Below are 57671 nucleotides of genomic sequence, written 5' to 3'. Positions count from 1 at the left end.
GTTCCGCACCGTGATCCCAGAGCTGAACGCGGCCATCGACGGTGCCAAGGTCAAGCGCGTGATCGCCTGCTCGGGCAAGGTCTATTACGACCTGGTCAAGAAGCGCGAGGAGAAGAAGGCCAGCGACGTCGCGGTGATCCGCGTCGAGCAGCTCTATCCCTTCCCGCACAAGGCCTTCGCTTCGGAGCTGAAGAAGTACCCGAACGCGACCGACGTGGTGTGGTGCCAGGACGAGCCGCAGAACCAGGGCGCCTGGTTCTTCGTGCAGCACCAGATCCACGAGAACATGCTCGAAGGCCAGAAGCTGGGTTACGCCGGCCGCGCCGCCTCGGCATCGCCGGCCGTTGGTTATGCCCACCTGCACCAGGAGCAGCAGAAGGCGCTGCTGGATCAGGCCTTCGGCAAGATCAAGGGTTTCGTGCTCACCAAGTGAGTGTCCGAGTGACGGGAGCGGGCGCTGCGCGCCGCTCCCGTCGCGTGTGTGTGCCCGGCTTCAGGCTGGGCGTCGAACGCGCTGCAACTCCCCGAACAAAAGAGATTCCAAATGGCCATCGTTGAAGTCAAGGTCCCCCAGTTGTCCGAGTCGGTCGCCGAGGCGACCCTCCTGCAATGGAAGAAGCAGCCCGGCGAAGCCGTGGCGATGGATGAAATCCTGATCGAGATCGAGACCGACAAGGTCGTGCTCGAAGTGCCCGCACCCGCCGCTGGCGTGCTGGCTTCGCATGTCGTCGGCAACGGCGGCACGGTCGTCAGCGACCAGCTGATCGCGCAGATCGACACCGAAGGCAAGGGCGGTGCCGCTGCGCCGGCCGCCGCTGCCGCGCCGGCGCCGGCCGCCGCTGCCGCGCCCGCTGGCGTCGACAAGTCCGGCGTCGCGATGCCCGCTGCGGCCAAGCTGATGGCCGACAACCAACTGGGCGCCGGCTCGGTGGCTGGTACCGGCAAGGACGGCCGCATCACCAAGGGCGACGTGCTCGGCGCGGTTGCCGCTGGTGCAGCCAAGCCGGCCGCCGTGGCGGCTCCGGCCATTGCCGTGCCGGCCGCGCCGGCCGTCGCCAAGCCGCTGCCCGCCGTCAAGGCCCCGGCCGCTCAGAACCTGGGCGAGCGCCCCGAGCAGCGCGTGCCGATGAGCCGCCTGCGCGCCCGCGTCGCCGAGCGCCTGCTGCAGTCGCAATCGACCAATGCCATCCTGACCACGTTCAACGAAGTGAACATGGCCCCGCTGATGGACATGCGCAAGAAGTTCCAGGACAAGTTCGAGAAGGAACACGGCGTCAAGCTCGGCTTCATGAGCTTCTTCGTCAAGGCGGCGGTCCACGCGCTGAAGAAGTTCCCGGTCCTGAACGCCTCGGTCGACGGCAACGACATCGTCTACCACGGCTTCTTCGACATCGGCATCGCGGTCGGCTCGCCGCGTGGCCTGGTGGTGCCCATCATCCGCAATGCGGACCAGATGAGCTTTGCCGACATCGAGAAGAAGATCGCCGAGTTCGGCCAGAAGGCCAAGGACGGCAAGCTGGGCATCGAGGAGCTGACCGGCGGCACGTTCTCGATCTCCAACGGCGGCACCTTCGGCTCGATGCTGTCGACGCCGATCATCAACCCGCCGCAGTCGGCCATCCTGGGCGTGCACGCGACCAAGGACCGAGCGGTGGTCGAGAACGGTCAGGTCGTGGTGCGCCCGATCAACTACCTCGCGATGTCCTATGACCACCGCATCATCGACGGCCGCGAAGCCGTGCTGGGTCTGGTGGCGATGAAGGAAGCGCTGGAAGACCCGTCGCGCCTGCTGTTCGACATCTGATCGATGTCGCTGGGCCGGCTCTGCGCCGGCCCTTGCTTCTCCCCGTGAGGAACACGCCATGAGCCTTCCCGACGAACTCCAGCAACTTGACGCACTGCGCCAGCGTGGCGTACTCAGCGAGAGCGAGTTTGTGCAGGCCAAGGCCAGGCTGTTGTCGGGCGAGTTGCCGGTGGCCGGTGTGGTGGCTGCCAACGGCTTGCGCCGTTCGCTCGACGATCGCTGGATCGCCGGCGTCTGCGGTGGGCTCGCGCGCCTGACCGGCGCCGAGGCCTGGCTGTGGCGGCTGGCCTTCGCACTGCTCTTCCTGCTCGCCGGCACCGGCGTGCTGCTCTACATCCTGACGTGGATCTTCGTGCCGACGGCCCCGCCGCCGGGCATGCGCTCCCACCTCACGTCCTGACTCCATCCGCCCGCTTCCCCGATGCGAGGAACCGGGCGAGAACGATAGGTTCAACCATGTCCAAGTCTTTTGATGTCGTCGTCATCGGCGGCGGCCCCGGCGGCTACATCGCCGCGATCCGCGCAGCCCAGCTCGGTTTCAACGTCGCCTGCATCGACGAGTGGAAGAACGACAAGGGCGGCCCAGCCCCCGGCGGCACCTGCACCAACGTGGGCTGCATCCCGTCCAAGGCGCTGCTGCAGTCCAGCGAGCACTTCGAGCACGCTGGCCACCATTTCGCCGAACACGGCATCGGCCTGTCGGACCTGACCATCGACGTGGCCAAGATGATTGGCCGCAAGAACACCGTCGTGAAGCAGAACAACGACGGCATCCTCTATCTGTTCAAGAAGAACAAGGTCAGCTTCTTCCACGGCCGCGGCTCGTTCGCCCAGGCGGTAGAGGGCGGCTACGAGATCACCGTCGCCGGTGCCGCCACCGAGTCGCTGACCGCCAAGCAGGTCATCGTCGCCACCGGTTCGACCGCGCGTGCGCTGCCCGGTGCCGCCTTCGACGAGGACAAGGTCCTGTCCAACGACGGCGCGCTGCGCATCGGCGCCGTGCCCGCCAAGCTGGGCGTGATCGGCTCGGGCGTGATCGGTCTGGAGATGGGCTCGGTCTGGCGCCGCCTGGGCGCCGAGGTCACCATCCTTGAGGCGATGCCCGGCTTTCTGGGTGCAGCCGACGAAGGCGTGGCCAAGGAAGCGCTCAAGGCCTTCCAGAAGCAGGGCCTGAAGTTCGAGTTCGGCGTGAAGATCTCGAAGGTCGACACCAGCGGCGCGGGCGTGCTCGTGTCCTATGCCGACGCCAAGGGCGCCGAGCAGACGCTGGCCGTCGACAAGCTGATCGTCTCGATCGGCCGTGTCGCCAACACCACCGGCCTGAACGCCGAAGCGGTTGGCCTCCAGCTCGACGAGCGCGGCGCCATCGTGGTCGACGGCGACTGCCGCACCAACCTGCCTGGCGTCTGGGCGGTCGGCGACGTGGTGCGCGGCCCGATGCTGGCCCACAAGGCCGAGGAAGAGGGCGTGGCCGTGGCCGAGCGCATCGCCGGTCAGCACGGCCATGTCGACTTCTCGATCATCCCGTGGGTCATCTACACCAGCCCCGAGATCGCCTGGGTCGGCCGCACCGAGCAGCAGCTCAAGGCCGACGGCGTGGCCTACAAGGCCGGCCAGTTCCCCTTCATGGCCAACGGTCGTGCGCGGGCGCTGGGCGACACCACCGGCTTCGTCAAGTTCCTGGCCGACGCCAAGACCGACGAGATCCTGGGCGTGCACATCGTGGGCCCGTATGCCTCCGAGCTGATCTCCGAAGCCGTCGTGGCGATGGCATTCAAGGCCTCGGCCGAGGACATCGCGCGCATCTGCCACGCCCACCCGTCGCTGTCCGAGGCGACCAAGGAAGCGGCGCTGGCCGTCGACAAGCGCACCTTGAACTTCTGAGCCCCCACCCGCCGGCAGCCACGTCTTGAACGTCACCGACCTCTATCACCAGACCCTCGTCGAGCGCGGCTACCAGGCTGATCCGGCCCAGCTGCGCGCGGTCGCGGCACTGCAGCGCTGCCAGGACGAGTGGGCGGCCTACAAGGCGCGGCGCGGCAATGCGCTGACCAAGGTGCTGGTGCGCCCGCCGATCCCGCGTGGGGTCTACATGTATGGCGGGGTCGGGCGTGGCAAGAGCTTCCTGATGGATGCCTTCTTCCAGGCCGTGCCGCTGCAGCGCAAGACGCGGCTGCACTTCCACGAGTTCATGCGTGAGGTGCACCGCGAGCTGCAGGACCTGAAGGGCGTCGTCAACCCGCTCGACGAACTGGGCAAGCGCATCGCGCGGCGCTTCCGGCTGATCTGCTTCGACGAGTTCCACGTCGCCGACGTGACCGACGCGATGATCCTGCACCGGCTGCTGGACGCGATGTTCCGCAACCGCGTGTCGATCATCACCACGTCGAACTTCCATCCCGACGGGCTCTACCCGAACGGCCTGCACCGCGACCGCATCCTGCCGGCCATCGAGCTGCTGAAGGCCCAGCTGGAGGTCATCAACGTCGACAACGGCACCGACTACCGGCGCCGCACGCTCGAACAGGTCGAGCTCTACCACGCACCGCTCGGTCCCGAGGCGGATGCCTCGCTGACCCGCAGCTTCGAGGAACTCGCCGAAGCCCGCGACGAGGACCCGGTGATGAACATCGAGCACCGCGTGATCCGCGCCCGCCGCAAGGCCGGTGGCGTGGTCTGGTTCGACTTCAAGGAACTGTGCGGCGGGCCGCGTTCGCAGAACGACTACCTCGAACTGGCGACGCAGTTCCACACGCTGATCCTGTCGAACGTGCCGCTGATGCCGCCCAAGCTGGCCTCGGAGGCGCGCCGCTTCACCTGGCTGGTCGACGTGCTCTATGACCGCCGCGTCAAGCTGGTGATCTCGGCGGCGGTGCCGCCCGAGCAGCTCTACACCGAAGGCCCGCTGGCGCACGAGTTTCCGCGCACGGTCTCGCGCCTGACGGAGATGCAGTCGGCCGAGTTCCTGGCGCTGGAGCGACGCGACGTCGACACCTCGTTGACCTGATCAGCCGTCGCCTTGGCCCTAGCCATGGCGCTGACTGCCCAGGCTCAGCCCCCGTCGTCCGGCGCGTTCAGCGCCTCGACCTTGACCAGAGCGAGCGAGACGTTGTCGCCACCGCCGCGGGCCCGTTGACGCGCCTTGGCGATCAGCATCTTGGTCGCGTCACGTGGCTTGAGCGCGTGCGTGATCGTGCCCAGCTCGCGCGGGGTGAAGTAGTGCCACAGGCCGTCGCTGCACAGCAGCACGGTGTCGCTCAGCTCCAGCGTCTGGACCTTCTCCAGCGTGATCGGCGGGTCCTCGTCGGCGCCCAGGCAGCCGGTCAGCAGGTGGCCGTGCGGGTGGTCGTTGGCCTCGTCCTCGCTGATCTCGCCCTGGTCGATCAGGCGCTGGACCAGCGAATGGTCGAGCGTGCGCGTGAGCATCTGCGGGCCGCGGAAGAGGTAGACCCGCGAGTCGCCGGCGTGGATCACATGGCATTCGCGGTTGGGCAGCAGCAAGGCGGCGGCGATCGTGCTGTGCGGCTCCTGCTCGGAGGTGATCGCGGTCAGCTTGATCATCAGGTGCGATTCCTCGACCAGCCGCTTGAGCAGGGCTTCGGCGCTGTCCTTGACCGGCACGAAACGCTCGAACAGCTGGCGCGCGATCAGCAGCACCTGATCGGCCGCCTTGCGACCGCCGCTCTTGCCGCCCATGCCGTCGGCCAGGATCGCCAACAGGCAGCCGGCCACGCGCGGGTGGGCATAGACCTCAACCTGGTCCTGCTGATAGAGACGGTCGCCGCGATCGATCGCGGTCGCAGCCGTCAGCCGGTGTCCCGGCGCGAGTGTTTTCATGGTCGAAAACTATAATCGCGGACCTGTTTTGCGCGTGTCGGCCTCACCGCACGTGGCAGCCCGACTCGCTGCATTGTCCACGCCGAGGGGCTTCCTGAATGTCGCGCAGACCTCGATCTTGACGAACCTCCCGCTCCCTACCCCGTCGACGGCCCGCTCGCCCGTGGTTCTGCCCCGTTGATGGCCCGCGCCCTCAGCCCCTTGCAGACCGAGGTTCTCGAGGCCTTTGCGCCCGGCGGCCTGCTCGCGCGCAGCGATGCGCAGTTCCGGCCCCGCGAGGTCCAGACCCGGCTGGCTCAAGCCGTGGCCCAGGCGCTCGACGAACGCAGCGTGCTGGTCGCCGAGGCCGGAACGGGCGTCGGCAAGACCTTTGGCTACCTGGTGCCCTTGCTGTTGTCGGGCCAGCGTGCGCTGGTCAGCACGGCCACCAAGAGCCTGCAGGACCAGCTCTTCCTGCGCGACCTGCCGCGACTGGCTCGTCAGCTCGGCCTGCCGGTGCAAATCGCCTTGCTCAAGGGCCGCGCGTCCTACCTCTGTCTGCACCGCCTGCAGCTCGCGCGCCAACAGGCTGAGCTGCCCGATCGCCAGTCGGTGCGCTTGCTCGCACGCATCGAACAATGGGCCCAGACCACGCACAAGGGCGACCTGGCCGAGCTCGACGTGCTCGACGACCGCTCTCCCATCGTGCCGCTGGTGACCTCCACGCGCGAGAACTGCTTGGGCAGCGAATGCCCCAGCCACCGCGACTGCCACGTCCTGCTGGCCCGCCGCGAGGCGCTGCAGGCCGACCTGGTGGTCGTCAATCACCACCTCTTCTTCGCCGACCTGGCCCTGCGCGACACCGGCACGGCCGAGCTGCTGCCCAGCGTCGATGCGGTCGTGTTTGACGAGGCACATCAGCTCAACGAGGCGGGCGTGCAGTTCCTCGGTCGCCACCTGGGCACCGGCCAGTTGCTGGACTGCAGCCGTGACCTGCTGGCCGCCGGCCTGGCCCATGCACGTGGCCTGCAGGACTGGGCCACCGTCGCCGGTCAGGTCGAGCAAGGCGCCCGTCGCCTGCGGCTGGCCTGTGCCGGCGAGCTGCGTGGATCGGCCCGCCTGCGCTGGGACGAGCGCAGCCGCAGCGCCGAGTTCAGTGAGGCGCTGGAGGCGGCGCGGCAAGCCTGTGTCGGTGCGGCCGACGCGTTGGCACCGGTGGCCGAATCGGCCCCCGAGCTGTCCAAGATGCGCGAGCGGGCTCAGGGACTGAGCCAGTTGCTGGCGGGCTACGCCCAGCCGGTGCCGCCGGGGCATGTCCGCTGGATGGACCTGACGCTGCACCAGGCTCGTCTGTCGGAGGCGCCGCTGGACATCCGCGAGACGCTGCGCGAGAAGGTCGAGGACGGCTCCCGGGCATGGATCTTCACCTCGGCCACGCTGGGCGACGACGACGAGCTGAGCTGGTTCACCCGCAGCGCGGGCGTCGAAGATGCACGCACCCTGCGTGTGGGCAGCCCGTTTGACTACCCGCGTCACGGTCGTCTGCATGTGCCGTCGTCCATGCCACGTCCGAACGACCCGCGCCATCCGGCGGCGGTCGGCGCGCTGGCGGCGCGTTGCGCGACGGCTTTGGGCGGCCGCACCTTCGTGCTGACGACCACGCTGAGGGCGCTGCGCGAGGTCGGCGAACACCTGCGCAGCGTGTTGGCGGCAAAGGCCGACCCGATCGAGGTCCTGGTCCAGGGCGAGGGCCCAAAGCGGGCGCTGCTCAGCCGATTTCTCAAGACGCCCCGGGCTGTGCTGGTGGGTTCACACAGCTTCTGGGAGGGCATCGACGTGCCCGGCGAGGCGTTGCAGTGCGTGTTGATCGACAAGTTGCCGTTCCCGCCGCCCAACGACCCGCTGGCCGAAGCACGCAGCCGCAGCCTGGAAGCACAAGGCCAGTCGGCCTTCGACGACTACTTCGTGCCCGAGGCGGCGGTGGCGCTCAAGCAGGGCGCTGGTCGCCTGATCCGCAGCGAGACCGACCGCGGCCTGCTGGTGATCTGCGACACCCGCCTGCTGAGCATGGGCTATGGCCGTCGCCTGCTGGCGGCCTTGCCGCCGATGCCCATGGTCGAGAGCGAGGCCGAAGCGCTCGACTGGCTGCGCTCGCTGGCGAGCGCGCCGGCCTGATCAGCGCGTGGCGAGCGCCGCGCTGTCGCTTCGCTGGGCCAGCCAGCTGCTCTTCGGGTAGTTGCTCTGCAGCACGCGCCAGGTGTCGTCGCGCAGCGTCGTCAGGCCCAGCTTGTCGTAGCTGGTGGCCATCAGGTAGAGCGCTTCCTCGGCTGCCGGCACGCCGCGGAAGTCAACCAGCGCCTGCTGCGCCCGGTTGACCGCCGCCACGAAGGCGCCGCGCCGGAAGTAGTAGCGCGCGACGTGCACCTCGTGCGCTGCCAGCGAGTTGATGATGTAGTTGATGCGCACGCGCGCATCGGGCGCGTACTTCGACGCTGGGTAACGCTCAACCAGTTGCTTGAAGCTCTGGTAGGCCGAGCGCGCGGCCTGCTGGTCGCGCTCGGCGAGGTCGGTGCCGACGATGCTGCCGAACAGGCCGAGGTCGTCGTTGAAGTTGATCAGGCCCTGCAGGTAATAGGCGTAGTCGGCGGCCGGGCTGGTCGGGTGCAGCTTGAGGAAGCGCTCGACCGTGGCCAGCGCCTGGGCGTTCTCGCGCTGCTTGAAATGCAGGTAGGCCCGTTCCAGCTGCGCCTGCTGCGCCAGCAAGGTGCCGGCGGCGAGGCCTTCGATGCGCTCGAACAGCTTGATCGCACGTTCGTTGGCGCCGGCCGAGGCCTCTTCGCGGGCCTCTTCATACAATTTCCCGACGTCGTTGTTCTCGGACAGCTTCTTCGGGTCGCTGGCACAGGCGCCCAGCAATGTGGCCAGCGCCAAAGTGCAGGCCAACAGGACGCGATGGCCGGGGTTGCGGCGGACCGTGCTTCGAAGGGCGCTGGACATGGCGTCTGCTCTCCGGCGGTCATGCGCCGGGATCGATGGAAACAAGCCGATGATTATAGGAAGGGGGTCCTGGTGAACTCAGCGCTCGAACAGGATCCGGTCGGCGTCGAAGACGATGTCGACGAGTCGGTCGAACGCCGCCGCGCGCGCATCGACGTGAAGACCCACGGCCTGCGGCTGGACAAGTTGCTGGTGACGCTGGCGGGCGAGTTTTCGCGCAACCACTTGCAGCACCTGATCGAGGCCGGCCATGTGCAGGTCGACGGCAGGGTGGCGATGCAGGCCTCGCGCAAGGTCACGGCAGGCCAGCAGGTCGAGGTCGCGCTGATGCCGACGGCGCAGAGCACCGCCTTCCGGCCCGAGCCGATCGCGCTGGCCATCGTGCACGAGGACGAGCACCTGCTGGTGATCAACAAGCCTGCTGGCCTGGTCGTGCATCCTGCAGCGGGGCACTGGAGCGGCACGCTGCTCAATGGCCTGCTGGCGCACCATGCGGGCGCCGCGCAGCTGGCGCGCGCGGGCATCGTGCACCGGCTCGACAAGGACACCTCCGGCCTGATGCTGGTGGCGCGCACGCTGGTCGCGCAGACCGCGCTGGTGCGCGCCATTGCCGATCGCAGCGTGCACCGCGAGTACCTCGCGCTGGTCCATGGCGACGTGAGCGGCACCGCGCCGGGTCGGCCGCTGCGCATCGATGCGGCGATCGGGCGCGACCCGGTCTCACGCGTCAAGATGGCGCTGGTCGCCAGCGGCAAGCCGGCCATGACCGACGTCCTTCGGCTGGGCGGCGCAGCCGTTCCCATCGGGCCGGCCCATGCGCCGCGGCCGGTCAGCGCGGTGCATTGCAAGCTGCACACCGGCCGCACCCACCAGATTCGTGTCCACCTGGCCTCGCGTGGTCATCCGCTGTTGGCCGATGTGATGTACGGCGGCACGCCGGCGCTGGGCCTGGAACGCCAGGCGCTGCATGCGGCGCGGCTGTCGCTGGTACACCCAGTCGACGGGCGCGCCCTGAGCTTCGAGGCGCCGCTTCCGGCGGATCTGTCACAGGCCTGGGCGCTCGTCTGTGGCGCGCCGTTCAGCCGCCTGCCATCGTGGGACTACAATCCGGGCCGTTGAGTCGATGCAGTGCCCGAGCAGGCACCGACCCCGCCGGCAGATGTCACGCTGGATGAGGGTCCGGTGAACCGCCGATGGCCTCGATGTGATGACGGTGGGGAAGCAGGGCTTCCACCCCGATCCAACCGGCTCCCGAACGAACAGCGCGAACAGACCGAAGCCGTCACAACGGCCCCCCCGGACGGGAGGTCGATGCGGGCGGGCTGTCGCAGCACGCGGCGCGAAGCGCGCCTTAGGCAACCGCAGGATCCGTGGCTCCGCCCGAGAGGGCAGCCCACAGCGCCGGCCGACAGGCCGATGAACACAAACCGATCGGGCCGATGGCCCGCACACAGGCGGCCGGGATGGCCGCCAAGGTGACAGACCGAATCCATGAACACCCAGGATGCCCGACGCGTCCTCGAGACCGCGCTCATCTGCGCCCAGCAGCCGTTGACGGTGCGCGAGATGCGCGTGCTGTTCGACGACGAACTGGCTGCGGACACCGTGCGTGGCCTGCTCGATGAGCTCAGGCGCGACTGGCGCGACCGGGGTGTCGAGCTGGTCTGCGTGGCCAGCGGCTGGCGCTTCCAGAGCCGGCCCGAGATGCGCGTCTACCTCGATCGCCTGCACCCCGAGAAGCCGCCGAAATACACCCGTGCGACGCTGGAGACGCTGGCCATCATTGCCTACCGCCAGCCCGTCACGCGCGGCGACATCGAGGAGATCCGCGGTGTCACGGTCAGCAGCCAGATGATCAAGCAGCTCGAAGACCGCGGCTGGGTCGACACGATCGGCTACCGCGACGCTCCCGGCCGACCGGCCCTGCTGGCGACCACGCGCCAGTTCCTTGACGACCTGGGCCTGCGCTCGCTCGACCAGCTGCCCGCGCTGGATGCGGTGTTGCCCGATCCCCAGAACCTGGCTGCGGCACTGCCGCAGCAGACCTCCCTGCTCGACGCGCTCGAAGCCGACGCGGCACCGGGCGATGTCACACCTTCCGAAGAGGCCTGAGGCCACACGATGAACGACCTGCCTGAATCCAACGATCCGACCCCGGCCGAGGCCGCGTCCGCATCCGCTCCGGCGCCTCGTCGTCGGGCGCCCCGCAAGACGGCCCCAGCCGCGCCGGTCGAGTCGACCGCTGCGGTGCCGGAGGCGGCGGCTGTCGCCCCCGCCAAGGCGCCGCGCCGACGCAGCCCGGCCCGTGACGCCAGCCCGATCGAGCAGGCTGCTGCAGCGGCGGCCGAATCGCTGGCCGCGCCGGTGGCGGTGGTCGAGGCGACCGCCGAGCCGCTCGCCGAGCCACTCGCCGAGGTCAAGCCCAAGGCGCCGCGCAAGCGCAAGGTCGCCGAGGCGGTCGAAGGCGTGGCCGAGGCCGTCGCCGAGGTTGTGCCTGAGGTGATGCTTGCGGTGGAAACCGTCGCTGTCGACGCGTCATCGGCCGAACCGGCCCCGAAGCGCCCACGCAGCCGCAAGCCGGCTGCCGACGTGTCGGCGCCGGCTGATGTCACCCCGGCCCCGGCCGAAGCTGTCGTGGACGCGAACGCCGACGTGACCGCCAACGCTGCCGTGACCGAGGCAGCCGGCGACGCGGGCGAGGCGTCCGAAGGCCAGGCTCCGCAGGATCGCAACGCGCGCCGTCGCGAGCGTCGCAACCGCCGCGACCGCGATCGCCCGCGTGGCAACGGTGAAGACGGCGCGACCGTCGCCGCCGCGCCGGCTGACGGTGCGGGTGAAGGCGCGGCGGTGCTCGACGGCGGCGTCGTTGCCGAGCCGGTCGACGCCGGCGAGCTGTTCGCCGAGGTGCTGTCCGGCCAGTTCGACATCGAGCCGGCCGAGGAAGTCGCCGCCGAGCCGACCAAGCGTGTGCTGCGCCCCGAGCCTGAGGCGCCCAAGCTGCACAAGGTGCTGGCGCAGTCTGGCGTCGGCTCGCGCCGCGACATGGAGCAGCTGATCCAGGACGGCCAGGTCACCGTCAATGGCGAGGTTGCCCACGTCGGCATGCGCATCGCGCACGGTGACCAGATCAAGATTGCCGGGCGCCCGGTCAAGGTCCGCATCGCGCCCGGACCGGCTCGCATCCTGGCCTATCACAAGCCGGTCGGCGAGGTCGTCACCCATCACGACCCCGATGGCCGCCCGACCGTGTTTCGCGGACTGCCGCGCCTGCCCTCGGGCAAGTGGCTGTCGGTCGGCCGTCTGGACATCAACACCGAAGGCCTGCTGCTGTTCACCAGCTCGGGCGAGCTCGCCAACCAGCTGATGCACCCGCGCTTCGGCGTCGAGCGCGAGTACGCCGTGCGCGTGCTGGGCAAGCTCGAAGAGGGCGATCGCGCCCAGCTGCTCGAAGGCGTTGACGTCGACGGCCAGCGTGCCGCCTTCAAGGCCATCGCCGACGGCGGTGGCGAGGGCGTCAACCACTGGTACCGCGTGATCATTGCCGAAGGCCGCAACCGCGAGGTCCGCAAGCTGTTCGACACCGTCGGCCTGACCGTCAGCCGCCTGATCCGCATCCGCTACGGCACCGTGGTGCTGCCGCGTGGCCTCAAGCGCGGCGTCTGGGTCGAGCTTGGCGAGGACGACGTGCGTGCCATCCGCCGCCTTGCACATGCGCCACGCGACGGTGCCGGCCAGCAGCCGCGCGAAGCGCAGGGCGATGCGCCGCAAGGCCAGCAGGCCCCGCAGGGCCGTGGCCAGCAGCCGCAGCGCGGCCAGCAGCCCGGCAAGGGCCAGAAGGGCCAGCAAGGCCAGTCGTTTCAAGGTGGTCAAGGCGGCCAAGCCGGCCCGAACGGTCGCCAGGGCGGTCAAGGTGGTGGACAAGGCCAAGGTCAGGGCCAGGGCAAGCAGCGTGGCAAGCACGGCGGCAAGCCGGGGTTTGGCGGCCAAGGGGGGCAGGGCGGCAACTTCGAGCAGCGCCGTCCGGACGCGCGCGCCGAGATGCGTCCGCCTCGCGTGGATGGGCCGCGTGCCGATGCACCGCCGCGTGATGACCGGGACGACCGCTACGACGACGACATCCCGACCCACATCCCGAACCCGCTGGAGCAGACCTTTGACCGCCGCTTCGCGACCGGCTCCAAGCGCATCTCCGCCGGCTTCGGTCGACCGACCGAGGAGCCGGTTGGCGGACGTGGCAACGGTCCGCGCAAGGGCGGCAGCGGGCCGCGCGAGCCCGATCCGCTGCAGACCTCGGTGGGCTACATCGGCGCCGACGCCTACTTCAGCAAGCCGGGCGGCGGCGGTGGCAAGAACCGCGGCGGCGGTGGCCGTCGTCGCTGAGACCGATCCACGCCCGTTGCGCGCGTCACATCCGATCCTGCATCGGGATCCGGCTGGTTCGGTTCCCGATGTTCCCTGACGGCGCGCCCTGACCCCAACGGTCAGGCGCCGTCATGCCCGCCGGCTAAAATCGCGGGCTTTTCGTCAACACCCCCGGTCCCACGAGAACCGGTCCCTGGAGAACTACATGGCCATCGAACGCACCCTGTCCATCATCAAGCCCGACGCCGTCGCCAAGAACGTCATCGGCCAGATCTACGCCCGCTTCGAAGGCGCCGGCCTGAAGATCGCCGCCGCCCGCCTGGCCCAGCTCTCGCGTGCCGAAGCCGAAGCCTTCTACGGCGTGCACAAGGCCCGTCCCTTCTTCAACGACCTGGTCAACTTCATGATCTCGGGCCCGGTGATGATCCAGGTGCTCGAAGGCGAAGGCGCCATCCTGAAGAACCGTGACCTGATGGGCGCAACCGATCCGAAGAAGGCCGAGAAGGGCACCATCCGCGCCGACTTCGCCGACAGCATCGACGCCAACGCCGTGCACGGCTCGGACGCCGCCGAGACGGCCGCCGTCGAGATCGCGTTCTTCTTCCCCGCGATGTCGGTCTACAGCCGCTGATGTGGCTGCGGGCGAAGGCGTCCCACGGGACGTGTCGCCCGCCCCCGGTTTTCCTGGTTCTCTCATCTGCCCTCCATGACCGCAGTCAACCTGCTGGACTTCGACCTCGACGCGCTGACCGCCTGGTGCGAACAGCTCGGCGAGAAGCGCTTCCGCGCCGTCCAGCTGTTCCGCTGGATCCACCAGCGCGGCGCATCGGACTTCGAGCAGATGAGCGACCTGGCCAAGAGCCTGCGCAGCAAGCTCGCGGACCAGGCGGTCGTGCAGCCCTTGCCGGTCGTCTCCGAGCACCGCTCGGCCGACGGCACGATCAAGTGGCTGTTCGACGTCGGTGACGGCAATGCCGTCGAATCCGTCTACATCCCCGAGGACGACCGCGGCACCTTGTGCGTGTCGTCCCAGGCCGGTTGCGCCGTGGGTTGCCGCTTCTGCTCGACCGGGCACCAGGGCTTCTCGCGCAACCTTTCGACCGGCGAAATCCTCGCCCAGCTCTGGTATGCCGAGCACACGCTGCGGCGCGAGCAAGGCACCGCCGCCGGTGACCGCGTCATCACCAACGTCGTGATGATGGGCATGGGCGAGCCGCTGCAGAACTACGGCGCGTTGGTGCCGGCGCTGCGCGTCATGCTTGATGACCACGGCTACGGCCTGTCGCGGCGCCGCGTCACGGTGTCGTCCTCCGGCGTCGTGCCGATGATGGACCGTCTGCGCGACGACCTGCCTGTGGCGCTGGCGGTGTCGCTGCATGCCGGCGACGACGCGTTGCGCGACGTGCTGGTGCCACTCAACCGCAAGTACCCGCTGGCCGAGCTGCTGGGCGCCTGTCAGCGCTACCTGACCCGGGCGCCGCGCGACTTCATCACCTTCGAGTACTGCATGCTCGACGGCGTCAACGACAGCGACACCCAGGCGCGTGCGCTGCTTGACCTGGTCGGCCCGCGTGGCCCCGTTGGCCGCGTGCCCTGCAAGTTCAACCTGATCCCCTTCAACCCCTTCCCGGCCTCGGGCCTCAAGCGATCGCCGCAGGCGCGCGTGCAGGCCTTTGCCCAGATCCTGATCGACGGCGGGCTGGTGACCACGGTGCGCAAGACCCGCGGCGACGACATCGACGCGGCCTGCGGCCAGCTTGCGGGCGAGGTGCAGGACCGCACCCGTGCCCACGAGCGCATGACCCGCGCGCCCGTCCGGGTGGTGCGTGGCGCTGCCTCTGCCGGCCCGGTGCCGGTTGACCCGGCGGCCTCGGCATGACGTTGTCGGGCCTGTGGCGCCGGGCTTGCGCCGACAATCGGGCCACCATGCCCAAGCGAACCCTGCGCGTCTGTCTGACCCTGCTGTTGAGCGGCTTGACCCTGGTCGCCCTGTCGGCCTGCACGACCACCACGGAAGTGGTCAACACCAGCGTGGGCGACACCGTCCAGACGCCGGTCCAGTCACCGGCGCCGGTCAGCGTGCCGTCCTCGGCGGGCGCCGCTGCGCGGCCCGATCTGGTCACGTCGTCGGACGAGTCGGACATGGCCAAACGCTCGCGCATCCGGCTTGAACTGGCGGCGGCCTACTTCGGCCAGGGCCAGGCGTCGACCGCGCTGGACGAGGTCAAGCGGGCGCTGCAGGCCGATCCGAACAACGGCGCGGCCCACAACCTCCGCGGCCTGATCTACGCCAGCCTGTCGGAGGACGCACTGGCCGACGACAGCTTCCGGCGCGCGCTGGCACTCAACGCAGCCGACGCCGACGCATCGCACAACTACGCCTGGTACCTGTGCCAGAAACGCCGCTACCCCGAGGCGCGCCGCTACTTCGAGCAGACGCTGGCCTTGCCGCGCTACCGCGAGCAGGCCAAGACCTTGCTGGCACAGGGCGTCTGCGAGGCCCGCGCCGGCGATCTGGCGGCGTCCGAACGCCTGCTGTCCCGCGGCTTCGAGCTCGATACCGGCAACCCGGCGATCGCCTACAACCTGGCCGAGGTGCTGATGCGCCGGGGCGAGCTGGACCGGGCGCGCTTCTACATCCAGCGGCTCAACGCGGACAACAACCTGGCGAGCGCCGAGACGCTCTGGTTGGCCGCCCGCATCGAGCACCAGCGCAAGGATCTCGCCGCCACCGAGGATCTGGGCCGGCAGTTGCGCAACCGCTACCCGGGCTCGCGCGAAAGCGCAGCGTTTGAACGAGGTTTGTTCGATGAGTGAAGCCACGTCCGCCGGCGCCATGCTGCGTCAGGCCCGCGAACAGCGCGGCCTGGATCTGGACCAGCTTGCGCTGCTGCTGAAGGTGCCGGTGCGCAAGCTCGAAGCGCTTGAAGCGGATCGCTACGACGAGCTGCCCGGCACGGCCTTCGTGCGCGGCCTGGCCACGGCCATCGCCCGCCAGCTGGACATGGATCCGGCGCTGGTCCTGGCGGCCTTGCCGAGCGGCGGCGTGGCCCCGGTGGCGCTGGAGAGCGTCACCCGCGGCCTGGCCACGCCCTACCGCGAGCCCTTCGAGCGTCAGCGCCTGACCCAGTGGCGCAACTGGTTGCGGCCGAGCCTGGTCGCACCGCTGTCGCTGCTGTTGCTGGCCTTGCTGGTCTGGCAGGCGCCGGCCGCGTCGACCTGGTTGCCCGATGGACTGGTGCAGTCCTGGTCAGACCTGAAGGCCAGCCTGTCCGACGATGCGCCCGACACCGGAACGACCGTCACCGAAACCCCGCCCTTGTCGGCCGAGGTGGTGGCCAGCGGCGTCATGGCCTCGGCCGATGGCGGTGACAGCGGCGGCGCGGTTGCGGTGGCCGGCGCACCCAGCGCGGTCATCGAGACGGTGCATTCGGCTCCCCGCGAGGACGTGTTGCTCACGCCAGCCTTGCCGGCTTCGGCCAACACGAAGACCTCGGCCAAGTCGTCCGCTGCTGCGGCGGCGGCCGCATCGGCGGCCGAACCGACCCGTCCGGCCTATGCCCGCACGGTGGTGCTGCGCACACGGGCCGACTCGTGGATCGAGGCGCGCGACGCCGCCGGGGCCGTGCTGTTGTCGCGCATGCTGCCGGCCGGCGAGATGGTCGGTCTGGAGGGCAGCCTGCCCATCCGCCTGAAGATCGGCAATGCCGACGGCACCGAGGTGCTGTTCAAGGGCAAGCCGGTCGACCTGGCCCCGCTGACGCGCGAGAACGTCGCGCGGGTCGAACTGAACTGACGGGTAGTCCCATGGCCAACGAGAGCAGCAAGACCGATCTGGACCTGGACCGCGCGCCGATCGCGCTCGGGGAACCCGCGCCGCGCCGCAGCCTGCAGGCTCGCGTGGTCTGGGGCGAGCGCGTGGTGACGATCGGCGGCGACGCGCCGGTGCGTGTGCAGTCGATGACCAACACCGACACCGAGGACGTCATTGGCACGGCCATTCAGGTCAAGGAACTGGCGATCGCCGGCTCCGAGCTGGTGCGCATCACCGTCAACACGCCCGAGGCCGCCGCCGCCGTTCCGGCGATCCGCGAGCAGCTTGACCGCATGGGCATCGACGTGCCGCTGGTGGGCGACTTCCACTACAACGGCCATCGCCTGCTGACCGACTTCCCGGAGATGGCGCAAGCGCTTTCCAAGTACCGCATCAACCCCGGCAACGTTGGCAAGGGTGACAAGAAGGATCGTCAGTTCGCAATGATGGTGGAGGCCGCCGTCAAGCACGACAAGGCCATCCGCATCGGCGTCAACTGGGGCAGCCTGGACCAGGAACTGCTCGCCCGCCTGATGGACGAGAACCAGCGCCGCGCCCGGCCCTGGGAGGCGCGCCAGGTGATGTACGAGGCGCTGATCCAGTCGGTGCTGGAGTCGGCCGCCGCAGCGGTCGAGCTGGGCATGAACCCGGCGCAGATCATCCCGAGCTGCAAGGTCAGCGGCGTGCAGGACCTCGTCGCGGTCTACCGCGCGCTGCGCCCGCGCTGCGACTACCCGCTGCATCTGGGCCTGACGGAGGCCGGCATGGGCACCAAGGGCACGGTCGCATCGGCCGCCGCGCTGGCGGTGCTGCTGCAACAGGGCATCGGCGACACCATCCGCGTCAGCCTGACGCCGCAACCCGGCGAGGCCCGCACCCAGGAGGTCGTGGTCGCCCTGGAGATCCTGCAGGCGCTCGGCCTGCGCAGCTTCGTGCCCAGCGTGACGGCCTGCCCTGGCTGCGGTCGCACCACCAGCACGACCTTCCAGGAACTGGCCAAGCAGATCGACGACTACCTGCGCGCGCAGATGCCGGTCTGGCGTGTGCGTTACCCCGGCGTCGAGACCATGAAGGTCGCGGTGATGGGCTGCATCGTCAACGGCCCCGGCGAGAGCAAGCATGCCGACATCGGCATCAGCCTGCCCGGCACCGGCGAGGCCCCGGCCGCGCCGGTCTTCATCGACGGCGAGAAGGCCCTGACGCTGCGTGGCGAAGGCATCGCCACCGAGTTCCAGGCCATCGTCGAGCAGTACATCGAGCGCCGCTACGGCGCCGCAGCGGCCAACGCCTGAACCGGGCTCAGGCCCCGCTGGCGGCGGCTCGGGGCCGCCGCTTTCCTTTTGGACGAGAAGACATGAGCGAGAAGATCCTGGCCGTCAAAGGCATGAACGACATCCTGCCGGCCGGCCTGCCGCGCAAGGAAAAACTGCCCGACTCGGCACTGTGGCGCTGGTTCGAGACCACGGTGCAGACGGTGCTGTCGCGCCATGGCTACCAGTACCTGATGACGCCGATCGTTGAACCGACGGCGCTGTTCGTGCGCGGCATCGGCGAGGCCACCGACATCGTCGAAAAGGAGATGTACTCCTGGACCGACGCGATGAACGGCGACCGCCTGACATTGCGCCCGGAAATCACGGCCGGCATCGTGCGGGCCATGGTCGAACACAACGCGCTCTACAACGGGCCGCTGCGTGTCTGGGGCATCGGACCGGTGTTCCGCCATGAACGGCCGCAGAAGGGGCGCTACCGACAGTTCCACCAGCTCGATGTCGAGGCGCTGGGCTTTGCCGGACCGGACGTCGATGCCGAGCTGATCCTGCTGGTGCGCCAGCTTTGGCAGGCGCTTGGCCTGAAGGTGGGCGACGGCTCGGACTGCCACGTGCGCCTGGAGCTCAACAGCCTGGGTCAGCCGGCCGAGCGGGCCGCACACCGCGCGGCGCTGATCACCTACTTCGAGGCGCACGCCGAACAGCTCGACGAGGACGCCCGGCGCCGCCTGCACAGCAACCCGCTGCGCATCCTCGACAGCAAGAACCCGGCGATGCAGGCGCTGGTCGAGGCCGCGCCGAAGCTGCAGGCGCACCTGGGCGACGCATCGAAGGCGCACCTGGCTGCGGTCTGCCAGGTGCTGGACGCCGCCGGACTGCCCTACCGAATCAACCCGCGTCTGGTGCGCGGGCTGGACTACTACAACCTGACGGTGTTCGAGTGGATCACCGAGCAGCTCGGCTCGCAGGGCACGGTCTGCGGCGGCGGGCGCTACGACGGCCTGTTCGAGCAACTGGGCGGCAAGCCCACGCCAGCGATCGGCTTCGGACTGGGCATCGAGCGCCTGCTGCTGCTGTTGCAGGAACTGGGCGTGCCGGTTCCGGGCGCACAGGCCGACGCCTACGCCGTCATCCCCGACGTGGCGGCCCTGCCGCAGGCGATGGTGGTGATCGACCGGCTGCGCGCGGCCGGCGTCTCGGTGCTGATGCACGCCGGTGGGGGCTCGTTCAAGTCGCAGTTCAAGAAGGCCGACGCCAGCGGCGCGCGCCACGCGCTGGTGTTCGGTGCCGACGAACTTGCCCAGGGCATGGTGGCCGTCAAGCCGCTGCGCGAGGGCGGTGGCGCCCAGCGCTTGCTCCCCCTGGACGGGGCCTCGGGCTGGGCTGCCGAGCTGCTGGCCGGTACAGGCCAGCCCGCATAATCTTGGGTTCGGTTCGACACACGGGCCGAACCACTTTCATCCACCGCTGCGTGCAGATCCTGTCGCATCGGTGCCGCAATCCGAACGTCCCTCAGGCACTGCATGGCCACGCACCTCGACCTCGAAGAACAGGAACAGATCGATCAGCTCAAGCACTTCTGGAAGCGCTGGGGCAACGTCATCAGCTGGGGCCTGGTGCTCGTGCTGGGCGCCTATGCCGGCTGGTCGGGCTGGCAGTGGTGGCAGCGTGACCAGGCCAGCAAGGCCAACGGCATGTACGACGAGGTCGAACGCGCCGTGCTGGTCGGCGATGCCGATCGTGCCGGCAAGATCTTCGAGGACCTGAAGTCGCGCTATGCCGGCGCGCCGATCGCCGGCCAGGCCGGTCTGCTGACCGCCAAGGTGCAGGCGGACAAGGGCAAGGCCGACGAGGCCCGCGCCACCCTCGCCTGGGTGGCCGATCAGTCCAGCGTGCGGGAATACCAGGTGGGTGCTCGCCTGCGGCTGGCGGCCCTGCTGCTTGATGCCGGCAAGGCCGACGAGGCCCTGAAGACGCTGCCGACCGACCTGCCCGAAGGCTACGAGGCGCTGGTCGCCGACCGCCGCGGCGACATCCAGATGGCGCTGGACCAGAAGGCGGAGGCCATCAAGTCTTACGAGCAGGCCTACAAGGCGATGGATCCGACGCTGGACTACCGCCGCCTGATCGAGGCCAAGCTGATCGCGCTGGGCGCCGCACCGGCGCCGGACGCTGCCGCATCTGGAGCCCAACCGTGAGATCGGTTGCCCGCCTCGTCGGTGCCGCCGCGCTGATTGGCGCGGCCGCTCTGCTGGCTGGCTGCGGCGCATCGCCGCCCAAGCCGGCGCCGCTGGAGGTCGTGGTCCCGCGCATCACCGGCAAGCAGGTCTGGCGCCAGTCGCTGGGCGCTGCACCGGTCGCCGGGCTCAGCGTGGCGGTGCAGGGCGATCGCTTCCTGGTGGCGTCGCGTGATGGCGTGGTCCTTGCGCTGGACGTCGCGACCGGTGCCGAGCGCGCCCGCATCGCCGTGGGCGAGCCCCTGACGGCCGGTGTCGGCAGCGACGGTCGCCACATCGCGGTGGTCGGCGCCAGCAACGACCTGATCGTGCTCGAAGGTGGCAAGGTGCGTTGGCGCAGCCGGCTCGGCTCGCGCGCGGTCACCGCGCCGCTGGTGGCCGGCGAGCGAGTCTTCGTCCAGCGCGTGGACCGCACCATCGAGGCCTATGACGTGCTCGACGGCCGCAAGCTCTGGAGCCTGTCGCGCAGCGGCGAGCCCCTCGCGCTGGCCCAGCCCGGCGTGCTCCTGCCGTTCAAGGACACGCTGCTGGCCGGGCAGGGCGCCCGCCTGCTGCAGATCGACCCGCTGCTGGGCACGCTGCGCCAGGAGCTGGCGCTGCCGGCCCAGCGTGGCACCAACGAGGTCGAGCGTCTGGCTGACCTCGTGGCGCCTGCGGTTCGCCTCGGCGACGTGCTTTGCCTGCGGGCCTTCCAGTCGTCGGTGGGCTGTGTCCAGGTCGAGCGCAACCAACTGCGCTGGAGCCGCAACTTCGGCGGCTACCAGGGCGTCGCGGCCGATGCCGACGTGCTGATCGCCGCCGATGGCAGCGACCGCGTCAGCGCCTGGAAGGCCTCCAGCGGCGATCTGCTGTGGAGCCATGAGCGCGTGCGCAACCGCCGCCTCAGTGCGCCGCTGATCAGCGGCAGCACGGTGGTCTTCGGCGACTTCGAAGGCTGGCTGCATTTCTTCGGCCGCGAGCGGGGCGACAGCCTGCTGCGCCTGCCCACCGACGGCAGCGGCATCGCCGCACCGCTGGTGCGTGCCGGCACGACGCTGCTGGCCATCACCCAGTCGGGCGGCATCTACGCCTTCCGACCCGATTGAGCGGGCGCGTCGCCGCCCGCCTGCAAGAGAGCCCATCATGAAACTGGTCATTGCCCTCGTCGGACGACCCAACGTCGGCAAGTCCACCCTGTTCAACCGACTCACCGGCAGCCGCGACGCGATCGTGGCCGACTACGCCGGCCTGACCCGCGACCGCCACTACGGTGACGGCAAGGTCGGCCGCCAGGAATTCATCGCCATCGACACCGGCGGCTTCGAGCCCGAATCGACCGACGGCATCTTCAAGGAAATGGCCAAGCAGACCCGCCAAGCGGTCGCCGAGGCCGATGCCGTGATCTTCGTGGTCGACGTTCGGGCGGGTCTTTCCGCACAGGACCACGACATCGCGCGCTACCTGCGTGGCGCGAACAAGCGCGTGCTGCTGGCGGCCAACAAGGCCGAGGGCATGCAGGAATCTCCTCTGCTGGCCGAGTTCTACGAGCTGGGCATCGGCGAGCCGCACCCGATCTCCTCGGCCCACGGCCAGGGCATCCGAAGCTTGATCGAGACCGCGCTCGAGGACTTCATCTCGCCCGAGGATGACGAGGACGACGAGGCGGTGAGCGACGAGGACCGGCCGCTGCGTCTGGCCGTCTGCGGTCGCCCCAATGTCGGCAAGTCCACGCTGATCAACACCTGGCTCGGGGAGGAACGTCTGGTGGCGTTCGACCTGCCGGGCACCACCCGCGACGCCATCACCGTGCCCTTCGAGCGCGACGGCAAGCGCTACGAGATCATCGACACAGCCGGGCTGCGTCGCAAGGGCAAGGTGTTCGAGGCGATCGAGAAGTTCTCGGTCGTCAAGACCTTGCAGGCCATCGCCGATTCCAACGTCGTGCTGCTGCTGATCGATGCGCTCGAAGGCGTGTCGGACCAGGATGCGCACATCGCCGGCTACATCCTTGAGTCGGGCCGCGCGGTGGTGATCGCCGTTAACAAGTGGGACGCCATCGACAGCTACCAGCGCGAGATGCTGGAGCGCTCGATCGAGTCGCGCCTGTCCTTTCTGAAGTTTGCGCCCATCGTGCACATCTCGGCCAAGCGCCGCCAGGGCCTGGGCCCGCTGTGGCAGGCCATCGACGCGTCGTGGGCGTCGGCCACCCGCAAGATGCCGACGCCGCAGTTGACCCGTCTGCTGCAGGACGCGGTGTCCTACCAGCAGCCCAAGCGCGCAGGTGCCTTCCGACCCAAGCTGCGATATGCGCACCAGGGTGGCCAGAACCCCCCCATCGTGGTGGTCCACGGCAATGCGGTCGAGCATGTGACGGACGTCTACAAGCGCTACCTCGAAGGCCGCATCCGCGAGCACTTCAAGCTGGTCGGAACGCCCTTGCGCATCGAGATGCGCAGCTCGCACAACCCCTTTGCGGACGACGAGCGCTGAGGCTTGCGGATCGACGACAGGCCCGTGTTTCAGGGCCATGTCCGGGGCCTGCGATGGGCGGAAACCCTGTGTTATGGTCCAGACTTCCGAACTTTTCAACACGGAGAATATCGTGAGCAACAAAGGGCAATTGCTGCAAGACCCTTTCCTGAACCTGCTTCGCAAGGAGCATGTGCCGGTGTCGATCTACCTCGTCAACGGCATCAAGCTTCAAGGTCACATCGAGTCCTTTGACCAGTATGTCGTCCTGCTGCGAAACACGGTGACCCAGATGGTCTACAAGCACGCAATCTCCACCGTTGTGCCCGGTCGTCCGGTGAATTTCCACCCGAACGACACGCCGGAAGCCTGAGTTGGCTCTCCCCCCGACCGGTACCCTTTCCTCCCAGATTCTTCGATCACCTTGACCGACACGGAAGTTGTCGCACGTCCGCGGGCTGTGCTCGTGGGCGTCGACCTGGGTACCGGTTCTTCTTTCGACCCGACCCTCGACGAACTGGCGCTGCTGGCCGAATCGGCCGGTGACGAGCCGGTCGCACGCCTGATCGCGCGCCGCAAGGCCATCGATGCCGCGTTCTACGTGGGCAGTGGCAAGGCTGACGAGATCAAGGAACTGGTGACCCTGCACCAGGCCCATTGCGTCATCTTCGATCAGGCCCTGGGGCCCGCGCAGCAGCGCAACCTCGAACGTCACATCGGCGTGGAGGTGCTTGATCGCACCGGTCTGATCCTCGAGATCTTCGCGGCCCGCGCGCGCAGCCACGAGGGCAAGCTGCAGGTCGAGCTGGCCCGGCTGCAATACCTGGCGACCCGCCTGGTGCGGCGCTGGTCCCACCTCGAACGACAACGCGGCGGTTTTGGTCTGCGTGGTGGTCCTGGCGAGACCCAGATCGAGCTGGATCGCCGCATGATCGATGCGCGCATCAAGTCCGTGAAGGAGCGCCTGGCCAAGGTCAAGCGCCAGCGCAACACGCAGCGTCGCTCGCGTGAGCGCCATGGCACCTTCCGTGTCTCGCTGGTGGGCTACACCAACGCCGGCAAGAGCACGCTGTTCAATGCGCTGGTCAAGGCCCGTACCTACGCGGCCGACCAGCTGTTCGCGACGCTCGACACCACCACGCGACAGATGTACCTCGAGGCCGCGCAGCGCAGCGTCTCGCTGTCCGACACCGTGGGTTTCATCCGTGACCTGCCGCACGGCCTCGTCGAAGCCTTCCAGGCCACGCTGCAGGAAGCCGCCGAGGCCGATCTGCTGCTGCATGTGGTCGACGGTGCCAGCCCGACCTGGTTGGAGCAGGTCCAGGAGGTCCAGCGTGTGTTGCGTGAGATCGGCGCGGACGACCTGCCACAGCTGCTGGTTTTCAACAAGCTCGATCTGATCGAGGACGATGCGCGACCACGCGAGAACGTCGATCACTACGAGCTGGAGCCCGGTCGCATCGTGCCGCGCCTGTTTCTCAGCGCGGCCGAAGGCATCGGCCTGGCCGAACTGCGCGCGGCGATCGCGCAAGCCTCCATCGATGCGGATGCGCAGGTCGACACCCTGCCCGCGGATGTCCGCTTCCGGTCACTCGATGTCGATGTCGATGCCGAGGTCGGTGCCGATGCCAGCCTTGACCTCGACGATGTCGATGCGTCCATGGAACCTCTGCCCGACGACCTGCTCGAAGCTGCGCCCGATGACGCCGAGCACGGCGCCAACGTTGACGAACATCGGTCCCGCCACCGTGCGGCTTGATCGCCAGCCATTAGCATTCAGCCCATGACATCCATGCCCCACACCCTGAGCCTGGGAACCCGACTGGCCGAGGCCTTTGCGGCCGCCCGCGCCTTGACCTCAGGTGCCGGCCGTCGCGCGCTGTCGCTCGCCGGCGTCGGCCTGATGGCCAACGGCCGCAACGACGGTCCGCCCGACCTCGACGAACTCTGGCGCGATTTCAACCAGAAGCTCGGTGGCCTGTTCGGCGGGCGCACCCCTGGGAACCGCAGTGGGGGTTCCGGCGGCGGCGGTGGCGATCCTTCGGATGCGCGCATGCTGGGCATCGGTGGCGGCCTGATCGCCGGCATCGTCGCGCTGCTGTGGCTGGGCAGTGGCTTCTTCATCGTCCAGGAAGGCCAGCAGGCGGTGGTCCTGACCTTCGGGCGTTACGCCCGCACGGTCGACGCCGGCATCCAGTTCCGCTGGCCCTATCCCTTCCAGGCCCACGAGACGGTGTCGGTCACGCAGACCCGTTCGACCGAGGTCGGTCGCAACAACGTCGTGCAGGCCACCGGTCTGCGCGACTCGTCGATGCTGACGCAGGACGAGAACATCGTCGACATCCGCTTCACCGTGCAGTGGCGTCTCAAGGAGGTCAAGGACTTCCTGTTCGAGAACCGCAACGTCGAGGAGGCCGTGCAACAGGCGGCCGAATCCGCCGTGCGCGAGATCGTGGGCCGCAGCAACATGGATTCGGTGCTCTACGAGCAGCGCGACGCCATCGCGGTCGACCTGGTCAAGTCCATCCAGGCCCAGATGGATCGCCTGAAGGCCGGCGTGTTGGTGGTCAACGCCAACGTCCAGAGCGTGCAGGCGCCCGAGCAGGTCCAGGCCGCCTTCGACGATGCGTTCAAGGCAGGCGCCGATCGCGAGCGCCTGAAGAACGAAGGCCAGGCTTATGCCAACGACATCCTGCCCAAGGCCCGAGGTGCGGCGGCTCGCCTGAACGAGGAAGCACAGGGCTACCGCGCCCGTGTCATCGCCCAGGCCGAAGGTGATGCCGAACGCTTCCGCTCGGTGCTGACCGAGTACCAGAAGGCGCCAGCCGTGACCCGTGACCGGCTCTACATCGACACGATGGCGCAGGTCTACGCCAACGTCAGCAAGGTCATGGTCGACTCGCGCGGCAACAGCAACTTGCTCTACCTGCCGCTGGACAAGCTGATCCAGCAGGCCGCGCCGTCTTCCTCCTCGCCGGCGCTCAATGCGCCCGTGCCGCCCGCCATCGAGACCGCGCCGGCGCCGGTTACCGATGTGCGTTCGCGTGACGGCCAGCGCAGCCGCGACGCCCGTTGAGACCGAGCCCAGAAGGATCCCTCCCCATGAATCGAATCGGACTCATCGTCGTCGGCGTGCTGCTGGTCTTGATGACCGCCATGTCCACGCTGTTCGTGGTCGACCAGCGCTTCGTCGCGGTCGTCTACTCGCTCGGCGAGATCAAGGAAGTCATCACCGAGCCGGGCCTGAAGTTCAAGCTTCCGCCTCCGCTGCAGAACGTCATCCTGATCGACCGTCGCACCCAGACGCTGGACAGTCCCGAGACCCGGCCGATCTTCACGGCCGAGAAGCAGACCCTGGTGATCGACTGGCTGGTCAAGTGGCGCATCGTCGAGCCGCGTCAGTTCATCCGCAACACCGGCATCGATCTGCGCAACGCGGAAGCTCGTCTGACGCCGATCGTGCAGGCCGCTTTCAACGAGGAAGTGACCAAGCGGAGCGTGCGCTCGATGCTGTCGGGCGAGCGCGAGAAAGTCATGCAGGACGTCATGACCCGCATGGCCGACGACGCCAAGAACTTCGGCATCGAGATCGTTGACGTGCGCATCAAGCGCGTGGACTTCGCCTCGACGGTGACCGAGTCGGTCTACCGTCGCATGGAGTCCGAGCGCAAGCGCGTGGCCAACGAGTTGCGCTCACAAGGTTCGGCCGAGGGCGAGAAGATTCGCGCCGATGCCGACAAGCAGCGCGAGGTCATCCTTGCCGAGGCCTACCGCGACGCGCAGAAGCTCAAGGGTGAAGGCGACGCCAAGGCTTCCGCGCTCTACGCCGACGCCTTCGGCCGTGACCCGCAGTTCGCGCAGTTCTACCGCAGCCTGGAGGCCTATCGCTCCAGCTTCCGCAGCAAGAGCGACGTGATCGTGGTCGACCCGGGCAGCGAGTTCTTCAAGGCCATGCGGGGTAGCCCGGGTGGTGCGCCTGCGACGCGCAAGTGACCGAGGCCTGAATCGCCGATGGTCGAGACGCTGCTGATCGCGTTCGCACTGATGCTCGTCTTCGAAGGGCTGATGCCGCTGATCAGTCCGCAGCGCTGGCGCGAGGTCTTCGAGCAGGTGCTCAAGCTTCATGATGGGCAGATCCGTTTCTTCGGTCTCTGCAGCATCCTGATCGGGCTGCTGTTGCTGCTGCTCAACTGGCCCTGACGCCGACTATCGGCGTCGACGGGCCTCTTCCCAACCCTGTGCCGGTGTCGGCCGGCTGCAAGGTGCCGGCCGCTAGAATCCGGCGTTTTGAGTTCACGAAACGCCATGTCCTCAGCTTGGCTGCTGCCCGAGCACATTGCCGATGTCCTGCCGCACGAAGCGCGCCGCATCGAAGAACTGCGCCGCCTCATGCTGGATGCCGCGCGAGCCCATGGCCACGAGCTGGTCATGCCACCGCTGCTCGAACACATCGAGTCGCTGTTGTCGGGCACCGGGCATGCGCTCGACCTGAAGACCTTCAAGCTGGTTGACCAGCTCAGCGGACGCACGCTGGGTGTGCGTGCGGACACCACGCCGCAGGTTGCTCGCATCGACGCCCATCTGCTCAACCGCGTCGGCCTGACCCGTCTGTGCTATTGCGGTCCGGTGTTGCACACCCGCCCGAGCGGCCTGCATGGGAGCCGGGAGCCGTTGCAGTTCGGCGCCGAGACCTATGGTCACGCCGGCCTGGAGGCTGATCTCGAGATCATCGAACTGGCGCTCGAGTGCCTGGGTCGCGCGGGCATCGGCGGTTTGCTGCTCGACCTGTCCGATGCGCGCCTGCTGCGCGGCGTGCTGTCCTGTGGCGAGGTCATGACCGACACCCGACATGCCGTCGAGGCCGCCCTAGCAGCCAAGGATCGGACCGCCATCGAGGACCTCGGTGCCGCCTTGCCGCCGGTCGTGCGCGCGGGCTTGCTCGCCCTGGTCGATCTGTATGGGGGTGCCGACCTGCTGGTGCAGGCACGCCATCGTCTTCCGGATGTTCCGCTGGTTCGCGCAGCCCTGGATGACCTCGATTGGCTGGCGCGCCACCTGCACGCGCTGCAGCCCGAGCTGGCCCTTGGTTTCGACCTCGGTGACATGTCCGGTCAGGGCTACTACAGCGGCGCCCGTTTCGCGATCTACGGCCGCGGCTGTACCGATGCACTGGCCCGCGGCGGACGCTACGACGATGTCGGCGCGGTCTTTGGCCGCAAGCGCGCGGCGGTCGGGTTCAGCCTGGACCTGAAGGCGGTGGTGGGCGGTGTCGGCTTCGATGGCCGTCGTGCCGCCATCCGCGCGCCCTGGAGCGAAGACCCCGATCTGCGCGCTGTCGTGCGCCGTCTGCGCCGTGAAGGCGAGACGGTGGTCAGCGTGCTGCCGGGCCATGAACACGAGGCCGACGAGTTCGACTGCGACCGTGAACTGGTCGCCGAACAGGGCCAGTGGTGGGTGCGTGCACGCTGAGTGCGTGTCGCCTGCACCCGAGTTTTTCCTTTCGATCGGATCTAGAGATGGATACACGCAGTGCCGCGTCGGGCCGCAACGTTGTCGTGGTCGGCACCCAATGGGGTGACGAAGGCAAGGGCAAGGTCGTCGACTGGCTGACCGACCATGCCAGCGCCGTGGTGCGCTTCCAGGGCGGCCACAACGCCGGCCACACGCTGGTGATCAACGGCAAGAAGACAGCGCTGCAGCTGATCCCGTCGGGGATCATGCGCGAGGGCGTGGCCTGCTACATCGGCAACGGCGTGGTGGTTGATCCGGCCCACCTGATGCTCGAGATCGAGCGTCTGGAAGCTGCCGGGCTGAACGTGCGTTCGCGCCTGTACATCAGCGAGTCCTGCCCGTTGATCCTGCCCTTCCACGTCGAGGTCGACCGCGCCCGCGAGGCGCTGCGCGAGTCCAGCGGTGCCGGCAAGATCGGGACGACCGGCAAGGGCATCGGCCCGGCCTACGAGGACAAGGTCGCGCGCCGTGCGTTGCGGGCCCAGGACCTCAAGCACCCCGAACGTTTCGCCAGCAAGCTCAAAGACCTGCTCGAACTGCACAACCACGCGCTGTCGGGTTTCCTCAAGGGCACGCCACTCGAGTTCCAGCCGATCTTTGACCAGGCCATGGCACTGGCCGAGCAGATCAAGCCGATGCTGGCCGACGTCGGCGTACGCATCCATGCGACCAATGTGGGCGGCGGCAGCGTGCTGTTCGAAGGCGCTCAGGGCACGCTGCTCGACATTGACCACGGCACTTACCCCTTTGTGACGTCGAGCAACTGCGTGGCCGGCAACGCCGCCGCCGGCTCGGGCGTCGGTCCGGACAAGCTGCACTACATCCTTGGCATCACCAAGGCTTACACCACGCGCGTGGGCAGCGGCCCGTTCCCGACCGAGTTGCCGATCGATGAGGCCGGCAGCGTGGGTCATCATCTGTCGACCATCGGCCAGGAGCGCGGCACCGTGACCGGACGTGCGCGTCGCTGCGGCTGGCTCGATGCGGCTGCCCTCAAGCGCTCGATCCTGATCAATGGCATTTCGGGCCTGTGCATCACCAAGCTCGATGTGCTCGACGGCCTGGCCGAGATCAAGATGGGCATCGGCTACAAGCTGCGCGGCGAGACCATCGACATCTTGCCTCTTGACGCCGACGACATCGTCGCCGCCGAGCCGATCTACGAGACCTTCCCGGGCTGGACCGAGACCACCTTCGGCGTCACCGAATGGGACCAGTTGCCGCTGAACGCGCGCCGCTATCTCGAGCGGGTGCAGGCCTTCATCGGTGCGCCGATCGACATGGTCTCCACTGGCCCGGACCGCGACCACACCATCCTGCTGCGTCATCCGTACAAGGCCTAAGCCGCACGGGTCACGGGACCACCACGACGTTCACCGCTGATAAGGGAAAGACCGATGCTCACCGACGATGGCAAGCACCTGTATGTGTCCTGGGACGAGTACCACCTGCTGACCGAGCGCTTGGCGCTCAAGGTGCATAACTCGGGCTGGGAGTTCGACCAGATCCTGTGTCTGGCACGTGGCGGCATGCGTCCCGGGGACGTGCTCTCGCGGGTGTTCGACAAACCGCTGGCCATCATGTCGACGAGTTCCTACCGAGCCGAAGCCGGCACGATCCAGGGCCGTCTTGACATGGCCAAGTACATCACCATGCCCAAGGGTGAACTGGCGGGGCGTGTTCTGCTGGTCGATGACCTCGCCGATTCGGGCGTGACGCTGCAGGCGGTGGTCGAACGGCTGCGCGGCATGCCGTCGATCCGCGAACTGAAGTCTGCCGTGCTGTGGGTCAAGGGTGTGTCGAGCTATGTGCCCGACTACTACGTCGAGATGTTGCCCACCAGCCCGTGGATCCATCAGCCCTTCGAGGAATACGACGGCTTGCGCCCGGACGGGCTGGCCCGCAAGCTGGCCGTCTGAGCGACTGGCTGTGCACAACGCAAAACGCCCGGCAAGTCCGGGCGTTTTTGTTGGATCGTTCATGTCGGGGCGACGTTCAAGGGCATGTCCCGCGCGAACGAATTTGCCGGCCACAAAACAAAACGGCCGACAGCTTGTGGCTGTCGGCCGTTGAATGATGGTGCCCAGGAGAGGACTCGAACCTCCACGGAGTTACCCGCTAGTACCTGAAACTAGTGCGTCTACCAATTCCGCCACCTGGGCTTGACTTGCGCTGGTCTGACCGTTTTGCCAGACCGTTTTGTTCTTTTTCTTCTGACTTTCTTTTGTTGTTCGCTGACTTGTTGCAGTGATCAACTGAGAAAGAAAGTGTAGCATCCATCGAAATCGAAAAGCAAGAGGTATTGTTTGAACGCCACACTCATGAGTGAGATCGAGGGCACGGTGCAAGGGCACCGCGATGGTCACGGGTTCGTGATCCGGGAGGACGGGGAGCCAGACATCTATCTGGCACCCCAGGAGATGCGGGCGGTGCTGCACCGTGACCGCGTCAAGGTCCGGGTGATCCGCCTGGACCGCAAGGGACGGCCCGAGGGCCGTGTGCTGGAGATCGTCGAGCGCAAGCGCGCGCCGATCATTGGCCGGCTGCTGCTCGAGGGCGGCGCTTGGATCGTGGCACCAGAGGACAAGCGCTACGGGCAGGACATCCTGATCCCGAAGAACGCGACCGCCAAAGCCGAGGCCGGCCAAGTGGTTGCGATCGAACTGACCGAGCCGCCGTCGCTCTATTCGCAGCCGGTCGGCAGGATCACCGAAGTGCTCGGCGACATCGACGATCCCGGCATGGAGATCGAGATCGCGGTGCGCAAGTACGAGGTGCCGCACAACTTCAGCACCGAGACGCTGGCGCAGACCGCCAAGTTGCCGGATCGCCTGCGCGCGATCGACCTCAAGGGCCGCGTCGACCTGCGTGACGTGCCCTTGGTGACGATTGACGGCGAGGATGCGCGCGACTTCGACGACGCCGTTTACTGCGAACCCGCCAAGATCGGACGCGCCAAAGGCTGGCGCCTGTTGGTGGCGATCGCCGACGTCAGCCACTACGTCAAGCCCGGCGAAGCCCTCGACGGTGACGCCTTCGAGCGTGCAACCTCGGTCTACTTCCCGCGGCGGGTCATCCCGATGCTGCCGGAGAAACTGTCCAACGGCCTGTGCTCGCTGAATCCGGACCAGGAACGCCTGACCATGGTCTGCGACATGCTGGTCGACGCGACGGGCGAGGTCGTGGCCTACCAGTTCTATCCGGCGGTGATCCTGTCGCACGCGCGTTTCACCTACAACGAGGTGGCGGCCATCCTGGCCAACACGCGCGGCCCCGAGGCCCGCAAGCGTGCCGCCCGGGTCAACGACCTGATCAACCTGCATGAGGTCTACCGGGCACTGCTCAAGCAGCGAGCCATCCGTGGAGCGGTCGACTTCGAGACCACCGAGACGCAGATCGTTTGCGACGACAACGGCCGCATCGAGAAGATCGTGCCGCGCACCCGCACCGAGGCGCACCGGCTGATCGAGGAATCGATGCTGGCGGCGAACGTCTGTGCCGCCGATTTCATCCACGCCGCCAAGCATCCCTGCCTGTTCCGCGTGCACGAGGGCCCGACGCCGGAGAAGCGTCAGACCTTGCAGAACTACCTGCGTTCGATGGGCCTGGGCTTCGTGTTGAGCGAGGACCCGAAGCCGTCCGAACTGCAGATGATCGCGCAGCAGACGCGTGACCGGCCGGATGCGGCACAGATCCACCAGATGCTGCTGCGGGCGATGCAGCAGGCCATCTACACCCCCATCAACAGCGGCCACTTTGGCTTGGCCTACGAGGCCTACACGCACTTCACCAGCCCGATCCGGCGCTACCCCGACCTGCTGGTGCACCGCGTGATCAAGGCCATCCTGGCGGGCAAGAAGTACACGATCGACCTGCCGCGTCCGCCCAACACCGGCAGCGACCGGCGTGGTCTGGCGCAGGCCGCCAAGAACGCCAAGGCCGCGCGCGAGCAGGAATCGCATGCGCACCTGAAGCCTGCCAAGGCCGGTGCCGCGAAGTCGCAGGCTCAGGCGGTCTGGGAGTCGGCTGGCATCCACTGCAGCGCCAATGAACGGCGTGCCGACGAGGCGTCACGCGATGTCGAGGCCTGGCTCAAGTGCAAGTTCATGCGCGACCGCCTCGGCGAGGAATACATCGGCACGATCAGCGCGGTCACCAGCTTTGGCCTGTTCGTCCAGCTCAATGACCTTTACGTCGAAGGCCTGGTGCACATCACCGAACTGGGCGGTGAGTACTACCGCTACGACGAGGTGCGCCAGGAACTGCGCGGCGAACGCACCGGGGTGCGCTATGCCGTGGGTGGGCGCATCCAGGTGCAGGTCAGCCGGGTCGACCTGGACGGCCGCAAGATCGATTTCCGGCTGGTCCGCGAAGGCGGCGCGGCAGCGCCCGGCGCATCGCAGCGCAGTCCGCGCGAACGCACGCCCAAGACCGGCAACGCACAGGCCGAGCTTGCCAACGTGCAGGAGACTGACCGCGAGGTCCGCAAGGCTGCGCGCAAGGCCGCCAGCAGCGCCACCCGCAAGACCCGGCCGCCCAAGGTGGCCAAGCCCGGCAAGGGCAAGGCGACATCGGCCGGCAAGGGCGCCAGCGCGGCGACCGGTGACGGCAGCGCGGTGACGCGCAGCGCCAAGCCGCGCCGTTCGCGGACCTGATCGAAGGACCCGTCCTCAGGCGGAGCGAGGCGGCGCCTGCCGCCTCAGCCAGTCACCCAGGCCGCTGACCAGGCGCGATGCCGGCAATGCGGCACCGCGGTGGCTCATCGATTGAGCCACCCGGCCGTGCAGATCGACGGCGGCCCGGGTTGCAAGGGTCGCCGCGTCGTCGCCCGGGCCTTCCTCGACCAGCGGCCGAATCGCCAGTTGGCTCCAGAACGCGCCGATCACGCCGGCCAGCACGTCGCCGCTGCCGGGCGTCGCGAGCGCCGCGTTGCCGCTGCCGTTGATCGTCGGCAACGCACCGCTGGATGCGCTGCAGACGAGGGTGCCCGAGCCCTTGAGCAGTGCGGTGCAGCGGTAGGACGTGGCCAGGGCGCGGACAGCAGCCAGGCGATCCGCCTGAACCGCGGCAACGTCGCTGCCGAGCAGGCGCGCCGCTTCGAGCGGATGCGGCGTCAAGACACTGGCCTGTCCGCGCGCGGACCGTTCACGCAAGCGATCCTGCAGGTTGGTGTCCCGCGCGATTGCGTTGAGCGCGTCGGCGTCCAGAACCAGCCGGGCGGTGGTCGACAGCAGTTCGGGCAAGCGGGCGGCGATGGCTGGGCCACCGCCACAACCGGCGATGACCGTGGCGCGGGCCAGCTCATCGCGGTCGGCGCATCGTCCGACCATCAACTCAGGCTGGCCTGGGTCCAGGCCGAGGCCCTGGGCATCGAGCAGATCCACATGCACGCGCCCGGCGCCACATTCGAGCGCTGCGCGGGCGGCCAGCCATGCGGCGCCCTGCATCGCGACATCGCCGCCGATGACCCACAGGTCGCCGACGCTGCCCTTGTGCTGACGGTGCGGGCGCGGCTGCAGCAGCCTGGCCAGTGCGGAACCGCGTGCCAGACGGGCTTGCGCGGCGACGGCATGAGGCGTGGCCGATCCCGTGCCCAGGTCATGCCACCACAACTCGCCAACCACGTCGCGACCCATGCCGGTGCACAGGCCCGGCGAAGGACTGAGCAAGGCCAGTGTCGTGTCGGCCCGGACGATCGGTGCGTCGACACCGTCGGGCCAGACGCCGACGTCGCCGTTCAGGCCGGACGGCAGGTCGACCGACAGGACCCGGGCCGCGCCGGTGTTGAGTGCATCGATCAGCCGGGCCAGATCGCCACTGACGGGCCGGTTCAGGCCGCGTCCCAGCAGGGCGTCGATGACGAGCGTGTCGCCGTCAGCCTGGGCCAGTTCGGCGCACCAAGTGGCCAGCCGGTCGGCCGCGCCCGTTGGCGGGTGATCCAGCTCCGTGATCGCCACGCCGGCCGCTTCGGCCCGCAGGCGCGATGCCGCCGCGTCGCCGGGTTGTGATGCTGGGTGGCCCAGCCAGGCCAGGTCGATGTGGACGTCGGGCCAGTCCGCCTTCAGGCGCGCGGCGGCCTCGAAGCCGTCGCCGCCGTTGTTGCCGGGACCGGCCAGCACGCGCACGCGACGGGCATGAGGCGTCATCGCCCGTGCCAGCCTTGCGACGGCCAGGCCGGCGGCTTGCATCAAGGCCAGCGGCGCGCGGGTTGACGCCAAGACACGTTCTAACTCGGCGGCATGGGCGGCGTCGTGCAGGTCGACGGCGTCGGCGTAGCCGCCTTCTTCGAGCAAGCGGCGGGGGGCGGAGCAGGGTGTGAACGCGGGCATCGGCATGGCGTCGATGCTAGCGAGCGCTCATGCTGCGGCGTTGCGCCAGGCCACGTTCCACTGCAGCGGCGTGAGCACCTGCACCCCGTGCATGCGAGCCCGCTTGGCGAGTTTGAGCAGTGCCCGGTCACGGCTCAGCAGCCAGGGGATGCGTCGGTGCAGCGCCAGGTCGATGTAGATCTGGTCGTCCGGGTCGACGCTGCGCAGGCGCATCGGCCAGGGCAGGGGGGGCGGCGACTCGATGGGCTGCATCCAGCGTGCCACCGCTTCCAGGGCCCCTTCGCGCCGGGCCTCCCAGCGTTGCAGGTGGGCGTGGGTCCGCAGGCGATCGAGCACCTCCAGCGACTCTTCGCGCATCGCTGCCGTGGCCAGCCAGTGCAGCCGACCGGCGGTGATCGCAGCGGCCAGCGGCGCCGTGTCGGGGCTGTCGAAGACGAGCCAGTCCAGCACGACATTGGTGTCGATGACCACCGGGACCGCTTCGTTCGTCATGCCTGCCACCGTGACAGGGCAAAGGGCACTGGGTCGACCGACGGGTTCTGGCCCGAGATCTGTTCGGCCAGCAGCTTGGCGCTGCCGCAGGCCAGAGTCCAGCCGTGCGCGCCGTGGCCGACGTTGAGCCAGACGCCTGGCATCGGCGCCGGGCCGATGATGGGTGGGCCGTCCGGCAACATCGGGCGCGCACCCTGCCAGATCAGCGGAGAAGCGCGTTCGGTGGCGTGGCCGAACCAGCGGTCGAGCGCGCCGTACAAGGGCCGCAGCGCGTCTTCCGATGCCCGGGCGCCGCGCGGGCCCAGCGTGTAGCCGCCGGTCACGCGCAGGCGCTCGCCCAGCCGTGTCAGCGTGACGCCAGCGCGGGCGTCGATCACGCCGGACTGCAGCGCCAGGCTGTCGGGCCGCAGGCGCAGCGTCAGCGACTGGCCCCAGACCGGCATCAGCGGGATGCGCACGCCCACGCCCTGCAGCAGGCCAGTGTCGGCGCCCGCGCAAAGCACGACGGCGTCGTGGTGCATGCCTTGTTCGGCACCTCCAGGGCCGACGCGACTGCCGGGCCGGGCGGCCAGCGTCAGGTCGACACCCTGGCCCGTGTGCGCCGGACGGATCGCGCGGACCTCGGTGCCCAGCCGCAGTTGCACACCGCGCTCGCGCACGAGTGCGTCACGTAAGCGCTGGACCCACAGCCGGCAGTTGCTGACCGCATCGAGCGGCAACTGCAGACCGCCGGCCAAGGTGCTGTGGCCCAGGTGGGGCTCCACCTCGCGGCATTCCTCGGGGCTGAGTTCACGGGCCGACCAGCCCAGCTCGCGCAGCATCTGGGCATGGCGGTGGGTTGGCGCGAGTTCGCTGGCATGGCGCAGCAGCACCAGCACGCCGGCACTGCGTTCGTGTGCGATCGAGAAGTTGCGGCTGATGCTGTCCAGGCGGCGCATGCTCAGCAGCGCCAGCTCCGTCATGGCCCGCACGTCGTCGCCATGACCTCGCCGGCTGGCACGCCACCAACGCCACAGCCAGCGGTAGGTGGCCGGCGACTGCAGCGGGTGCCAGCGCAAGGCCGCCGAGTGGTGGCGCAAGCCGCGCCAAAGCCAGCGTCGCAGGCCGGGTGCGGCCGCAGGCGACACGAGGCCCGGCGTCAGCAGGTTGGCATGCGCGAAGCTGGACGCCTCGGCCACGCCGTCGTGGCGGTCATAGACGGTGACGTCGTGGCCCTGCTCGGACAGTTCGCAGGCGCTGGCCATGCCAGCCACGCCGGCACCGATCACGGCAATGCGCATCAGCGGCTCCCGCCAACGGCGTTGCGCAAGGCAACCTCGATGGCCAGGGCGGCATCGAGGAGGCGATCGTCGGCATCCCGTCCAGCCCACAGCATCAGGCCGACCGGGGCGGCGTTGGCCGCCACTGGCGCGGGCAGGCTGAGCGCGCAGCCGTCGAACAAGTTGATCACGGCGGGGTTGCGCAGCAGCGCGGCGTTCAGGTCGAAGAAGGCGGTGTCGTCGGCCTGCAGGTCAGCGATTGGCGGTGCGGCGCGGGCGACGGTGGGCGCGAGCATCAGGTCGACGTCGGCCATCTGGGCCGACAGCCGCGTGATCCAGTCGGCGCGCAAGGTCCGCAAGGCGGCGAGCTGGCTGGCGTCGATGGCCCGGCCGCGCAGGATGCGCGACAGCACGCGCGGATCGTAGGCATCGGCACGGGCGTCCAACTGCGGCGCGTGCCAGGCCCAGGCCTCGGCAGCGGTGATGCCACCGCCATCGGTCAGACGGGGCACGTCGTCGAGCGCGGCCAGGTCCAACGGGACCAGATCGGCGCCGGCTGCGGCCAGCACGTCGAGGCTGCGCTGCCAGGCCGCGCCGATGGCCGGTTCCAGGGCATCGAGAAAGAGCCGGCGTGTCCAGCCCAGCCGCAGGCCGCGCAGGGGTTTGCCCGGCAGATTCACGCGCCGGTCGCCAAGGACCTCGTGCAAGACGATCGCGTCGCGCACGCTGCGGGTGATGGCGCCGACCGTGTCGAAGCTGGGTGCCAGCGGCACGCTGCCGGCCAGCGGGACGCGATGCTGGCTGCACTTGAAGCCGACCAGACCGTGCAGCGCAGCAGGGATGCGCAGCGAACCGCCGGTGTCGCTGCCGAGTGCCGCCCAGGACGCACCGCTGGCCACTGAGACGGCGCCACCGGAGGTCGAGCCACCGGGCGCGCGGCCGTCCAGCCCGAGGCGAGACAGGGCGACGTTGGCCGGCGTGCCGGTGTGCGGGTTGAGGCCGACGCCGGAGAAGGCGAACTCGGTCATTTGCGTGCGGCCGATCAGGGCCGCGCCGGCCGCACGCAGGCGGGCGACAGCCGCTGCGTCGTGGACCGCAGCGTGTCCTTCGTTCAGCCAGGTCGAGCCGGCCCGCGTGACCTGGCCGCGCACGTCGAAGAGGTCCTTCACGCTGATCGACAGGCCGGCCAGTGCGCCGGGGTCGGTGCCGGCTGCGACCTTCGCGTCGGCCTGCTGCGCAGCCGCGAGGGCGCTGTCGAGGTCGATCAGCACATGGGCGCAGGCCGCTTCGGGCGACTCGGCGCATCGCGCGGCACCATCGAGCAGGTCGACGGCCTTGGTGTGCCGCGCCTGAACGCTGGCGCGAGCGGCCAGCAGGTCCATGTGGCGGCTGGGATCGGTCTGATGGGGCGCCTGCAGGGGCTCCGGCGCGGGACGGCTCTTCACGGCTGCTATACTCTTTGGGTTTTTTCGTGAACACCTTTGGGCGGGTCTGGAAGACCGGTCCGACAGGTGGGGCGTCAAGACGACTTGTGTCTCAAACGCGAGTCCGGCAGCTGAACTGGATAGGCCAGCGAAGCGAACTGAAGGTGTTGCGACTGCAGAGGATGCGGGCAGCGAACGAGGAGAAATCCTGGTCGTGTGTGCCGCGTGTTTCTCTTGTCACTGCGTGCAATTCGAGCCGGATTCTAGATCCAACCTTTGGAGCAATTCATGTCCTTCACCATGCGTGACATGCTGGAAGCCGGCGTCCATTTCGGACACCAGACGCGCTTCTGGAACCCCAAGATGGCCCCGTACATCTTCGGCCATCGCAACAAGATCCACATCATCAACCTCGAGAAGACGGTTCCGCTCTTCCACGAGGCCACCAAGTTCGCCCGCCAGCTCGCCTCGCGCCGCGGCAACATCCTGTTCGTCGGCACCAAGCGCCAAGCGCGTGACGTCGTCGCGATGGAAGCGGCTCGTGCCGGTATGCCTTACGTCGACCAGCGCTGGCTCGGCGGCATGCTGACCAACTTCAAGACCGTCAAGGGTTCGCTGAAGAAGCTCAACGAGATGCAGGCCATGGTCGAGGCTGGCACCCAGCCGTCGATCAAGAAGGAAGCGCTGATGTTCCAGCGCGAGATCGACAAGCTGCAGAAGGACATCGGTGGCATCGCCGCGATGAGCGCCCTGCCTGATGCGCTGTTCGTCATCGACGTCGGCTATCACAAGATCGCGATCGCCGAAGCCCGCAAGCTGGGCATTCCGGTCATTGGCGTGGTCGACACCAACCACTCGCCCGAAGGCATCGACTACGTCATCCCCGGCAACGACGACTCGGCCAAGGCCGTGGCGCTGTACGCCCGCGTGATGGCCGACGCCGTGATCGAAGGCAAGGCGAACTCGGTCAATGAAGTGATCGAGGCCGTGGCTTCCAACGGCGACGAGTTCGTCGAGGTCAACGACGCTGCCTGAGTCCTTCGGGACCGGTGAGCAAGGGGCTGCTACAGCCCCTTTTTTTCGAGATTTCCCGATGGCTGCAGTGGGTGCGGCCATCTTCCGTGACAGGAGTTGAACAATGGCTGCAATCACCGCCAGCATGGTCGCCGAACTGCGCGCCAAGACCGACGCCCCGATGATGGAGTGCAAGAAGGCACTGACCGAGGCTGAGGGCAACATGGACAAGGCCGAGGAGATCCTGCGGGTCAAGCTCGGCAACAAGGCGAGCAAGGCCGCCAGCCGCGTGACCGCCGAAGGCGTCATCGCTGCCGCCGTCAACGGCGACGTGGGCGCGCTGATCGAGGTCAACTGCGAGACCGATTTCGTCTCCAAGAACGACACCTTCCTGGGCTTCGTGCAGTCGATCGCCCAGTTGGTGGCCGACCACAACCCGGTCGACGTGGCCGCGCTGTCGGCGCTGCCGCTGGCAATGGAAGACTTCGGCCCGACGGTTGAAGACGTGCGCAAGGGCCTGATCGGCAAGATCGGCGAGAACATGTCGATCCGCCGCTTCAAGCGCTACGCCGGTGGTGGCCAGCTGGCCCACTACCTGCACGGCGTGCGCATCGGCGTGCTGGTCGAATACACCGGCGACGGCGCGGCCGCCAAGGACGTGGCGATGCACGTCGCGGCGATGAAGCCGGTGGCGCTGACCCAGGCCGATGTGCCGTCCGACCTGATCGACAAGGAACGTTCGGTGGCCACCGCCAAGGCTGCCGAGTCGGGCAAGCCTGCCGAGATCGCCGCCAAGATGATCGAAGGCTCGGTGCAGAAGTACCTCAAGGAGGTCTCGCTGTTCAACCAGCCCTTCGTCAAGAACGACAAGCAGACCGTCGAGCAGATGCTCAAGGCTGCCGGCACCTCGGTTGCCTCGTTCACGATGTTCATCGTTGGCGAAGGCATCGAGAAGAAGCAAGACGACTTCGCAGCCGAGGTGGCTGCCCAGGTCGCTGCTGCCAAGGGCCAGTAAGACGGTCCCGGACCGGCCCTGATCGGGTCGGCCCAAGGGCCAGGGCGACAACGCCTTGGCCTACACTCGAACGCTGTTTTTGCTACCCCGAGGACCCTGCATGCCGGCCTACAAGCGCATCCTGCTGAAACTTTCCGGAGAGGCCCTGATGGGCGATGACGCCTACGGCATCAACCGCTCGACCATCGTCCGGATGGTGCGGGAAGTCCAGGAAATCACTCAGCTCGGCTGCGAGGTGGCGGTGGTCATCGGCGGGGGCAACATCTTCCGCGGCGTGGCTGGCGGATCGGTGGGCATGGATCGCGCCACGGCCGACTACATGGGCATGCTGGCCACCGTGATGAACGCGCTCGCGCTGGCCGACACGATGCGCCAGGAGGGCATGACCGCCCGCGTGATGTCGGCCATCGGCATCGACCAGGTCGTCGAACCCTATGTGCGGCCCAAGGCGCTGCAGTACCTCGAAGAAGGCAAGGTCGTGGTGTTCGCCGGCGGAACCGGCAACCCCTTCTTCACGACCGATACCGCAGCCGCGCTGCGGGGTGCCGAGATGGGTGCCGAGATCATGCTCAAGGCGACCAAGGTCGATGGCGTCTACACGGCCGATCCGAAGAAGGATCCGAACGCCACGCGCTATCCCTCGTTGACCTTCGATGAGGCCATCATCCAGAACCTGCAGGTGCTGGACGCGACCGCCTTCGCGCTGTGCCGCGACCAGAAGCTGCCGATCAAGGTGTTCTCGATCTTCAAGCCCGGCGCGCTCAAGCGCGTGGTCATGGGCGAGGACGAGGGCACGCTGGTCCACGTCTGAACCCGGTGACGGGCGAGGGCGTCTTCCATCGGCGCCCAGCCCGCACCCCGACGCCCGAGCCGCCCTGTGCCGAGCGTTACCCGAGGAGCCCGAGATGAGCATCGCCGACATCAAGAAGACCGCCGAAGCCAAGATGGCCAAGTCCATCGAGTCCTTCAAGAACGAACTCCAGAAGATCCGCACCGGCCGGGCCCATCCGGGCATCCTCGACCAGGTGCAGGTCGACTACTACGGCTCGATGCTGCCGATCAGCCAGGTTGCCAACGTGTCGCTGATCGACGCCCGCACCATCAGCGTCCAGCCCTGGGAAAAGGGCATGGCCCAGAAGATCGAGCGCGCGATCCGCGACTCTGACCTGGGTCTGAACCCGGCCGCCATGGGTGACCTGATCCGCGTGCCGATGCCGGCGCTGACCGAAGAGCGCCGCAAGGAGCTGAGCAAGGTCGTGCGCCATGCCGGCGAGGACGCCAAGGTGGCCGTGCGCAACCTGCGTCGCGATGCCAACGAACACGCCAAGAAGCTGCTCAAGGACAAGCTGATCACCGAGGACGACGAGCGCCGCTCGGTCGACGAGGTGCAGAAGCTGACCGACCGCACCGTGGTCGAGATCGACAAGCTGGTGCAAGGCAAGGAAGCCGAGATCATGGCCGTCTGACGGCCGTCTTCCCGATCGCGGTCCGATGAGTCCACCTCCGAACGGCGCCACCTCGCGCGTGCCGCGTCACCTCGCCATCGTCATGGATGGCAATGGCCGCTGGGCCAACCGCCGCATGATGCCGCGCGTGATCGGCCACAAGTTCGGTGTCGACGCGTTGGTGCGCATCATCCACGCCTGTCGTGATCGTGGCATCGCCCATCTGACGGTCTTCGCGTTCTCGTCCGAGAACTGGAACCGGCCTCAGGAAGAAGTCTCCGGGCTGATGAACCTGGTGCTGGTGGCGGTCTCGAAGTACCTTGAACGCATGGCGGCCGATGGCGTGCGCATCCGCATCATCGGGGACCGGGCGAGGGTGGCCGCCAAGGTCCGCGAAGCCTGGGACCATGCCGAGCGCATGACCGCTGCCAACCAGGCCATCACCGTCAACGTCGCCTTCAACTACGGCGGCCGCTGGGACATGGTGCAGGCCTGCCAGGCGCTGGTGCGCGACGGCGTCGAGCCCGACGCCATCGACGATGCGGCCATCGCGCGGCGCCTGTCGCTGGCCGATGCGCCGGAACTGGACCTCTTCATCCGCACCGGCGGCGAGGTCCGCATCTCGAACTTCCTGCTCTGGCAGGCGGCCTACGCCGAGTTGTACTTCACCGACTGCCTCTGGCCTGACTTCGACGAGCGTGCGCTCGACGCGGCCCTGGCAGACTTCGCCGCCCGGGACCGTCGATACGGCCGGGTCAAGAAGGACGTCAAGTCCGACGGAACCCCCGTCAGCTTCGCCCCCGAAACCTGAGGCCGCCGGTCCATGCTCAGAACGCGCGTCATCACGGCCCTGGTTCTGCTTGCCGTGTTGCTGCCGGCCCTGCTGGCCGCCAGCCCCTGGCCCTTCCAGTTGCTCACGCTGGTGATGATTGCCGCCGCCGGCTGGGAATGGGCTCGCCTGAACCAGTCACCGGGCATCGCTGCGATCGTGCTGGCCGCCGTCGTCGCGACCGGTTGCGGCGGGGCTCTGGCGCAAGGCTGGGTCGGTCACGTGCCGTCCTGGCTGTGGCAACTGGCCTTGCTGCTCTGGGTGCTGGGCGGCGCCTGGGCGCTGTCTCGTGGCGTGGTTGGCTGGCCCCAGGTGCCCGCCGGCTTGCGCCTGCTGGTCGGCCTCGTGCTGCTGTGGCTGACCTGGCTGGCGATCGCCGAGGCGCGCTTGCGCGGCCTGAACTTCCTGCTCTCGCTGTTCTGCCTGGTCTGGATGGCCGACATCGCGGCGTATTTCGGTGGCCGTGCCTGGGGCCGGCGCAAGCTGGCGCCGGCGATCAGTCCGGGCAAGAGCTGGGCAGGCGTCTACACCGGGATGGCGGGTGTGATGCTGCTGGCGCTGGGCTGGATCGCCTGGGACGCCGGCCACCCGGATGCGGGCGCCAGCCTCTACACCGCCTTGCTCCAGCGCGGTGGCTGGGCTGGCCTCGTCGTCGCTTGCCTGTTCCTGGCCGCCTTGAGCGTGGTGGGCGACCTGTTCGAGTCGCTGGTCAAGCGCAGCGCGGGCGCCAAGGACAGCAGTGCGCTGCTGCCGGGCCATGGCGGCGTGCTGGATCGCATCGATGCCCTGCTGCCGGTCTGCCCGCTGGCGCTGGCCCTGTTGACGACATGAGTGCCGCCGCCATGAACACCACGACCCGCCCGACGCCGTCAGCCGCTGGCCGGCTGCGCGTGTGCATCCTTGGCTCGACCGGCTCGATCGGCACCAGCACGCTGGACGTGCTGGCCCGTCACCCGCAGGCCTACGAGGTCACGACGCTGACGGCGCACGGCCGCATCGACGAGCTGGCCGCGCAGTGCCTGACCTGGCGACCCCGTCAGGCGGTCGTGGCCCGTGCCGACCAGGCCGCCGACCTGCAGCAACGCCTACGCGCGGCCGGTCTGTCCACCGAGGTCCTGCACGGCGCCGACGCGCTGTGCCAGGTGGCCGCCGATCCGGGCACCGATGCGGTGATGGCCGCGATCGTGGGCGCCGCCGGGCTGCCGCCCTGCCTGGCCGCCGCACGCGCCGGCAAGCGCCTGATGCTGGCCAACAAGGAAGCCATCGTGCTGGGCGGTGCGCTGTTCATGAACGCGGTCAAGGCGGGTGGCGCGACGCTGCTGCCGATCGACAGCGAGCACTCGGCAATCTTCCAGTGCCTGCCCGAGGACCGTTCGACCTGGGCCTCGCGCATCGACCACATCGTGCTGACCGCCTCGGGCGGTCCGTTCCGCGAGCGCGATCCGGCCACGCTGGCCAGCGTCACGCCCGACCAGGCCTGCGCACACCCGAACTGGGTGATGGGCCGCAAGATCTCGGTCGACTCGGCCACGATGATGAACAAGGCGCTCGAGGTGATCGAGGCGCGCTGGCTGTTCGACCTGAGGCCCGAGCAGGTCCGGGTCGTGCTGCACCCCCAGAGCATCATCCATTCGATGGTGGTCTGTCGCGACAACTCGGTGCTGGCGCAGATGGGCACGCCCGACATGCGCGTGCCGATCGCCTACGGCCTGAGCTGGCCGGCGCGGATCGAGTCCGGTGCCTCGCGGCTGGACTTCCTGGGCCTCAAGCCCCTGACCTTCGAGCCGGCCGATGAGCGCCGCTACCCTGGGCTGATGCTGGCCTGGCAAGCGCTGCGCGCCCGCGAGGGCAGCACCGCGGTGCTGAACGCGTCCAACGAGGTGGCGGTCGAGGCCTTTCTGGCTGGCCGCTTGCGCTTCGACCAGATCGCCGCGCTGAACGCGGACCTCCTGGCTCGCTTGGCCGTGCCGGAGACGGCGGCCTCATCGGTCGAGGGCCTGCTGGCGCTCGACCAGGAAACCCGCGCGCTGGCCCGCCAGCGCGTGTTGGAACTGGCGGCCTGACGGCCTGCCGCGAGAGCGCATGAACACCTTGCTGTCTTTCCTGCTGACGCTGGCGGTGCTGATCGCCGTGCACGAGTGGGGCCACTACCGCGCCGCACGGGCCTGCAACGTCAAGGTGCTGCGCTTCTCCATCGGCTTCGGCCGGCCGATCTGGCGCCGCCAGATCGGTGAGACCGAATGGGTCCTCGGCCTGCTGCCGTTGGGCGGCTATGTGCGCATGCTCGACGAGCGCGAGGCCCCGGTCGACGCGGGTGAGCAGAACCGCGCCTTCAACCGCAAACCCTTGCCGCAGCGCGCCTTCATCGTCGCCGCCGGACCGATCGCCAACCTGGTGCTGGCGGTGGTCCTGTATGCCGCCGCCCACTGGGTCGGCACCGAAGAACCTCTGCCGCTGCTGGGCACGCCGGTGGCGGGATCGCCGGCCGAGCTGGCGGGCGTGCGCCCGGGTGACCAGGTGCTGCGTCTGGCCGATGCCGACGCGAAGGATGGCGCGGGCCATTCAGTGTTCTCTTTCACCGACCTGCGCTGGCAGCTGACCCGGGCGGCGCTCGATGGTCGCAATGTCGACATGGTCGTGCGGCGTGTCGATGGCAGCGATCAGTCCCTGACGCTCGATCTCGCCAGCCTGGGCGCCACCGACGCCGACCCCGGTCTGATGCGCCGCATCGGTTTGCCGGGGCCCTTGTCCGAACCGGTGCTAGGCGAGATCGTTGCCGGCGGCGCGGCCGAGCAGGCTGGCCTGCGACCGGGGGACCGGGTGCTCAGCGTCGATGGCCTGGCGATCACCGACGGGGCTGCGCTGCGCGCGATCATCCGTGCCGCATCTCGGGACGTGCCCGAAGGGTCGGCGACGACGGATCCGGCCCAGCCTGCCGTGGCGTCCGCCAACCCGCCCGTCACCCCGCCCGCTGCGTCCACCGTCGAAGCCCCGAGCTCCACCGACATCGCCCCGGCCGCCGACATCGCCGATCCCCTGCAGGCCGCTGCGGCGCCGCCACCGGTCGCCTTGCCGCCGGGCAGCCAGCGGTGGGAGATCGACCGTGCCGGTGAACGCCTGGAGATCGTGGTCACGCCGGCCATCGTCGACGACCGTGGTCAGCGCGTCGGCCGCATCGAGGCGGTTGTCGGTTCGGGCGTCAAGCTGGCGCTGGTCCGGCTCGGTCCGCTGGAGGGCCTTCAACGCGGCGTAGAGCGCACCGGCGAGATGGCCACGTTGACGCTGAAGATGCTCACCCGCATCGTGACCGGCGAGGCCTCGCCCCGCAACCTGAGCGGCCCGTTGACGATTGCCGAATACGCCGGACAGTCGGTCCAGCTCGGCCTGGCCTACTACTTAGGCTTCCTGGCCGTCGTCAGCGTCAGCCTGGGCGTGCTCAACCTGCTGCCCCTGCCGATGCTCGATGGTGGCCATCTGCTGTTCTTTGCGGTTGAGGCGCTGACCGGTCGCCCGATTCCCGATGCCTGGCTCGAACGCTTCCAGCGTGGCGGGCTGTTCATCATCCTCGTGATGATGTCGCTGGCCCTCTACAACGACGTCGCCCGCCTGGTCGGGCAGCTGTGAAACGCATGCACGCACCTGCACAACACCGTCCCACCTCGCGCCTGGCCGCGGCCATCGTGGCCGGCTGGCTCGGCCTGGGCCTGCCGGCCTGGGCCGTGTCGCCCTTTGTGCTGCAGGACATCCGCATCGAAGGCCTGCAGCGCACCGAAGCCGGCACCGTCTTCGCGTCCCTGCCCTTCCGCGTGGGTGACACCTACAACGACGACAAGGGTGCGGCGGCCCTGCGGGCGCTCTTCGCCACCGGCCTGTTCAAGGATGTGCGCCTGGAGGTCACCGGTCAGGTCGTGGTGGTCGTGATCGAGGAGCGGCCGATCATCGCCAGCGTCGACTTCACCGGCACCAGCGAGTTCGACCGCGACACGCTGGTCAAGGCGCTCAAGGACGTCGGCATCGGCGAGGGCCAGCCCTTCGACCGCGGTCTGGCAGACCGCGCCGAGCAGGAGCTCAAGCGCCAGTACCTGACCCGCAGCTACTACGGCGCCGAGGTGGTCACCACCATCACGCCGATCGAGCGCAACCGCGTCAACGTCAGCTTCGCGGTCAACGAGGGCGGCATCGCCCGCATCGGCGAGATCCGCATCACCGGCAGCCAGGCCTTCTCGGAGAGCACCTTGCTGGCCGAACTGGACCTGACCGCTGGCGGCGTCATGACCTGGTACACCAAGAGCGACCGTTACTCGCGGGCCAAGCTCAACGCGGACCTGGAGACGCTGCGGGCGTGGTATCTCAACCGCGGCTACCTCGAGTTCGTGGTCGAGTCGACCCAGGTCGCGATCTCGCCGGACAAGCAGTCGATCTCGATCACGATCAACGTGCGCGAGGGCCAGCAGTACACCGTCACCGCGGTACGGTTGTCGGGCAACTACCTGGGCAAGGACGACGAGTTCAAGTCGCTGGTGACGATCAAGCCGGGCGAGCCCTATCGCTCCGAGGCGGTCAACGACACCCAGCGGGCCTTCACCGACCGCTTCGGCCTGTTCGGCTTCGCCTTCGCGCGGGTCGAGGCCGTGCCGCAGGTCGACCGCAACACCGGTCGTGTGCAGGTGCAGCTCAACGCCGACCCGGGCCGGCGTGTTTACGTGCGCCGCATCAACGTGGCTGGCAACTCGCGCACCCGCGACGAGGTGATCCGGCGCGAGCTGCGCCAGCTCGAATCGGCCTGGTACGACGGTGCGCGCATCCAGCTCTCGCGTGACCGGGTCAACCGGCTGGGCTACTTCAGCGAGGCCGAGTTCGACACCAGCGAGGTGCCAGGCACCTTCGACCAGGTCGACCTGACCATGAACGTCACCGAGAAGCCGACCGGCAGCCTGCTGCTGGGCGCGACCTTCTCCAGCGCCGAGAAGCTGTCGTTCAACTTCGCGGTCAAGCAGGACAACGTCTTCGGCTCGGGCCAGTACCTGGGCGTCGAGCTCAACACCGGCAAGCTCGCCCGCACGCTGGTGCTGTCGCATGTGAACCCCTACTTCACCGAGGACGGCATCTCCCGGACGGTCGACGTGTTCTACCGCACCAACCGGCCGCTCAACAGCCAGGGCGAGGACTACCAGCTCGTCACGCCAGGCGCGTCGGTGCGCTTCGGCGTTCCGTTCTCCGAACTGGACACGGTCTTCTTCGGCATCGGTGCGGAGCGCACCACGATCAAGGCGGCCAATGCGCTGCCCGAGGTCTACTTCCGCCAACGGGCCCAGTTCGGCGACACCAGCTCGTCGGTGCCGCTGACGCTGGGCTGGCAGCGCGATGGCCGAGACAGCGCGCTGGTGCCCAACAAGGGCCTCTACCAGCGCGTCAACGTCGAGTGGGGCGTGGCCGGCGACACCCGCTACCTGCGCAGCAACTACCAGATCCAGCAGTACATCCCGCTGAGCAAGCGCTTCACGCTGGGTCTGAATGGCGAATTTGGCTGGGGCCAGGGGCTGGGCGGTCGTGACTACCCGGTGTTCAAGAACTTCTACGGCGGCGGCCTGGGCACGGTGCGGGCGTTCGACCAGAACTCGCTCGGTGCGGTCGACGTGACCGGTGCCTACCTGGGCGGCAACCGCCGGCTGAACCTCAACGCCGAGCTGTACGTGCCCTTCCCGGGCGTCGGCAACGACCGCACGCTGCGCATCTTCGGCTATGCCGATGCGGGCAACGTCTGGCGCGAGGGCGAGAAGATCGGCGACTCGTCGGAGAACCCGATCCGCATGTCGGCCGGCGTCGGCCTGTCCTGGATCTCTCCGGTGGGGCCGCTCAAGCTGTCCTGGGGCCAACCCTTGCGCTATGCCCGAACAGATAGAATCCAGCGCTTCCAGTTCCAGATCGGCACCGCATTCTGATGAAGAAGTCCACGTTCTTGACGCTGGCCACCGCGGCCATGTTGACGTTGTCCGCCCCGATGCTGCGGGCCCAGGAGCTGAAGATCGGCTACGTCAGCAGCGATCGTGTGCTGCGTGACGCCGCGCCGGCCAAGGCAGCCCAGGCCAAGCTCGAGACCGAGTTCGGCAAGCGCAACAAGGACATCGACGATGCCGCCGCACGGCTGAAGTCCGCGACCGAGAAGCTCGACAAGGACGCGCCGACGCTGGCCGAGAGCGAGCGCAACCGCCGTCAGCGCGAGCTGGTCGAACAAGAGCGCGACATCACCCGCAAGCGCCGCGAGTTCCAGGAAGACCTGAATCAGCGCAAGAACGAGGAACTTGCCGCCGTCGTCGAGCGTGCCAACAAGGTCATCAAGCAGATCGCCGAGCAGGAACGGTATGACCTGATCCTGCAGGATGCCGTGCACTGGAGCGCCCGCGTCGACATCACCGACAAGGTGATCAAGGCCCTCAACGCGCAACAGGCCCCTGCGGCCAAGTGAACGCGCGACACGCCCTGACCGTCACCACCACGCTGCACGAGATCCACGCGGCGCTGGGCGGTGACCTGCTCGGCGATCCGGCTCGGGTGATCCATCGCATCGCCGCCCTCGGGCAGGCCGATGAACAGTCGATCAGCTTCGTCGCCAACCCGCGCTACCGCGCGCAGCTCGAGACCACGGCAGCTGGCTGCGTGATCGTCGCCCCGGCCCTGGCCGAAGCGGCGGCGCAGCGCGGTGCGGCCATCGTCACGCCCGACCCCTACCACTACTACGCCCGGCTGACCCAATGGTGGGCTGCCAGGTTGCGTTCGGGCCAGCATGCCGGCGTGCATGCGTCGGCCGTGATCGGCGAGGGTGTCAGGCTCGGCGCCGATGTGACGGTCGGCCCGCTGGCGGTGATCGAGGCCGGTGCCGACATCGGCGCTGGCGCGGTCATCGGCGCCCACTGTGTCGTTGGCCCGGGCGTCGTCATCGGCGCACGGACCCGATTGGCGCCCCACGTGACGCTGATGCATGGCACGACGATCGGCGCAAGCGGCCTTTTGCATGCCGGCGTGGTGATCGGCGCTGACGGCTTCGGCTTCGCGCCGCACCAGGGCCGCTGGGACAAGATCGAGCAGCTCGGGGGCGTGCGCATCGGCGACCACGTCGAGATCGGCGCCAACACCTGCATCGACCGGGGCGCCTTGGGCGACACGGTGATCGGCGACGGCGTCAAGCTCGACAACCTGATCCAGGTCGGCCACAACGTGCACATCGGCGAGCACAGCGCCATGGCCGGATGTGTGGGCATCGCCGGGAGCGCGAAGATCGGTCGCGGCTGCACCGTCGGCGGCGGCGCCATCGTGCTGGGCCACCTCGAACTGGCCGACGGCGTGCACATCTCGGCGGCCAGCGTGGTGATGCGCTCCATCAACCGGCCCGGCCAGTACAGCGGCGTGTTCCCGATCGACGACAACGCGTCGTGGGAAAAGAACGCCGCCACCTTGCGTCAACTGCACACGCTGCGCGATCGCCTGCGCAGCCTCGAAAAGAAGATCGACACACCATGAACACGACGACCTCCACGCCCGCATCGACCGATGGCCCGTCCGGTGGCGACGGCTTCCCGACGACGATGAACATCCACCAGATCGTCAAGAAGCTGCCGCATCGCTACCCCTTCCTGCTGGTCGACCGTGTCGTCGACATGAAGAAGAACACCTGGATCAAGGCGATCAAGAACGTCACGATCAACGAGCCCTTCTTCACCGGCCACTTTCCGCACCGCCCGGTGATGCCCGGCGTGCTGATCCTCGAAGCGCTGGCACAGGCCTCGGCGCTGCTGTCCTTTGCCTCGATGGACGAGGATCCGGGCGACGACTCGGTCGTCTACTTCGTGGGCATCGACGGCGTGCGCTTCAAGCGGCCGGTCGAACCGGGTGACCAGCTCATCCTGGAGTCGACCATCGAGCGCCACAAGGCCGGCATCTACAAGTACAAGACCCGCGCCTCGGTCGACGGCGAGACCTGCACCGAAGCGGAACTGATGTGCACGATGCGCCGCATCTCGTGATCGCGCGCTGAACAACCGGCACACCTTCTCCGTCATGGCCCAGATCCATCCCACCGCGATCGTCGACGCGGCCGCGCAGTTGCACGAGTCGGTCAGCGTTGGCCCCTACTCGATCATCGGCCCGCACGTGGTCGTCGGCGCCGGCAGCACCATCGGTCCGCACTGCGTGATCGAGGGCCACACGACCATCGGCCGCGACAACCGCATCTTCCAGTTCTGCTCGCTCGGCGCCGTGCCGCAGGACAAGAAATACGCCGGTGAGCCGACCGAGCTGCGCATCGGTGATGGCAACACCATCCGCGAGTTCTGCACCTTCAACCTCGGCGTCGTCGGTGCGGGCGGGCTGACCCAGGTCGGCCACCGCAACTGGGTGATGGCCTATGTGCACGTGGCACACGACTGCCGCATCGGCGACGACAACGTCATCGCCAACGCGGTCCAGTTCGCCGGCCACGTCGAGGTCGGCAATGCCACCCTGATCGGCGGCATCACCGGCGTGCACCAGTTTGTGCGCATCGGCGACTTCGCCATGGTCGGCTTCCAGACCCGCTTGTCGCAGGACCTGCCGCCCTTCATGGTCGCGGCCGGCAACCCGGCCGAGGCCCAGAGTGCCCACCTCGAAGGCCCGCGCCGCCGTGGCTACAGCCCCGAGCGGCTGGCCCAGCTCAAGCAGATGCACCGCATCCTCTACCGCAAGGGCCTGACGCTGGACGCCGCCCGTGTTGAACTGCTGGCGCTGCGCGGCACGGTCGACGGCGGCGATGCCGACCTCGACATGATGTTGACCTTCCTCGACCAGGCGCAACGCGGCATCGTCCGCTGAGCACCTTTCCCGACGCGCCCCTCGCGGAAGGACCGGTCGGCGGTCCCTTGCTCTTCCTGTCCCTGGACATCGCCTGATGACGACTGCCGCCGATCCCCGCCTGGCTCTTGTGGCCGGAGAGACCTCTGGCGACCTGCTGGCTGGCTTGCTGCTGGGGGGGCTGCGCGCGCGCTGGCCGCAGCTTCAGGCCCAGGGCATCGGCGGGCCGCGCATGATCGCGGGCGGCTTCGAGAGCTGGTGGCCGCAGGACAAGCTGGCCGTGTTCGGCTACGTCGACGCGCTGCGCCACTACCGCGAGATCGCCGGCATCCGCCGCCAGTTGGGCGACCGCCTGCTGGCCGAGCGCCCGGAGGCCTTCATCGGCGTCGACGCGCCCGACTTCAACCTCGGTCTGGAAGAGCGCCTGAAGACCGCTGGCATCCCCACGGTGCACTTCGTCAGCCCGTCGATCTGGGCCTGGCGCGGCGGTCGGATCGACAAGATCCGCCGTTCGGCCGACCGGGTGCTCTGCCTCTTTCCCTTCGAGCCGGCGATCTATGCCCAGGCCGGCATCGCGGCCAACTACGTTGGCCATCCGCTGGCCGACCACATCCCGCTGGACGTGCCGCGCGCCCAGGCCCGCGCCGCGCTGGGCGTGGCCGACGACGTGCCGCTGGTGGCGCTGTTGCCGGGCAGCCGGCGCGGCGAGATCCGCCACATCGGCGCGCCGCTGTTGCAGGCCGCCGCCTTGCTGGCGCGACGTCGCCCGGAGCTGCGTTTTGTGCTGCCGGTGGCGCCGGGCTTGCGCGCGCTGATCGAGCCGCTGATCGCCGAACACGCGCCGGACCTGCCGCTGCAACAGCTCGACGGCCAGTCGCACACGGCACTGGCGGCCTGCGACCTGACCCTGATCGCCAGCGGCACCGCCACGCTGGAGGCCGCGCTGTTCAAGCGGCCGATGGTGATCGTCTACCGCCTCAGCGGCCTGAGCTGGCAGCTGATGAAGCGCATGTCCTACCAGCCCTGCGTCGGCCTGCCCAACATCCTGCTGCGGCTCGATGCCGCCAGCGCGCCGCCGCCGCTGCGGAAAGTCAGGCTGGGCGAGGGCGCCGAGACCTTTGCCGTGCCCGAGCTGCTGCAAGACGCCGCCACGCCCGAGGCCATCGCCGCCGCCGCCCTGCGCTGGCTGGACGACAGCGCCGCGTGTGAACGCCTGTCGGCGCGCTTTGCCGCACTCCATCAGACGCTGCGCCAGAACACCGCGCAGCGGGCCGCCGATGCGATCGCGCAAGTCCTTGGCCGCTGACCCGATGCCGTCCCCCACGCCGGCCCAGATCCCGCTGGTCTTCGACCGCCCGGGCCTGGTGGCAGGCGTCGATGAGGCCGGGCGCGGGCCGCTGGCCGGGCCGGTGGTCGCGGCGGCCGTGATCCTCGACGAGCTGCAGCCCATCGCCGGTCTGGCCGATTCCAAGAAGCTGACCGCGCGACGGCGCGAGCGGCTCTACGACGAGATCCGCGCCAAGGCACTGGCCTGTTGCATCGCCGAGGCCAGCGTCGAGGAGATCGACCGCCTCAACATCCTGCACGCCACGATGCTGGCGATGCGCCGCGCCGTCGAAGGCCTGCGCCTGCGGCCGGCCAAGGTGCTGGTCGACGGCAACCGCGTGCCGGTGCTGCGCATCCCCGCTGAGGCCATCGTGCAGGGTGACGCCACGGTGGCGGCGATCAGCGCGGCGTCCATCCTCGCCAAGGTTCACCGCGATCGGCTCTGCCTGGGCCTGGACGAACGTTTCCCGGCCTACGGCTTCGCGGTCCACAAGGGCTACCCGACGGCGGCGCACCAGGCCGCCTTGTTGGCCCACGGCCCCTGCCCGGAACACCGCCGCAGCTATGCGCCGGTGCGAGCGGCCGAGGTGGCGCTGGCGCTGCGATCCGGCGCGAACGAGATCCCCCGATGACCGATGTCGAACACCCGGGCGCCACGCCGCCCAAGGTCCGCGAGATCAGCTCGCGCGGCCACGCCTTGCTCAAGGATCTGCGCCGCCTGGCGACCGATCCGGGCGCCTACCGCAAGCTCGGCCGCGTCTGGCTCGAAGGCGATCACCTCGCCAAGGCGCTGGCCGCGCGCGGCGGCCGGCCCTCGCTGGCGGTGGTCGGCGCGAGTGCCTGGCTGCAGCCGCGCTGGCGCGCACTGGCGCTGGCCGCGCCGGAGGTGGTGGTGCTTGACGACGCGCTGCTCGGCGAGGTCAGTTCGCTGGAGACCGCCGGTCCCTTCGGCCTGTTGATGGACCTGCCCGAGCAGGCCGCACCGCCGCGTGCCGGCGTCAGCGCGCTGGTGCTGGACCGCCTGCAGGACCCGGGCAACGTGGGCACCCTGCTGCGCAGCGCCGCCGCGCTGGGCGTGCCGCAGGTCATCGCGCTGAAGGGCTGCGCGGCGCTGTGGTCACCCAAGGTCTTGCGCTCGGCGATGGGCGCGCACTTCGCGCTGCACCTGGTCGAAGGCGTCGAGGCCGACGCGCTGGATGCGCTGGGTCTGCCACTGCTGGCAACCAGTTCCCACGGCGCGCAAGCGCTGCACACGACCCACCTGCCCTGGCCCTGCGCCTGGGTGCTGGGCCATGAAGGGCAGGGCGTCGATGCAGGCCTGCTGGCACGTTGCGCGCTGACGCTGACCATCCCGCAGCCGGGCGGCGAGGAGTCGCTCAACGTGGCGGCGGCGGGCGCGATCTGCCTGTACGAGTCGGCTCGCCAGAGGCTCATGCCGTGAGCCAGGCGCGCCAGCTCCGCGCCGTCGACCGGGCCGTGCTGCACGCGCTGACGCTCGGCGCGACGATGCGCCCGCGCAGCTGGGTCACCGGCGTGGTCGGACGGCTGGCCGCCGCGCTGGGCGCGCGCGACGAAGGCATCGAACGGCTGACCCAGGAGCAGCTCAAGCTCGCCTTCGACCACCTGACCGATGCCGGCTGGCTCCAGCCGTCCGACCACCGGCCGGGCTACTGGTGCGTCGCGCCGGACCGCTGGGCCGAGGCCGATGCCGACCTGCGCGCGGCCCACGATGCCGAAGCGCTGATGCAGCTGCTGTGCCTGCAAGAAGGCATTGACCGGGTCCATGGCCACGTCGCGGTGGGCGCCTTCCGCCACATGGACATGGCGGTGTCGGTGACGCGCCTGCTGGTCTACGGCGGTGCCGAGCCGGCCCGACTCACGCACCTGCGCAACGCCTGCGGCTGGACGGTCGAATGGGACAGCGTGTTCGAACGCGCCGTGCTCGACGTGGCCGATGCCGAGATGCTGACGCGCTTGCATCCGCATGTGCAGGTCCAGGTGCTGGCGCTGGTCCAGGCCGAGGCGCTGAACCGCTGGATCGCGCCACCGCGCCTCGTCCTGCCACAGGCCGCGCTGGATTGGCTGCAGGCCCATGAGACAACGATCTGGCCCGAGGCCATCGAGCCGACCGTGCGGTCCTTGCGCACGCTCTGCGCCGAACACCTGACGCTGGCCGGTCGGGCCGACGAGGGCCAGCGCCTGCTCGCGCCACTGGTGGCGCAGGCGCCCGGCCTGTCGCACCGCGCCGCGCTGTTGCAGGCCGTGGCCCTGAGCGCACGGGGCGAGTTCGCGCTGGCCGAGTCGCTCTTCAACACCCACCACACCGCCTTGCGCAAGCTGACCCAGCAGCGCAAGGGCTTGCTCAACCCGCTGCTGGCGACCTTCCTGGTGCAGGCCCAGATGGCGCAGCACACCGCACAGGGCGGGGCGGCGCGTTTGCAGGCGGCGCTGAAGTTCTGTCAGGCCGAAGGGGCAGGGCGCAGCCCCGATCCGCAGACCCCCTGGGGCCTGATGGCGCTGGCGCTGCAGATGCGGCTGGGCGACCTGCCGCGTGACCTGCGTCCGCTGCGCATCCACGGCCGACCGGGCGTGGTGTTGAACAACGACTGGTGGGCCTGGTTGATGCGGGCCTGGCTGCATGAGCGCGGCGATGCCGAACAGCTTGCGCTGCAGCCGACGCCCGCCGAATGGACCAGCGCCGAAGCGCTGCGCGAGCGCCTGTTGTCGGCTGGCCTGACCGAGCCGGCCGCACAGCTTGACGGCGCGCTGGCGGTGCTGCGCCATGCCGACGTGCCGGCCCACTTCTTCGTGCCCGCGCCGCAGGACGGCTGGCAGGTGGCCCTGGCTGCGCTCGCCGCGCTGGCAGGCTCATCGGCTGAGCCTGAGGGCGGCACGGCGGCCGCGCCCAGCGAGACCCGCTTGTGGTGGCGCCTGGGCGTCGACGACGACGGCGCGCTGCTCTCGGTGCAGCCCTTCGAACAGAAGCTCGGCCCGCGCGGCTGGGGCAAGTCGCGCGAGGTGCCGCTGGTGCGGCTGGTGCAGGCGCAGAACCTCTTGCCGCATGACGCGGCGGTGGTGCGCGCGATCCGCAAGGGCGTGGCCGCCCGCGACGTCCAGATCGATCGCGCGGTGGCGCTGCTGGCGCTGGCCGGACACCCGCACGTCGACTTCGACGACGCGCCCGAACGCGCCGTGCAGCTGGTCGAGGCCAGTCCCGAGCTGGAGGTGATCGAACACGGCGAGGACCTGCTGGTGCGCCTGCAGCCACCGCTGCGCAGCGTGGCGCATGACCCGCTCGCGGGCATGGTGCGTTGGTCCGGCGCGGCCACGCAGAAGGAGGCCCAGGCGCTGCTGACGCTGACCGTCGTGCGCGACGAGCCGCAACGTGCCCGGCTGGTGCGCTACACGCCGGCGCAGCAGCGTGCGGCCCAGCTGATCGGCCTGGGCCTGACGGTCCCTCGCCACGCGGCGGCGCAACTGCAGGGCGTGCTCAAGGGCCTGGGCGCGCACTTCCAGATCCATGCCGACGAGGTCGCCGCCAGCCGCGAACTGCCGACCGACAGCCGGCTGCGCGCCGAACTCAGCCCGGAAGGTGCGGGCGTGCGGCTGCGTTTGGTCGTCGCGCCGCTCGGCCCGGAAGGCCCTCGCCTGACGCCGGGCAGCGGCCGCCAGCGCTTGATCGCCGCCATTGGCGGCGAGACGCTGGGCGCGCAGCGCGATCTCGCGGCCGAACGCAGCCACCTTGAAACCGTCATCGACGCCTGCCCGATGCTGGCGCCCCTGCCTGTGGCGCGCAGCGAAGGCCAGGTCGTGCCGGCGCTGTGGAGCGTCGACGATGCCGAGGCCGCGCTGGCCCTGGTCGAACGCCTGCACACGCTCAACGCGGTGCAGGCGATGGACTGGCCGCAAGGCAAGGCGCTGCAGGTTGACCGCATCGGCCTGGGCCAGTTCAGCGTGCAGGTGCAGTCAGGCCAGGAATGGCTGGCGCTGCAGGGCGGCATCGAGGTCGACGAGCAGCTGGTCGCCAGCCTGAGCCGCCTGCTGGACTGGGCGGCGACCACGCGCAGCCGCTTCATGCCGCTGGGCGATGGCCGCTACCTCGCGTTGACCGAGGCGCTGCGCAGCCGCATCGACGACCTGGGCGCCGTCGCCGAACCCCTGCCGCGCAGCACCACGGGCGGCCTGCGCCTGCCCTCGGTGGCGGCGGGCTGGCTGGCCGCCGCGCTGGACGAGGCCGCGCTCACGACCGACGCCGGCTTCCAGGACCGGCTGGAGACGCTGCTGCGGGCTCGTCACTGGTCGCCCGCCTTGCCGGCGACCTTGCAGGCCGAGCTGCGGCCCTACCAGCTCGAAGGCTACCAATGGGCCATGCGCCTGGCCGAGGCCGGCCTGGGCGCGGTGCTGGCCGACGACATGGGCCTGGGCAAGACGCTGCAGGCGATCGCGGTGCTGCTGGCGCGGGCGGCCGGCGGCGCGGCGCTGGTGCTGGCGCCGACCTCGCTGACCGGCAACTGGGCGGCCGAGCTGCGCCGCTTTGCGCCGTCGCTGAACGTGCGCATCTTTGCCGAGGACGACCGCGAGGCCGTGCTGGCCGAGGCGGGCGCGGGCGACGTCGTGCTGATCAGCTACCAGCTGCAGTTCCTGCACGCCGAGGCCTTCGCGGCGCGGCGCTGGCACACCCTTGTGCTCGATGAGGCGCAGGCGATCAAGAACGCGGCCGCCAAGCGCACCCAGGCCGCTTTCGAGCTGAGCGCGGACTTCCGGCTGGCCTTGTCGGGCACGCCGATCGAGAACCGGCTGGCCGAGCTGTGGTCCCTGATGAGGGTCTGCAACCCCGGCCTGCTGGGCACACCGGCGCAGTTCAACGCCCGCTTCGCCGTGCCCATCGAGCGCGACCGCCACCGTGGCGCGCAGCGCACGCTGCGCCGGCTGATCCAGCCCTTCGTGCTGCGCCGGACCAAGGCCGAGGTGCTCGACGACCTGCCGCCGCGCACCGAGCGCGTGCTGCGCGTGCAAGGCAACGAGTCCGAGCTGGCGCACTACGAGGCCTTGCGCCGGCAAGCCCTGCAGGAAGCCCAGGAGGCGCTGCGTGGCGCCACCACCGGACAGGCCCACCTCAACATCCTGGCCCAGCTGACCCGACTGCGCCGCGCCGCCTGCGACCCGCGCCTGGTCACGCCCGACCTGCGCCAGCCCGGCGCCAAGGTGATGGCCTTTGGCGAGCTGGCGCGTGAGCTGGTGGCCAACGGCCACAAGGCGCTGGTGTTCAGCCAGTTCGTCGATTTCCTGGCCCTGCTGCGCGAGCCGCTGGACGAGGCCGGCATCACCTACCAGTACCTCGACGGCAGCACGCCGGGGCCCGAGCGCAGCCGCCGCGTCGCCGCCTTCCAGGCCGGTGAGGGCAGCCTGTTCCTGATCAGCCTGAAGGCCGGCGGCTTCGGCCTGAACCTGACCG

50 protein-coding genes and 1 tRNA gene (2 of these 51 only partly in view) are annotated in these 57671 nt (G+C 68.9%); 44 read left to right on the top strand and 7 right to left on the bottom strand.

The features are described 5' to 3' along the window. From EV685_RS04810 to zapE, 5 genes are all read left to right on the top strand, one after another. Positions 1-433, top strand: partial view of a 2-oxoglutarate dehydrogenase E1 component gene (locus EV685_RS04810; protein ID WP_130480794.1) — the 3' end only. 2426 nt of this gene lie to the left of the window's left edge; the window shows 433 of its 2859 coding nt (coding positions 2427-2859); its start codon lies beyond the left edge, outside the window; it ends in the stop codon at positions 431-433. Positions 434-544: 111 nt separating this feature from the next. Continuing rightward, entirely contained in the window at positions 545-1804 is a 1260-nt protein-coding gene (gene odhB / locus EV685_RS04805; protein ID WP_130480793.1) for a 2-oxoglutarate dehydrogenase complex dihydrolipoyllysine-residue succinyltransferase, read from the top strand. Between the two features lie 58 nt (positions 1805-1862). Further along, positions 1863-2204 carry a PspC domain-containing protein gene (locus EV685_RS04800; protein ID WP_130480792.1) on the top strand — a complete coding sequence of 114 codons (342 nt, stop codon included), beginning with the start codon at positions 1863-1865 and terminating at the stop codon, positions 2202-2204. Between the two features lie 56 nt (positions 2205-2260). Continuing rightward, complete coding sequence (lpdA, locus tag EV685_RS04795; RefSeq protein WP_130480791.1) at positions 2261-3688, top strand: dihydrolipoyl dehydrogenase; 1428 nt, start codon at positions 2261-2263, stop codon at positions 3686-3688. 25 nt (positions 3689-3713) lie between these two features. Continuing rightward, positions 3714-4811, top strand: a complete 1098-nt coding sequence (gene zapE, locus EV685_RS04790) for a cell division protein ZapE (protein ID WP_130480790.1) — start codon at positions 3714-3716, stop codon at positions 4809-4811. A gap of 44 nt (positions 4812-4855) precedes the next feature. Here zapE and EV685_RS04785 read toward each other — a convergent pair whose 3' ends face one another. Then, positions 4856-5641, bottom strand: a complete 786-nt coding sequence (locus EV685_RS04785) for a PP2C family protein-serine/threonine phosphatase (RefSeq protein ID WP_130480789.1) — start codon at positions 5639-5641, stop codon at positions 4856-4858. A gap of 180 nt (positions 5642-5821) precedes the next feature. Here EV685_RS04785 and EV685_RS04780 point away from each other — a divergent pair, with 180 nt between their 5' ends. Beyond that, a complete protein-coding gene (locus EV685_RS04780; protein ID WP_130480788.1) occupies positions 5822-7795 on the top strand; it encodes a DNA repair helicase YoaA in 1974 nt (657 codons plus the stop codon). Here the strand turns inward: EV685_RS04780 and EV685_RS04775 are convergent, their stop codons facing one another. Next, positions 7796-8617 carry an outer membrane protein assembly factor BamD gene (locus EV685_RS04775; RefSeq protein ID WP_130480787.1) on the bottom strand — a complete coding sequence of 274 codons (822 nt, stop codon included), beginning with the start codon at positions 8615-8617 and terminating at the stop codon, positions 7796-7798. 72 nt (positions 8618-8689) lie between these two features. Here EV685_RS04775 and EV685_RS04770 point away from each other — a divergent pair, with 72 nt between their 5' ends. The 20 genes from EV685_RS04770 (at position 8690) to EV685_RS04675 (ending at position 30179) form a co-directional block, all read left to right on the top strand. Continuing rightward, a complete protein-coding gene (locus EV685_RS04770) occupies positions 8690-9736 on the top strand; it encodes an RluA family pseudouridine synthase (protein ID WP_242615420.1) in 1047 nt (348 codons plus the stop codon). A gap of 372 nt (positions 9737-10108) precedes the next feature. Beyond that, a complete protein-coding gene (gene scpB / locus EV685_RS04765) occupies positions 10109-10729 on the top strand; it encodes an SMC-Scp complex subunit ScpB (RefSeq protein WP_130480785.1) in 621 nt (206 codons plus the stop codon). Positions 10730-10738: 9 nt separating this feature from the next. Beyond that, complete coding sequence (locus EV685_RS04760; protein WP_242615419.1) at positions 10739-12997, top strand: pseudouridine synthase; 2259 nt, start codon at positions 10739-10741, stop codon at positions 12995-12997. Between the two features lie 187 nt (positions 12998-13184). Further along, positions 13185-13610, top strand: a complete 426-nt coding sequence (ndk, locus tag EV685_RS04755; protein WP_130480784.1) for a nucleoside-diphosphate kinase — start codon at positions 13185-13187, stop codon at positions 13608-13610. A gap of 75 nt (positions 13611-13685) precedes the next feature. After that, on the top strand, positions 13686-14858 hold the full coding sequence (gene rlmN, locus EV685_RS04750) for a dual-specificity RNA methyltransferase RlmN (RefSeq protein WP_130480783.1): 1173 nt from the start codon (positions 13686-13688) through the stop codon (positions 14856-14858). A gap of 47 nt (positions 14859-14905) precedes the next feature. Beyond that, positions 14906-15796, top strand: coding sequence for a type IV pilus biogenesis/stability protein PilW (pilW, locus tag EV685_RS04745; RefSeq protein WP_130480782.1), 891 nt, complete (start codon positions 14906-14908; stop codon positions 15794-15796). Further along, on the top strand, positions 15789-16775 hold the full coding sequence (locus tag EV685_RS04740; protein ID WP_130480781.1) for a helix-turn-helix domain-containing protein: 987 nt from the start codon (positions 15789-15791) through the stop codon (positions 16773-16775). Before pilW ends, EV685_RS04740 begins: the two co-directional genes overlap by 8 nt. An 11-nt stretch (positions 16776-16786) precedes the next feature. Next, entirely contained in the window at positions 16787-18085 is a 1299-nt protein-coding gene (ispG, locus tag EV685_RS04735) for a flavodoxin-dependent (E)-4-hydroxy-3-methylbut-2-enyl-diphosphate synthase (protein ID WP_130480780.1), read from the top strand. Positions 18086-18147: 62 nt separating this feature from the next. Beyond that, on the top strand, positions 18148-19485 hold the full coding sequence (gene hisS, locus EV685_RS04730) for a histidine--tRNA ligase (RefSeq protein ID WP_130480779.1): 1338 nt from the start codon (positions 18148-18150) through the stop codon (positions 19483-19485). 102 nt (positions 19486-19587) lie between these two features. Further along, on the top strand, positions 19588-20262 hold the full coding sequence (locus EV685_RS04725; protein ID WP_130480778.1) for a YfgM family protein: 675 nt from the start codon (positions 19588-19590) through the stop codon (positions 20260-20262). Beyond that, positions 20259-21386 carry an outer membrane protein assembly factor BamB gene (locus tag EV685_RS04720; RefSeq protein ID WP_242615418.1) on the top strand — a complete coding sequence of 376 codons (1128 nt, stop codon included), beginning with the start codon at positions 20259-20261 and terminating at the stop codon, positions 21384-21386. The genes EV685_RS04725 and EV685_RS04720 overlap by 4 nt, the downstream gene beginning before the upstream one ends. A gap of 37 nt (positions 21387-21423) precedes the next feature. Further along, on the top strand, positions 21424-22770 hold the full coding sequence (gene der, locus EV685_RS04715; protein ID WP_130480776.1) for a ribosome biogenesis GTPase Der: 1347 nt from the start codon (positions 21424-21426) through the stop codon (positions 22768-22770). 112 nt (positions 22771-22882) lie between these two features. Then, entirely contained in the window at positions 22883-23122 is a 240-nt protein-coding gene (gene hfq, locus EV685_RS04710) for an RNA chaperone Hfq (protein WP_242615417.1), read from the top strand. A gap of 51 nt (positions 23123-23173) precedes the next feature. Further along, the gene (gene hflX / locus EV685_RS04705; protein ID WP_130480774.1) at positions 23174-24508 is read left to right on the top strand and encodes a GTPase HflX; all 1335 of its coding nucleotides are present in this window, start codon (positions 23174-23176) and stop codon (positions 24506-24508) included. A gap of 24 nt (positions 24509-24532) precedes the next feature. Further along, positions 24533-25825, top strand: a complete 1293-nt coding sequence (gene hflK, locus EV685_RS04700; protein WP_242615416.1) for an FtsH protease activity modulator HflK — start codon at positions 24533-24535, stop codon at positions 25823-25825. A gap of 26 nt (positions 25826-25851) precedes the next feature. Next, positions 25852-26742: a protease modulator HflC gene (gene hflC, locus EV685_RS04695; RefSeq protein ID WP_130480773.1), complete on the top strand. Its 891-nt coding sequence runs from the start codon at positions 25852-25854 to the stop codon at positions 26740-26742. Between the two features lie 18 nt (positions 26743-26760). Further along, entirely contained in the window at positions 26761-26949 is a 189-nt protein-coding gene (locus tag EV685_RS04690) for a DUF2065 domain-containing protein (protein ID WP_130480772.1), read from the top strand. A gap of 105 nt (positions 26950-27054) precedes the next feature. Then, positions 27055-28218: an ATP phosphoribosyltransferase regulatory subunit gene (locus tag EV685_RS04685; RefSeq protein ID WP_130480771.1), complete on the top strand. Its 1164-nt coding sequence runs from the start codon at positions 27055-27057 to the stop codon at positions 28216-28218. 47 nt (positions 28219-28265) lie between these two features. After that, entirely contained in the window at positions 28266-29603 is a 1338-nt protein-coding gene (locus tag EV685_RS04680; RefSeq protein ID WP_130480770.1) for an adenylosuccinate synthase, read from the top strand. 54 nt (positions 29604-29657) lie between these two features. Then, positions 29658-30179 carry a phosphoribosyltransferase gene (locus EV685_RS04675; RefSeq protein ID WP_130480769.1) on the top strand — a complete coding sequence of 174 codons (522 nt, stop codon included), beginning with the start codon at positions 29658-29660 and terminating at the stop codon, positions 30177-30179. A 158-nt stretch (positions 30180-30337) separates the two neighbouring features. Here the strand turns inward: EV685_RS04675 and EV685_RS04670 are convergent. Continuing rightward, positions 30338-30422, bottom strand: a tRNA-Leu gene (locus tag EV685_RS04670). 159 nt (positions 30423-30581) lie between these two features. On the opposite strand from EV685_RS04670, the gene rnr reads away from it, so the two are divergent. Next, a complete protein-coding gene (gene rnr, locus EV685_RS04665; RefSeq protein WP_130480768.1) occupies positions 30582-32915 on the top strand; it encodes a ribonuclease R in 2334 nt (777 codons plus the stop codon). Positions 32916-32930: 15 nt separating this feature from the next. Here rnr and EV685_RS04660 read toward each other — a convergent pair whose 3' ends face one another. The 4 genes from EV685_RS04660 to EV685_RS04645 form a co-directional block, all read right to left on the bottom strand. Further along, the gene (locus tag EV685_RS04660) at positions 32931-34553 is read right to left on the bottom strand and encodes an NAD(P)H-hydrate dehydratase (RefSeq protein ID WP_242615415.1); all 1623 of its coding nucleotides are present in this window, start codon (positions 34551-34553) and stop codon (positions 32931-32933) included. A gap of 63 nt (positions 34554-34616) precedes the next feature. Beyond that, positions 34617-35081: a PIN domain-containing protein gene (locus EV685_RS04655; RefSeq protein WP_130480767.1), complete on the bottom strand. Its 465-nt coding sequence runs from the start codon at positions 35079-35081 to the stop codon at positions 34617-34619. Beyond that, the gene (locus EV685_RS04650; RefSeq protein ID WP_130480766.1) at positions 35078-36361 is read right to left on the bottom strand and encodes an FAD-dependent oxidoreductase; all 1284 of its coding nucleotides are present in this window, start codon (positions 36359-36361) and stop codon (positions 35078-35080) included. Before EV685_RS04650 ends, EV685_RS04655 begins: the two co-directional genes overlap by 4 nt. Further along, entirely contained in the window at positions 36361-37785 is a 1425-nt protein-coding gene (locus tag EV685_RS04645) for an amidase (protein ID WP_242615414.1), read from the bottom strand. The genes EV685_RS04650 and EV685_RS04645 overlap by 1 nt, the downstream gene beginning before the upstream one ends. Positions 37786-38052: 267 nt before the next feature. On the opposite strand from EV685_RS04645, the gene rpsB reads away from it, so the two are divergent. From rpsB to EV685_RS04560, 17 genes are all read left to right on the top strand, one after another. Beyond that, positions 38053-38799 carry a 30S ribosomal protein S2 gene (rpsB, locus tag EV685_RS04640; protein WP_130480765.1) on the top strand — a complete coding sequence of 249 codons (747 nt, stop codon included), beginning with the start codon at positions 38053-38055 and terminating at the stop codon, positions 38797-38799. Between the two features lie 103 nt (positions 38800-38902). After that, the gene (gene tsf / locus EV685_RS04635; protein ID WP_130480764.1) at positions 38903-39793 is read left to right on the top strand and encodes a translation elongation factor Ts; all 891 of its coding nucleotides are present in this window, start codon (positions 38903-38905) and stop codon (positions 39791-39793) included. A 100-nt stretch (positions 39794-39893) separates the two neighbouring features. Next, positions 39894-40604 carry a UMP kinase gene (pyrH, locus tag EV685_RS04630; protein ID WP_130480763.1) on the top strand — a complete coding sequence of 237 codons (711 nt, stop codon included), beginning with the start codon at positions 39894-39896 and terminating at the stop codon, positions 40602-40604. Positions 40605-40698: 94 nt separating this feature from the next. Beyond that, positions 40699-41259, top strand: coding sequence for a ribosome recycling factor (gene frr, locus EV685_RS04625; protein WP_130480762.1), 561 nt, complete (start codon positions 40699-40701; stop codon positions 41257-41259). Between the two features lie 25 nt (positions 41260-41284). Beyond that, positions 41285-42049: a polyprenyl diphosphate synthase gene (uppS, locus tag EV685_RS04620; protein ID WP_130480761.1), complete on the top strand. Its 765-nt coding sequence runs from the start codon at positions 41285-41287 to the stop codon at positions 42047-42049. Positions 42050-42061: 12 nt separating this feature from the next. Then, positions 42062-42898 carry a phosphatidate cytidylyltransferase gene (locus EV685_RS04615; protein WP_130480760.1) on the top strand — a complete coding sequence of 279 codons (837 nt, stop codon included), beginning with the start codon at positions 42062-42064 and terminating at the stop codon, positions 42896-42898. An 11-nt stretch (positions 42899-42909) separates the two neighbouring features. Beyond that, positions 42910-44130 (top strand): 1-deoxy-D-xylulose-5-phosphate reductoisomerase, encoded by a 1221-nt coding sequence (locus EV685_RS04610; RefSeq protein ID WP_130480759.1) that lies wholly within the window; start codon positions 42910-42912, stop codon positions 44128-44130. A gap of 19 nt (positions 44131-44149) precedes the next feature. After that, positions 44150-45691, top strand: a complete 1542-nt coding sequence (rseP, locus tag EV685_RS04605) for an RIP metalloprotease RseP (protein WP_130480758.1) — start codon at positions 44150-44152, stop codon at positions 45689-45691. Between the two features lie 5 nt (positions 45692-45696). Continuing rightward, complete coding sequence (gene bamA, locus EV685_RS04600) at positions 45697-48009, top strand: outer membrane protein assembly factor BamA (protein WP_130480757.1); 2313 nt, start codon at positions 45697-45699, stop codon at positions 48007-48009. Further along, complete coding sequence (locus tag EV685_RS04595) at positions 48009-48533, top strand: OmpH/Skp family outer membrane protein (RefSeq protein ID WP_130480756.1); 525 nt, start codon at positions 48009-48011, stop codon at positions 48531-48533. Before bamA ends, EV685_RS04595 begins: the two co-directional genes overlap by 1 nt. Further along, the gene (gene lpxD, locus EV685_RS04590; RefSeq protein ID WP_242615413.1) at positions 48530-49585 is read left to right on the top strand and encodes a UDP-3-O-(3-hydroxymyristoyl)glucosamine N-acyltransferase; all 1056 of its coding nucleotides are present in this window, start codon (positions 48530-48532) and stop codon (positions 49583-49585) included. Before EV685_RS04595 ends, lpxD begins: the two co-directional genes overlap by 4 nt. Before the next feature lie 65 nt (positions 49586-49650). Further along, complete coding sequence (gene fabZ, locus EV685_RS04585; protein ID WP_130480987.1) at positions 49651-50088, top strand: 3-hydroxyacyl-ACP dehydratase FabZ; 438 nt, start codon at positions 49651-49653, stop codon at positions 50086-50088. Between the two features lie 34 nt (positions 50089-50122). Continuing rightward, positions 50123-50911: an acyl-ACP--UDP-N-acetylglucosamine O-acyltransferase gene (gene lpxA, locus EV685_RS04580; RefSeq protein ID WP_130480755.1), complete on the top strand. Its 789-nt coding sequence runs from the start codon at positions 50123-50125 to the stop codon at positions 50909-50911. Between the two features lie 76 nt (positions 50912-50987). After that, positions 50988-52196, top strand: coding sequence for a lipid-A-disaccharide synthase (gene lpxB, locus EV685_RS04575; protein ID WP_130480754.1), 1209 nt, complete (start codon positions 50988-50990; stop codon positions 52194-52196). Continuing rightward, on the top strand, positions 52168-52848 hold the full coding sequence (rnhB, locus tag EV685_RS04570) for a ribonuclease HII (protein ID WP_420820802.1): 681 nt from the start codon (positions 52168-52170) through the stop codon (positions 52846-52848). The genes lpxB and rnhB overlap by 29 nt, the downstream gene beginning before the upstream one ends. After that, the gene (locus EV685_RS04565) at positions 52845-53657 is read left to right on the top strand and encodes a TrmH family RNA methyltransferase (protein ID WP_130480752.1); all 813 of its coding nucleotides are present in this window, start codon (positions 52845-52847) and stop codon (positions 53655-53657) included. The genes rnhB and EV685_RS04565 overlap by 4 nt, the downstream gene beginning before the upstream one ends. After that, positions 53654-57671, top strand: partial view of a DEAD/DEAH box helicase gene (locus EV685_RS04560; RefSeq protein ID WP_130480751.1) — the 5' portion only. The gene runs 302 nt beyond the window's last position; 4018 of the gene's 4320 nt are visible here — the first part of the coding sequence; the start codon lies at positions 53654-53656; the stop codon falls past the right edge of the window. The genes EV685_RS04565 and EV685_RS04560 overlap by 4 nt, the downstream gene beginning before the upstream one ends.

This window comes from Sphaerotilus mobilis (genome assembly GCF_004216565.1).
GTDB classification, from domain to species: Bacteria; Pseudomonadota; Gammaproteobacteria; order Burkholderiales; family Burkholderiaceae_C; genus Sphaerotilus; species Sphaerotilus mobilis.
Note: the sequence above shows the minus strand (reverse complement) of the source record. Positions and strands in the feature narration are given on the sequence as shown.

Bases quoted from the DNA above. Each gene is read 5' to 3' on its own strand.
- odhB (WP_130480793.1), top strand. From the start codon at position 545: ATGGCCATCGTTGAAGTCAAGGTCCCCCAGTTGTCCGAGTCGGTCGCC.
- EV685_RS04800 (WP_130480792.1), top strand. From the start codon at position 1,863: ATGAGCCTTCCCGACGAACTCCAGCAACTTGACGCACTGCGCCAGCGT.
- lpdA (WP_130480791.1), top strand. From the start codon at position 2,261: ATGTCCAAGTCTTTTGATGTCGTCGTCATCGGCGGCGGCCCCGGCGGC.
- EV685_RS04785 (WP_130480789.1), bottom strand. From the start codon at position 5,641: ATGAAAACACTCGCGCCGGGACACCGGCTGACGGCTGCGACCGCGATC.
- EV685_RS04780 (WP_130480788.1), top strand. From the start codon at position 5,822: ATGGCCCGCGCCCTCAGCCCCTTGCAGACCGAGGTTCTCGAGGCCTTT.
- EV685_RS04775 (WP_130480787.1), bottom strand. From the start codon at position 8,617: ATGTCCAGCGCCCTTCGAAGCACGGTCCGCCGCAACCCCGGCCATCGC.
- scpB (WP_130480785.1), top strand. From the start codon at position 10,109: ATGAACACCCAGGATGCCCGACGCGTCCTCGAGACCGCGCTCATCTGC.
- EV685_RS04760 (WP_242615419.1), top strand. From the start codon at position 10,739: ATGAACGACCTGCCTGAATCCAACGATCCGACCCCGGCCGAGGCCGCG.
- ndk (WP_130480784.1), top strand. From the start codon at position 13,185: ATGGCCATCGAACGCACCCTGTCCATCATCAAGCCCGACGCCGTCGCC.
- rlmN (WP_130480783.1), top strand. From the start codon at position 13,686: ATGACCGCAGTCAACCTGCTGGACTTCGACCTCGACGCGCTGACCGCC.
- pilW (WP_130480782.1), top strand. From the start codon at position 14,906: ATGCCCAAGCGAACCCTGCGCGTCTGTCTGACCCTGCTGTTGAGCGGC.
- EV685_RS04740 (WP_130480781.1), top strand. From the start codon at position 15,789: ATGAGTGAAGCCACGTCCGCCGGCGCCATGCTGCGTCAGGCCCGCGAA.
- ispG (WP_130480780.1), top strand. From the start codon at position 16,787: ATGGCCAACGAGAGCAGCAAGACCGATCTGGACCTGGACCGCGCGCCG.
- hisS (WP_130480779.1), top strand. From the start codon at position 18,148: ATGAGCGAGAAGATCCTGGCCGTCAAAGGCATGAACGACATCCTGCCG.
- EV685_RS04725 (WP_130480778.1), top strand. From the start codon at position 19,588: ATGGCCACGCACCTCGACCTCGAAGAACAGGAACAGATCGATCAGCTC.
- der (WP_130480776.1), top strand. From the start codon at position 21,424: ATGAAACTGGTCATTGCCCTCGTCGGACGACCCAACGTCGGCAAGTCC.
- hflK (WP_242615416.1), top strand. From the start codon at position 24,533: ATGACATCCATGCCCCACACCCTGAGCCTGGGAACCCGACTGGCCGAG.
- hflC (WP_130480773.1), top strand. From the start codon at position 25,852: ATGAATCGAATCGGACTCATCGTCGTCGGCGTGCTGCTGGTCTTGATG.
- EV685_RS04690 (WP_130480772.1), top strand. From the start codon at position 26,761: ATGGTCGAGACGCTGCTGATCGCGTTCGCACTGATGCTCGTCTTCGAA.
- EV685_RS04685 (WP_130480771.1), top strand. From the start codon at position 27,055: ATGTCCTCAGCTTGGCTGCTGCCCGAGCACATTGCCGATGTCCTGCCG.
- EV685_RS04680 (WP_130480770.1), top strand. From the start codon at position 28,266: ATGGATACACGCAGTGCCGCGTCGGGCCGCAACGTTGTCGTGGTCGGC.
- EV685_RS04675 (WP_130480769.1), top strand. From the start codon at position 29,658: ATGCTCACCGACGATGGCAAGCACCTGTATGTGTCCTGGGACGAGTAC.
- rnr (WP_130480768.1), top strand. From the start codon at position 30,582: ATGAGTGAGATCGAGGGCACGGTGCAAGGGCACCGCGATGGTCACGGG.
- EV685_RS04655 (WP_130480767.1), bottom strand. From the start codon at position 35,081: ATGACGAACGAAGCGGTCCCGGTGGTCATCGACACCAATGTCGTGCTG.
- EV685_RS04650 (WP_130480766.1), bottom strand. From the start codon at position 36,361: ATGCGCATTGCCGTGATCGGTGCCGGCGTGGCTGGCATGGCCAGCGCC.
- rpsB (WP_130480765.1), top strand. From the start codon at position 38,053: ATGTCCTTCACCATGCGTGACATGCTGGAAGCCGGCGTCCATTTCGGA.
- tsf (WP_130480764.1), top strand. From the start codon at position 38,903: ATGGCTGCAATCACCGCCAGCATGGTCGCCGAACTGCGCGCCAAGACC.
- pyrH (WP_130480763.1), top strand. From the start codon at position 39,894: ATGCCGGCCTACAAGCGCATCCTGCTGAAACTTTCCGGAGAGGCCCTG.
- frr (WP_130480762.1), top strand. From the start codon at position 40,699: ATGAGCATCGCCGACATCAAGAAGACCGCCGAAGCCAAGATGGCCAAG.
- uppS (WP_130480761.1), top strand. From the start codon at position 41,285: ATGAGTCCACCTCCGAACGGCGCCACCTCGCGCGTGCCGCGTCACCTC.
- EV685_RS04615 (WP_130480760.1), top strand. From the start codon at position 42,062: ATGCTCAGAACGCGCGTCATCACGGCCCTGGTTCTGCTTGCCGTGTTG.
- EV685_RS04610 (WP_130480759.1), top strand. From the start codon at position 42,910: ATGAACACCACGACCCGCCCGACGCCGTCAGCCGCTGGCCGGCTGCGC.
- rseP (WP_130480758.1), top strand. From the start codon at position 44,150: ATGAACACCTTGCTGTCTTTCCTGCTGACGCTGGCGGTGCTGATCGCC.
- bamA (WP_130480757.1), top strand. From the start codon at position 45,697: ATGCACGCACCTGCACAACACCGTCCCACCTCGCGCCTGGCCGCGGCC.
- EV685_RS04595 (WP_130480756.1), top strand. From the start codon at position 48,009: ATGAAGAAGTCCACGTTCTTGACGCTGGCCACCGCGGCCATGTTGACG.
- fabZ (WP_130480987.1), top strand. From the start codon at position 49,651: ATGAACATCCACCAGATCGTCAAGAAGCTGCCGCATCGCTACCCCTTC.
- lpxA (WP_130480755.1), top strand. From the start codon at position 50,123: ATGGCCCAGATCCATCCCACCGCGATCGTCGACGCGGCCGCGCAGTTG.
- lpxB (WP_130480754.1), top strand. From the start codon at position 50,988: ATGACGACTGCCGCCGATCCCCGCCTGGCTCTTGTGGCCGGAGAGACC.
- rnhB (WP_420820802.1), top strand. From the start codon at position 52,168: ATGCGATCGCGCAAGTCCTTGGCCGCTGACCCGATGCCGTCCCCCACG.
- EV685_RS04565 (WP_130480752.1), top strand. From the start codon at position 52,845: ATGACCGATGTCGAACACCCGGGCGCCACGCCGCCCAAGGTCCGCGAG.